64 protein-coding genes and 1 tRNA gene (2 of these 65 running past the window's edge) are annotated in these 57671 nt (G+C 39.6%); 37 read left to right on the top strand and 28 right to left on the bottom strand.

The window, feature by feature from the left end; genetic code table 11:
• The 5 genes in view from cyaB to fen are tightly spaced (at most 33 nt apart) and all read left to right on the top strand, a layout consistent with a single transcriptional unit that may run on beyond the window.
• On the top strand, positions 1-53 hold the 3' end of the coding sequence (gene cyaB / locus DPC56_RS04545; RefSeq protein WP_112093882.1) for a class IV adenylate cyclase. It extends 466 nt beyond the left edge of the window; the window shows 53 of its 519 coding nt (coding positions 467-519); the start codon falls outside the window, past its left edge; the stop codon is at positions 51-53.
• 33 nt (positions 54-86) lie between these two features.
• A complete protein-coding gene (locus tag DPC56_RS04540) occupies positions 87-1262 on the top strand; it encodes a homocitrate synthase family protein (protein ID WP_112093881.1) in 1176 nt (391 codons plus the stop codon).
• A 9-nt stretch (positions 1263-1271) separates the two neighbouring features.
• Entirely contained in the window at positions 1272-2531 is a 1260-nt protein-coding gene (gene hacA, locus DPC56_RS04535) for a homoaconitase large subunit (protein WP_112093880.1), read from the top strand.
• A gap of 17 nt (positions 2532-2548) precedes the next feature.
• Positions 2549-3079: a chorismate--pyruvate lyase family protein gene (locus DPC56_RS04530; protein WP_112093879.1), complete on the top strand. Its 531-nt coding sequence runs from the start codon at positions 2549-2551 to the stop codon at positions 3077-3079.
• A 20-nt stretch (positions 3080-3099) separates the two neighbouring features.
• Positions 3100-4086, top strand: coding sequence for a flap endonuclease-1 (gene fen / locus DPC56_RS04525; RefSeq protein ID WP_112093878.1), 987 nt, complete (start codon positions 3100-3102; stop codon positions 4084-4086).
• On the opposite strand, the gene DPC56_RS04520 is transcribed toward fen, so the two are convergent.
• The 7 genes from DPC56_RS04520 to DPC56_RS04495 form a co-directional block, all read right to left on the bottom strand.
• Positions 4055-6001 (bottom strand): IGHMBP2 family helicase, encoded by a 1947-nt coding sequence (locus tag DPC56_RS04520; RefSeq protein ID WP_112093877.1) that lies wholly within the window; start codon positions 5999-6001, stop codon positions 4055-4057. The genes fen and DPC56_RS04520 overlap by 32 nt on opposite strands.
• 60 nt (positions 6002-6061) lie before the next feature.
• On the bottom strand, positions 6062-6340 hold the full coding sequence (locus tag DPC56_RS08460) for a DUF2119 family protein (RefSeq protein WP_281267919.1): 279 nt from the start codon (positions 6338-6340) through the stop codon (positions 6062-6064).
• Positions 6276-6674: a DUF2119 family protein gene (locus DPC56_RS04515; RefSeq protein WP_281267918.1), complete on the bottom strand. Its 399-nt coding sequence runs from the start codon at positions 6672-6674 to the stop codon at positions 6276-6278. Before DPC56_RS04515 ends, DPC56_RS08460 begins: the two co-directional genes overlap by 65 nt.
• Complete coding sequence (ahcY, locus tag DPC56_RS04510) at positions 6671-7924, bottom strand: adenosylhomocysteinase (RefSeq protein ID WP_112093876.1); 1254 nt, start codon at positions 7922-7924, stop codon at positions 6671-6673. Before ahcY ends, DPC56_RS04515 begins: the two co-directional genes overlap by 4 nt.
• Positions 7925-7983: 59 nt before the next feature.
• Positions 7984-10176: a CDC48 family AAA ATPase gene (locus tag DPC56_RS04505; RefSeq protein WP_112093875.1), complete on the bottom strand. Its 2193-nt coding sequence runs from the start codon at positions 10174-10176 to the stop codon at positions 7984-7986.
• 156 nt (positions 10177-10332) lie between these two features.
• Positions 10333-11637, bottom strand: a complete 1305-nt coding sequence (locus DPC56_RS04500) for a prephenate dehydrogenase (RefSeq protein WP_112093874.1) — start codon at positions 11635-11637, stop codon at positions 10333-10335.
• A 1-nt stretch (position 11638) separates the two neighbouring features.
• Entirely contained in the window at positions 11639-12010 is a 372-nt protein-coding gene (locus DPC56_RS04495) for a DUF5518 domain-containing protein (protein WP_112093873.1), read from the bottom strand.
• 99 nt (positions 12011-12109) lie between these two features.
• Between DPC56_RS04495 and DPC56_RS04490 the strand changes: the two genes are divergently transcribed.
• From DPC56_RS04490 to DPC56_RS04480, 3 genes are read left to right on the top strand one after another with little or no spacing between them, the layout of a single operon-like run.
• Positions 12110-13165 carry an mRNA surveillance protein pelota gene (locus tag DPC56_RS04490; RefSeq protein ID WP_112093872.1) on the top strand — a complete coding sequence of 352 codons (1056 nt, stop codon included), beginning with the start codon at positions 12110-12112 and terminating at the stop codon, positions 13163-13165.
• A gap of 22 nt (positions 13166-13187) precedes the next feature.
• Positions 13188-14372, top strand: a complete 1185-nt coding sequence (locus tag DPC56_RS04485; RefSeq protein ID WP_112093871.1) for a radical SAM protein — start codon at positions 13188-13190, stop codon at positions 14370-14372.
• Positions 14338-15249 carry a cell wall biosynthesis protein gene (locus DPC56_RS04480; RefSeq protein ID WP_245923875.1) on the top strand — a complete coding sequence of 304 codons (912 nt, stop codon included), beginning with the start codon at positions 14338-14340 and terminating at the stop codon, positions 15247-15249. The genes DPC56_RS04485 and DPC56_RS04480 overlap by 35 nt, the downstream gene beginning before the upstream one ends.
• A gap of 8 nt (positions 15250-15257) precedes the next feature.
• On the opposite strand, the gene DPC56_RS04475 is transcribed toward DPC56_RS04480, so the two are convergent.
• Positions 15258-16928, bottom strand: a complete 1671-nt coding sequence (locus tag DPC56_RS04475; RefSeq protein ID WP_112093869.1) for an ABC1 kinase family protein — start codon at positions 16926-16928, stop codon at positions 15258-15260.
• Between the two features lie 216 nt (positions 16929-17144).
• Between DPC56_RS04475 and DPC56_RS04470 the strand changes: the two genes are divergently transcribed.
• Complete coding sequence (locus DPC56_RS04470; protein WP_112093868.1) at positions 17145-18194, top strand: glycosyltransferase; 1050 nt, start codon at positions 17145-17147, stop codon at positions 18192-18194.
• On the opposite strand, the gene DPC56_RS04465 is transcribed toward DPC56_RS04470, so the two are convergent.
• The gene (locus DPC56_RS04465) at positions 18191-19483 is read right to left on the bottom strand and encodes an FAD-dependent oxidoreductase (RefSeq protein WP_112093867.1); all 1293 of its coding nucleotides are present in this window, start codon (positions 19481-19483) and stop codon (positions 18191-18193) included. The genes DPC56_RS04470 and DPC56_RS04465 overlap by 4 nt on opposite strands.
• 107 nt (positions 19484-19590) lie before the next feature.
• On the opposite strand from DPC56_RS04465, the gene DPC56_RS04460 reads away from it, so the two are divergent.
• Positions 19591-19833: a HypC/HybG/HupF family hydrogenase formation chaperone gene (locus DPC56_RS04460; protein WP_112093866.1), complete on the top strand. Its 243-nt coding sequence runs from the start codon at positions 19591-19593 to the stop codon at positions 19831-19833.
• Here the strand turns inward: DPC56_RS04460 and DPC56_RS04455 are convergent.
• Positions 19830-20333 (bottom strand): amino acid-binding protein, encoded by a 504-nt coding sequence (locus DPC56_RS04455; protein ID WP_112093865.1) that lies wholly within the window; start codon positions 20331-20333, stop codon positions 19830-19832. The genes DPC56_RS04460 and DPC56_RS04455 overlap by 4 nt on opposite strands.
• 103 nt (positions 20334-20436) lie before the next feature.
• Between DPC56_RS04455 and trpE the strand changes: the two genes are divergently transcribed.
• From trpE to trpD, 7 genes are read left to right on the top strand one after another with little or no spacing between them, the layout of a single operon-like run.
• The gene (gene trpE / locus DPC56_RS04450; RefSeq protein ID WP_112093864.1) at positions 20437-21792 is read left to right on the top strand and encodes an anthranilate synthase component I; all 1356 of its coding nucleotides are present in this window, start codon (positions 20437-20439) and stop codon (positions 21790-21792) included.
• The gene (locus DPC56_RS04445) at positions 21789-22376 is read left to right on the top strand and encodes an anthranilate synthase component II (protein WP_112093863.1); all 588 of its coding nucleotides are present in this window, start codon (positions 21789-21791) and stop codon (positions 22374-22376) included. The genes trpE and DPC56_RS04445 overlap by 4 nt, the downstream gene beginning before the upstream one ends.
• A gap of 9 nt (positions 22377-22385) precedes the next feature.
• Complete coding sequence (trpC, locus tag DPC56_RS04440) at positions 22386-23183, top strand: indole-3-glycerol phosphate synthase TrpC (RefSeq protein ID WP_245923874.1); 798 nt, start codon at positions 22386-22388, stop codon at positions 23181-23183.
• A complete protein-coding gene (locus DPC56_RS04435; RefSeq protein ID WP_112093862.1) occupies positions 23176-23838 on the top strand; it encodes a phosphoribosylanthranilate isomerase in 663 nt (220 codons plus the stop codon). Before trpC ends, DPC56_RS04435 begins: the two co-directional genes overlap by 8 nt.
• Complete coding sequence (trpB, locus tag DPC56_RS04430; protein ID WP_112093861.1) at positions 23835-25013, top strand: tryptophan synthase subunit beta; 1179 nt, start codon at positions 23835-23837, stop codon at positions 25011-25013. Before DPC56_RS04435 ends, trpB begins: the two co-directional genes overlap by 4 nt.
• Complete coding sequence (trpA, locus tag DPC56_RS04425) at positions 25010-25816, top strand: tryptophan synthase subunit alpha (protein ID WP_112093860.1); 807 nt, start codon at positions 25010-25012, stop codon at positions 25814-25816. The genes trpB and trpA overlap by 4 nt, the downstream gene beginning before the upstream one ends.
• Entirely contained in the window at positions 25817-26902 is a 1086-nt protein-coding gene (trpD, locus tag DPC56_RS04420) for an anthranilate phosphoribosyltransferase (protein WP_112093859.1), read from the top strand.
• Here the strand turns inward: trpD and DPC56_RS04415 are convergent.
• The 12 genes from DPC56_RS04415 to comA form a co-directional block, all read right to left on the bottom strand.
• Positions 26884-26957, bottom strand: a tRNA-Ile gene (locus tag DPC56_RS04415). The genes trpD and DPC56_RS04415 overlap by 19 nt on opposite strands.
• Before the next feature lie 47 nt (positions 26958-27004).
• Complete coding sequence (locus tag DPC56_RS04410; protein WP_112093858.1) at positions 27005-27565, bottom strand: adenylate kinase; 561 nt, start codon at positions 27563-27565, stop codon at positions 27005-27007.
• The gene (locus DPC56_RS04405; RefSeq protein WP_112093857.1) at positions 27566-27862 is read right to left on the bottom strand and encodes a metal-sulfur cluster assembly factor; all 297 of its coding nucleotides are present in this window, start codon (positions 27860-27862) and stop codon (positions 27566-27568) included. It lies immediately after the preceding gene.
• A gap of 81 nt (positions 27863-27943) precedes the next feature.
• Positions 27944-28855 (bottom strand): DUF5591 domain-containing protein, encoded by a 912-nt coding sequence (locus DPC56_RS04400; RefSeq protein WP_112093936.1) that lies wholly within the window; start codon positions 28853-28855, stop codon positions 27944-27946.
• Positions 28856-28859: 4 nt separating this feature from the next.
• Positions 28860-30317, bottom strand: coding sequence for a glutamate synthase-related protein (locus DPC56_RS04395; RefSeq protein ID WP_112093856.1), 1458 nt, complete (start codon positions 30315-30317; stop codon positions 28860-28862).
• Positions 30318-30336: 19 nt separating this feature from the next.
• Positions 30337-30813, bottom strand: coding sequence for a TIGR00295 family protein (locus tag DPC56_RS04390; protein WP_112093855.1), 477 nt, complete (start codon positions 30811-30813; stop codon positions 30337-30339).
• Positions 30814-30834: 21 nt separating this feature from the next.
• Positions 30835-31362, bottom strand: a complete 528-nt coding sequence (gene tfe, locus DPC56_RS04385; protein ID WP_112093854.1) for a transcription factor E — start codon at positions 31360-31362, stop codon at positions 30835-30837.
• A 313-nt stretch (positions 31363-31675) separates the two neighbouring features.
• Positions 31676-32509, bottom strand: a complete 834-nt coding sequence (locus DPC56_RS04380) for a coenzyme F420-0:L-glutamate ligase (RefSeq protein WP_112093853.1) — start codon at positions 32507-32509, stop codon at positions 31676-31678.
• 6 nt (positions 32510-32515) lie between these two features.
• Positions 32516-33196, bottom strand: coding sequence for a (Fe-S)-binding protein (locus tag DPC56_RS04375; RefSeq protein WP_394339522.1), 681 nt, complete (start codon positions 33194-33196; stop codon positions 32516-32518).
• 76 nt (positions 33197-33272) lie between these two features.
• On the bottom strand, positions 33273-33974 hold the full coding sequence (locus DPC56_RS04370; protein WP_112093852.1) for a GTP-binding protein: 702 nt from the start codon (positions 33972-33974) through the stop codon (positions 33273-33275).
• Between the two features lie 18 nt (positions 33975-33992).
• Positions 33993-34769 (bottom strand): ATP-binding cassette domain-containing protein, encoded by a 777-nt coding sequence (locus DPC56_RS04365; protein ID WP_112093851.1) that lies wholly within the window; start codon positions 34767-34769, stop codon positions 33993-33995.
• Positions 34769-35545 carry a phosphosulfolactate synthase gene (gene comA / locus DPC56_RS04360; protein ID WP_112093850.1) on the bottom strand — a complete coding sequence of 259 codons (777 nt, stop codon included), beginning with the start codon at positions 35543-35545 and terminating at the stop codon, positions 34769-34771. Before comA ends, DPC56_RS04365 begins: the two co-directional genes overlap by 1 nt.
• Before the next feature lie 96 nt (positions 35546-35641).
• On the opposite strand from comA, the gene DPC56_RS04355 reads away from it, so the two are divergent.
• The 12 genes from DPC56_RS04355 to fbp all read left to right on the top strand — a co-directional run bounded on the left by DPC56_RS04355 (position 35642) and on the right by fbp (position 47366).
• Positions 35642-36205 carry a pyruvate kinase alpha/beta domain-containing protein gene (locus tag DPC56_RS04355; RefSeq protein WP_112093849.1) on the top strand — a complete coding sequence of 188 codons (564 nt, stop codon included), beginning with the start codon at positions 35642-35644 and terminating at the stop codon, positions 36203-36205.
• Positions 36206-36518: 313 nt separating this feature from the next.
• Positions 36519-37649, top strand: a complete 1131-nt coding sequence (gene ftsZ, locus DPC56_RS04350; RefSeq protein ID WP_112093848.1) for a cell division protein FtsZ — start codon at positions 36519-36521, stop codon at positions 37647-37649.
• 117 nt (positions 37650-37766) lie between these two features.
• Positions 37767-37946, top strand: a complete 180-nt coding sequence (locus DPC56_RS04345; protein WP_112093847.1) for a protein translocase SEC61 complex subunit gamma — start codon at positions 37767-37769, stop codon at positions 37944-37946.
• A gap of 23 nt (positions 37947-37969) precedes the next feature.
• Complete coding sequence (locus tag DPC56_RS04340) at positions 37970-38434, top strand: transcription elongation factor Spt5 (protein WP_112093846.1); 465 nt, start codon at positions 37970-37972, stop codon at positions 38432-38434.
• Positions 38435-38926 carry a 50S ribosomal protein L11 gene (locus DPC56_RS04335; RefSeq protein WP_112093845.1) on the top strand — a complete coding sequence of 164 codons (492 nt, stop codon included), beginning with the start codon at positions 38435-38437 and terminating at the stop codon, positions 38924-38926.
• Between the two features lie 68 nt (positions 38927-38994).
• A complete protein-coding gene (locus DPC56_RS04330; RefSeq protein WP_112093844.1) occupies positions 38995-39633 on the top strand; it encodes a 50S ribosomal protein L1 in 639 nt (212 codons plus the stop codon).
• A gap of 1 nt (position 39634) precedes the next feature.
• A complete protein-coding gene (locus tag DPC56_RS04325) occupies positions 39635-40645 on the top strand; it encodes a 50S ribosomal protein L10 (protein WP_112093843.1) in 1011 nt (336 codons plus the stop codon).
• A gap of 42 nt (positions 40646-40687) precedes the next feature.
• Positions 40688-40999 (top strand): 50S ribosomal protein P1, encoded by a 312-nt coding sequence (rpl12p, locus tag DPC56_RS04320; RefSeq protein ID WP_112093842.1) that lies wholly within the window; start codon positions 40688-40690, stop codon positions 40997-40999.
• A gap of 90 nt (positions 41000-41089) precedes the next feature.
• Positions 41090-43792, top strand: coding sequence for an alanine--tRNA ligase (alaS, locus tag DPC56_RS04315; protein WP_112093841.1), 2703 nt, complete (start codon positions 41090-41092; stop codon positions 43790-43792).
• Positions 43793-43794: 2 nt separating this feature from the next.
• The gene (locus tag DPC56_RS04310) at positions 43795-45036 is read left to right on the top strand and encodes a methanogenesis marker 16 metalloprotein (protein WP_112093840.1); all 1242 of its coding nucleotides are present in this window, start codon (positions 43795-43797) and stop codon (positions 45034-45036) included.
• Between the two features lie 15 nt (positions 45037-45051).
• Entirely contained in the window at positions 45052-46197 is a 1146-nt protein-coding gene (gene thiI / locus DPC56_RS04305; protein ID WP_112093839.1) for a tRNA uracil 4-sulfurtransferase ThiI, read from the top strand.
• 71 nt (positions 46198-46268) lie between these two features.
• Entirely contained in the window at positions 46269-47366 is a 1098-nt protein-coding gene (gene fbp, locus DPC56_RS04300) for a fructose-1,6-bisphosphate aldolase/phosphatase (protein ID WP_112093838.1), read from the top strand.
• 13 nt (positions 47367-47379) lie between these two features.
• Here the strand turns inward: fbp and DPC56_RS04295 are convergent, their stop codons facing one another.
• Genes DPC56_RS04295 through pgsA form a run of 4 tightly spaced genes read right to left on the bottom strand, consistent with a single transcriptional unit; the run spans position 47380 to position 49501 of the window.
• A complete protein-coding gene (locus DPC56_RS04295; RefSeq protein WP_112093837.1) occupies positions 47380-48030 on the bottom strand; it encodes a DUF434 domain-containing protein in 651 nt (216 codons plus the stop codon).
• On the bottom strand, positions 48030-48686 hold the full coding sequence (locus tag DPC56_RS04290; RefSeq protein ID WP_112093836.1) for a TIGR00153 family protein: 657 nt from the start codon (positions 48684-48686) through the stop codon (positions 48030-48032). Before DPC56_RS04290 ends, DPC56_RS04295 begins: the two co-directional genes overlap by 1 nt.
• Positions 48686-48922, bottom strand: coding sequence for a DUF357 domain-containing protein (locus tag DPC56_RS04285; RefSeq protein WP_245923873.1), 237 nt, complete (start codon positions 48920-48922; stop codon positions 48686-48688). Before DPC56_RS04285 ends, DPC56_RS04290 begins: the two co-directional genes overlap by 1 nt.
• A 12-nt stretch (positions 48923-48934) precedes the next feature.
• Positions 48935-49501 carry an archaetidylinositol phosphate synthase gene (gene pgsA / locus DPC56_RS04280; protein ID WP_112093835.1) on the bottom strand — a complete coding sequence of 189 codons (567 nt, stop codon included), beginning with the start codon at positions 49499-49501 and terminating at the stop codon, positions 48935-48937.
• 70 nt (positions 49502-49571) lie between these two features.
• Between pgsA and DPC56_RS04275 the strand changes: the two genes are divergently transcribed.
• From DPC56_RS04275 to DPC56_RS04265, 3 genes are all read left to right on the top strand, one after another.
• The gene (locus tag DPC56_RS04275; RefSeq protein ID WP_112093834.1) at positions 49572-50189 is read left to right on the top strand and encodes an L-threonylcarbamoyladenylate synthase; all 618 of its coding nucleotides are present in this window, start codon (positions 49572-49574) and stop codon (positions 50187-50189) included.
• On the top strand, positions 50186-50893 hold the full coding sequence (gene radB / locus DPC56_RS04270) for a DNA repair and recombination protein RadB (RefSeq protein ID WP_112093833.1): 708 nt from the start codon (positions 50186-50188) through the stop codon (positions 50891-50893). Before DPC56_RS04275 ends, radB begins: the two co-directional genes overlap by 4 nt.
• Positions 50894-51054: 161 nt before the next feature.
• Positions 51055-52209 (top strand): pyridoxal phosphate-dependent aminotransferase, encoded by a 1155-nt coding sequence (locus DPC56_RS04265; protein WP_112093832.1) that lies wholly within the window; start codon positions 51055-51057, stop codon positions 52207-52209.
• 173 nt (positions 52210-52382) lie between these two features.
• Here the strand turns inward: DPC56_RS04265 and DPC56_RS04260 are convergent, their stop codons facing one another.
• Both DPC56_RS04260 and DPC56_RS04255 read right to left on the bottom strand, forming a co-directional pair.
• Entirely contained in the window at positions 52383-54161 is a 1779-nt protein-coding gene (locus tag DPC56_RS04260; protein ID WP_112093831.1) for a ribosome biogenesis/translation initiation ATPase RLI, read from the bottom strand.
• A 150-nt stretch (positions 54162-54311) separates the two neighbouring features.
• Positions 54312-54521, bottom strand: coding sequence for a histone family protein (locus DPC56_RS04255; protein ID WP_112093830.1), 210 nt, complete (start codon positions 54519-54521; stop codon positions 54312-54314).
• 234 nt (positions 54522-54755) lie between these two features.
• Here DPC56_RS04255 and pth2 point away from each other — a divergent pair, with 234 nt between their 5' ends.
• The 5 genes from pth2 to DPC56_RS04230 all read left to right on the top strand — a co-directional run.
• On the top strand, positions 54756-55094 hold the full coding sequence (gene pth2, locus DPC56_RS04250) for an aminoacyl-tRNA hydrolase (protein ID WP_112093829.1): 339 nt from the start codon (positions 54756-54758) through the stop codon (positions 55092-55094).
• A gap of 49 nt (positions 55095-55143) precedes the next feature.
• A complete protein-coding gene (locus tag DPC56_RS04245) occupies positions 55144-55788 on the top strand; it encodes an amino acid kinase family protein (RefSeq protein WP_112093828.1) in 645 nt (214 codons plus the stop codon).
• A gap of 2 nt (positions 55789-55790) precedes the next feature.
• Positions 55791-55952 carry a zinc finger domain-containing protein gene (locus DPC56_RS04240; RefSeq protein WP_112093827.1) on the top strand — a complete coding sequence of 54 codons (162 nt, stop codon included), beginning with the start codon at positions 55791-55793 and terminating at the stop codon, positions 55950-55952.
• Between the two features lie 244 nt (positions 55953-56196).
• On the top strand, positions 56197-56466 hold the full coding sequence (locus tag DPC56_RS04235; protein ID WP_112093826.1) for an elongation factor 1-beta: 270 nt from the start codon (positions 56197-56199) through the stop codon (positions 56464-56466).
• Between the two features lie 16 nt (positions 56467-56482).
• On the top strand, positions 56483-57671 hold the 5' portion of the coding sequence (locus DPC56_RS04230; protein ID WP_112093933.1) for a tripartite tricarboxylate transporter permease. 44 nt of this gene lie beyond the right edge of the window; 1189 of the gene's 1233 nt are visible here — the first part of the coding sequence; its start codon is at positions 56483-56485; the stop codon falls past the right edge of the window.

Raw genomic sequence — 57671 nt, 5'->3', positions numbered from 1 at the left:
GAATCAGAAAAGGATTCCAAAGAAAATCATACCTCGAATTACTACTTGAATGATCCCATCAAAAAAAAGATTAGGGTGGTAATCATTTGAAATACTTTGTAAGTCCCTTCAACAAAAAAGTAAAATTAAAATTCCCAGCGAAAATCACAATCTATGACACCACCTTAAGAGACGGAGAACAGACCCCAGGAGTCTGCCTAGGAACAAAAGAAAAACTAGCAATAGCAAGAAAACTCGACGAACTAGGAATACACCAGATAGAAGCAGGCTTCCCAGTCGTATCAGAAGAAGAAAGAAAATCAGTTAAAAAAATCGCAAATGAAGGCCTGAACGCTGAAATACTAGCATTATCTCGTACAAAAAAAGAAGACATAGAAACGGCCCTAGACTGCGACGTAGACGGGATAATCACCTTCATGGCCACATCAGATCTACACCTCAAACACAAATTAAAACTAACAAGAGAACAAGCACTAAACGTTTGCATGAACTCAATAGAATATGCAAAAGACCATGGAATATTCGTAGCATTCTCAGCAGAAGACGCCACAAGAACAGACCTTGAATTCTTGAAAAAAATCTATAAAAAAGCCGAAGACTACGGAGCCGACAGAGTCCACATAGCAGACACAGTAGGCGCCATCACACCCCAAGGCATGGAATTCCTCGTAAAAGAACTCAAAAACTTCCTCAAAACCGGAATAGCACTACACTGCCACAACGACTTCGGACTCGCAGTCGCGAATTCAATCGCAGGCCTACTAGCAGGGGCAGAGGCAATATCCACCACAGTTAATGGGATAGGTGAAAGAGCAGGGAACACAGCCCTAGAAGAATTAATAATGGCCCTCCTACTCTTATATAACATAGACCTAGGATTCAACATAAAAGTACTCTGTGAACTCTCAAAACTAGTGGAAAAATGCACACACATGAACGTCCCAGAAAATAAACCCATAGTAGGAAAAAACGTCTTCAGGCACGAATCAGGAATACACGTAGACGCAGTCCTAGAAGAACCATTAACCTATGAACCCTTCCTACCAGAGCTAATAGGGCACAAAAGAAAAATAGTCTTGGGCAAACACTCAGGATGCAGAGCAGTTAAAGCAAAACTCGAAGAATACGGGATAGAAGTAACACGAGACGAACTCTGCAAGATAGTCGAAGAAGTGAAAAAAGCCCGAGAGAAAGGAAGATTCATAAATGATGAACTATTTAAAGAAATCATAAGTTCAGTTAAAGGACCAGTAGACATGTAGTGATCCCCCATGAACATGACCGAAAAGATACTAGCCAAGGCCGCGAGAAAAAAAGAAGTACAACCCGGCGAAATCATTGAAGTTAACGTTGACCTTGCAATGACACATGATGGTACAAGCCCACCCACCATAAAAACCTTCAAGAAAATAGCTGAAAAAACAGGACAAAAAAGAGTATGGGACCCGAAAAAGATAGTAATAGTCTATGATCATAACATACCCCCAAATAACATTGGCGCGGCCGAATTCCAACAAATAACGCGAGAATTCGCGAAAGAACAGGGGATAGAAAACATTTTCAAGCACGGAGAAGGCATATGCCACCAAGTGCTGCCAGAAAAAGGGTTCACAAAGCCAGGAACCATCATAATAGGAGGAGATTCGCACACATGCACCTACGGGGCCTTTGGAGCATTTGCTACTGGAATGGGAGCCACAGACATGGCTATGATATTCGCCACTGGTAAAACATGGTTAAGGGTCCCGGAATCTGTGAAAATAGAAGTCAATGGCGAATTCCAAGAACATGTAACAGCCAAAGACCTCATATTACACATTATAGGAGAACTTGGAGTCGACGGCGCAACCTACAAATCCATTGAATTCACAGGAGAGACCATCAAAGGACTCGGAGTCCCAGATAGAATGACCATCTGCAACATGACAGTAGAAATGGGAGCCAAAAATGGGATAATAGAACCCAACAAGACAGTCATAGAATATCTCAAAAAAAGAACCTCTCAAAAAAATTTTGAAATCTACACTTCAGACCCAGATTATGATTACCATGAAGAATTCTATTTTAACATAGATAATCTCGAACCACAAGTAGCATGTCCAAACTCAGTCGACAATGTCAAAGATGTTAAAAAAGTCATTGGAACGCATATAGATCAGGCATTCTTGGGTTCTTGTACAAATGGAAGATTTAAAGACCTTAAAATGGCGGCTGAAATACTAAAAGATGAAAAAATACACGACGATGTGAGGATGGTAGTAGTCCCAGCGTCCTCAGAAATCTACCTCAAAGCCCTAAAGGAAGGTATTATAAAAATTTTCATAGATGCAGGGGCGATAGTATGCAACCCAGGCTGCGGCCCATGTCTTGGAGCCCACATGGGCGTCCTAGGCCCTGGAGAAGTTTGCATATCTACAAGTAACCGAAACTTCCAGGGACGTATGGGAGACCCCAAATCAAAAGTTTACCTTGCAAACCCTATAATAGTAGCCAAATCAGCCATCAAAGGTGAAATATCCATACCAGAATAGGAAAAAGGGGATATGGAATGGATATAGATGTTGTGGAGGAAATTAAAAGAATTGAGAGATTAATAGGCCCACTTTCGAACACTCAAAAGATACTATTAGCAACTGATGGTTCAATTACAAGAATACTCGACGTCATGTTCGGGGAAGTGACTATAAAAACTCTGGTACAAGAGTTTAGAGAAGCCAGCGAAGAAATCGCTGAAAAACTTGACATAGCCGCTGGGGAAAAAATAAACTACAGGATAGTTCTCATCGGTAACAAGGAGCCTCTCATACATGCAATATCATACATCCCCCTCGCAAGATTAAACAATGATTTTAAAGAGGATCTGATAAGGGCAGACATACCAATCGGGAAAATACTGCGCAAACATAACATCGAATCAAGAAGAGAAGTGGAAAAAATAGACATTGAAGAACCCACAAAGGACCTTAAAAGGATATTCCACACAGATTCATTAATGTTAACACGCACATACAATATCATACACAAAGACAAAATCCTAATAAGGATAAAAGAAACATTCCCCCTCACATACTTCAAATAGGGATTTTGAGGTTATAAATTATGGGTGTTAAACTCAAAGATATAATATATTCCTCTAAAATAAAAGTCGAGGATTTAAAGGGGCGCATTATAGCAATCGACGCTCCAAACACCATATACCAGTTCCTCTCCAGTATCAGGCAAAAGGATGGAACACCCCTAATGGACAGAAAAGGGAGAATAACATCACATCTTAGCGGCATACTCTATAGAACCTCAGCCATCATAGAAAAGGGCATAAAAGTAGTTTATGTATTCGATGGTAAGAGCCCACATTTAAAAATGGAAACAATCACAAAAAGAAAAACTATAAGATTCGAAGCCGAAAAAAAATGGAAAGAAGCCCTCAGAGAAGGAGAAATCGAAGAAGCCAGAAAATATGCTGTAAGATCCGCCAGAATATCCCCCGATATAATATCCACTTCGAAAAAGCTTTTAGATTTGATGGGCATTCCATTCGTTGAAGCACCGGCAGAAGGCGAAGCCCAAGCATCTTATATCGTCCAAAAGGGTGATGCATGGGCCGTCGCGTCACAAGACTACGACTGCCTACTATTCGGAGCCCCAAGAATCGTTAGAAACCTCGCCGTAACAGGAAGAGCACACGAACTAGAACTTCTAGAATTAGAGGGCATCCTGAAAAGATTGGAAATCACGCGAGAACAGTTAGTTGACATAGCACTACTTATAGGGACAGACTTCAACAAAGGAATAAAAGGTATAGGGCCAAAAAGCGCCCTTAAACTCATAAAAGAAAAGGACAACATCTATAATGTACTAGAAGATCTAGGCAAAGAATTAGATGAAGATCCTGAAATTTTAAGGGAGATTTTCCTCAATCCAGAGGTTACAGATGATTACAAACTTTCATGGAGGAACCCAGACAAGGAGGGTATAATAGAGTTCCTTTGTCACGAGCATGAATTTTCAGAAGAAAGGGTGCAAAGCGCCATAAAAAAAATGCAAGTTGAAAAATCTATCCAGAAAAGTTTGACAGACTGGTTCTAACAGACTCCCTCCCCAGCCTATAATAAAAACCCCTTTTGACAGAATACTTGATAAGCCTTCTATAAGATGGGTGTGTTCGAAGAGTCTCCGAATCGCCTATAATGACAAGCTTTCTCCTAGCTCTTGTAAGTGAGACATTAAGACGCCTTAAATCTCTGAGAAATCCTATCCTACCATCCTTATTGCTCCTAACCATGGATATAATTATAATTTCCTTCTCACGCCCTTGGTAGCCATCAACAGTGTTTACCTCAACCTTAGCATGGGATGATATAAGATCCACCTGATCATCATAAGGTGTTATAATACCAATATTAGAAGGTTCAACACCCTTCTTAATAAAAAGATTGGAAACTATAATGGCAAGATCAGCCTCTAATTGATTCTGTAGTGAAGGCGACCCTCTAATCCTCCTCTCAAACTTGCCTTCAATATCAGCAGTGTCTATGAAGAGCAGGGGCTTTTCAGGGTTTAAAAGTTCCCTTCCAAGCTCCCATTCACAGGCTGTATCATCCACAAGATCCTCTACAGTGAAATCTTCTAGGCCAGGGGCTGCTTTTATTCTACCATCATAAAATTCCATGTTGGGGAATTCCATTAACTGAGGATTCATGCGATACTGGACATCCAACATGTATGCCTTGTATGGGTACAATCTTATCAATTCTTCGAATAATGTCTTCTCTAACTCAATGGCATCCTGGTTCAAAATAGTTGGGGGCAACTGTTTATGATCACCCGCTAGGACGAACCTTCCACCACGTGAAAGAGGGATGAGAATACTTGGTATTGTTGCCTGAGAAGCCTCATCCACAACTATAAGATCGAATCTGATACCGTCAAGATATTCTAGTGCTGCTGATGAATTAGTTGAAAGTATAACAGGTGACTTATCCAGTATATCAGCCACTATCCTACCTTCTATATCTTCTATCATCTCGTATAATTTATCTATCTTCTTGTTGATTTTAATCCATTTTGCCATGGATATCATGACATTAGGTGATATTCCCCTGCTTCCTCTCCTTTTCATGGCATTTGCCAGTATTTGACGGTCGCTTAAACCTCTCCTGAAAGATGGTGTGGGCTTATGATATTTTTCCCTTTCTCTTATCAAGTCTTGGATCTTTTCTTCCAGTTCAGAGATCCTCTCATAATCCTGATGATTTTCCACCTTATAGGCTAGACTTTTTTCTATGTTTTCTTTTGAGACCCGCTGTGGATGTCCAAGTCTCACACATTCCACTTTCCCATCTAATCCTTCTAGGATATTATCCACGGCCAGGTTACTCTCAGCTGTTACGAGTAATTTTCTACCCTTTTTAACCTCCTGGAGTATGAGTTCGATGAGTGTTCTTGTTTTACCCGTGCCAAAGGGGCCGTGGATCAGGAAAAAATCCTTGGAGGCTAATGCCCTAGATATCGCCTCCTTTTGGGAATTGTTAAGATGCTCATCTTCTAATTCGAATTCCACTCTTCTAACTTTGGCTGTGGGTTTCCTCTTCTCTAAGAGGAATTCTAAAATATTATAAGTGTTCTTGTTAAGTTTTTTCAGGTTATCTTCCATCCGTTGGAATGTGATGTCATTTGCATATAAGTCGATTCTAACATTTTTTAAAGCCCACCTTGGCACCTTTTCCATGGCCACAATTATGAACCTGTTGCCTTTCTGGGCTACAGTAGCTGTAAGGTCGCTTCTGAGAGGGTTGCCCTTGCTTATAAGTACAAGGTCTCCAACGCTTATCTCAGTTTCGATGGGGGTTTTCCTACCATACTTGACAAGGGTGAATCCAAGTTCCCTGCCAAGGATCTTCCCATCAAGGTTGTTAATGGCCCTACCTATCTTTTCACGTTTTAGAGCTGATAAACGCTTTATCTCCGAGATCATGGCTTCTATCTCGGCTTTCCTTTCCATTTCGACAAGTTCTAGTAATCTTTTAACGTATTCTTTGATTTTGATTTTGCGAACCTCCGGTTAGAATGGTGGATAATCACCGAAAAATTCTATGGCATATCTTCTTGCAATTTCAACTTGTTCGGGGTATTTCTTCGCGAGCTTTTCCTCCAATTCTGGACGGTCTTTTATTGATGCTATGACCTTTAAAATACTAGTATAGGTTCTGAGAGCTTTGTTGTCTATTTTATACTGGATGCATGGCATTTCAAGGGTGATGCAAACATCAGCCCGTTTAAAAAAGGTAGTCCTTATATGGGGGGATACTGAGCCTATTAGAACACCATTTTTCCAATTCAATGAGGGGTGGTACCCCTATTTTCCTTTTACGATCAGGGTCTATGAGTCCTTTATAGTTTTTGTAACAATGCGCTTCAACGTAAATGGACGGTCTATAATATTTTATTAATGAAATTATCTCCTTTCCTTGTCTTGTATTATAATATGATCTTTTCAAAGTGCTGAGGTAGGATGTTGGATCACAATTGTAGATTATAAGTTCACCATCTTTCACATCCTCAAAACTCAATGCTTTAAAGGCTTTTATTGTTGTAAGACCTTCATTTCCGTGTAAGCCCCCCACAAACAATCTCCTAGGCTCATCCCCTTTTTCTATCAGCCTGAAGAAACTCATGTTCCTTCCTGCCAATTACTTAAATATTCCACTTGTCGCGGTGTTAATTCATCTATCTCTATGTTCATAGATTCCAATTTCAACCTTGCAACCTTTAAATCGATCTCATCAGGGGATTTATAAACTCCCGGTTCATAGTCCATGCTTAGAAGATGTTGTGCAGAAAGTGCTTGGAGTGAAAAACTCATATCCATTATCTCTGCAGGGTGGCCTTGTCCCCTGCTCGAAGCCAAGTTAACTAGCCTACCCTCAGCGAGAAGATATAGTCTTCTACCATCACTTAATATGAATTCCTCAATATCCTCCTTGATAATCCTATTATCGACTGAAAGGCTTAAAAGATCATCACGGTTTATCTCCACGTTAAAATGCCCGGCATTAGCCATTATACAACCATCCTTCATCTTTTTAAAATCCTCTAGGGAGACAACATCAATATTCCCAGTAGCTGTTATAAGTATATCCGCATATTTAACAGCCTCATTAACCTTCATAACCCTGAAACCGTCCATTCTAGCTTCTAGGGCCCTTATAGGATCTACTTCGGTTATGATAACATTAGCTCCAAGGCCTTCAGCTCTCATGGCGATCCCGCGGCCACACCATCCATAACCACAAATAACAACGGTTTTGCCCGCTATTAACATGTTAGTTGTGCCCATTATAGAATCAAGTGTTGACTGGCCAGTACCATACCTGTTATCGAAAAGATACTTTGTATAAGCGTCATTAACTGCCACTACGGGGAATCGTAGCGCCCCATCCTCTGCCATGGCTCTGAGACGGTGTATACCTGTGGTTGTCTCTTCACAAGCGCCTTTTATTTTATCTAATAGTTCAGGTCTTTCTCTGTGGGTGAGGAATATCATGTCTGCTCCATCATCTATTAGGATATCTGGTTCATGGTCGAGGACGCGATGTATATTCTCATAATATTCTTGGGTTGTTTCGCCACGCCAACCATAAATGTTAAGGCCAAGGGATGCTCCCGCTGCTGCAGCATCATCTTGTGTGGAAAGCGGGTTGCAGCCTGTCATAGCGACTTCAGCCCCTCCTGCCATTAATGTTAGTCCAAGGTTGATGGTTTTTGGCTCCAAGTGTAGACATGAGGCTATTGTAATCCCCTTGAATGGTTTTTTTTCTTCGAATTCTCTTTTTATGTGTTCTAAGACTGGCATGTGCCTTTGAACCCATTCTATTTTCTCTTTCCCTTTTGGGGCTAATGAAATATCTTTCACGTTATATGGCATGATAATCCCCTTCTTTTCTATAAAAAAATTTAAAAAAAGGTTTGTGTGGGGGGGTTCCTTTAGAGGTATTGTACTTGCTCTTCTACCATGGTTGATTTTGGTTTTATTTTCCTCATTGCCTCTTTGAAGTTTTTCATTGGGACTTCTTTTGCGTTCATGTCTTCTCTGAGTGTTAACATGGCTGCTTCTCTGCAGATTGCTTCGATGTCCGCGCCAACATATCCCTCTGTCATCTCGGCCAATTTTTCTAGGTCGACATCATCTGCTAGTGGCATTTTCCTGGTGTGGACTTTGAATATTGCGAGTCTAGCTTCCTTGTCAGGATCTTCGACTTTCACATGCCTGTCGAATCTTCCTGGCCTTAATAGAGCAGGGTCTAGGATGTCTGGCCTGTTTGTTGCTGCTATTACGACCACGTCTTGTAGTTCTTCTAGGCCGTCTATTTCTGTTAATAGCTGGTTTACAACCCTCTGGGTTACTCCTGAATCGGCTTCTGATCCTGTTCTTCGGGATGCTATTGAGTCTATCTCGTCGAAGAATACTATTGTTGGTGCTGTCTGCCTTGCTTTCCTGAATACTTCTCTAACTCCCTTTTCTGATTCGCCAACCCATTTTGAGAGCAGTTCTGGTCCTTTGACTGCTATGAAGTTGGCTTCGCTTTCGTTTGCAACTGCCTTTGCAAGTAGCGTCTTACCAGTACCTGGTGATCCATATAATAGTATGCCTTTTGGTGGTTTTATGCCGAATTCTTTGAATTTTTCAGGATATTTAAGGGGCCATTCAACTGCTTCTCTGAGCTCCTGTTTTGCTTTTTCAAGTCCCCCTATGTCATCGTATGTTATGTTGGGTACTTGTACTAGTACTTCTCTGAGTGCTGATGGTTGTATGTCCTTTAGAGCGTTTTTGAAGTCTTCCTTGGTTACTATCATCTTTTTGAGGACTTCTTTTGGTATTTCTTCGTCGACTTTTATTTCGGGTATTACTCTTCTGAGCACTCTCATTGCAGCTTCTTTACAGAGTGATTCTAGGTCTGCGCCTACGAAACCGTGTGTTATCTCTGCCAGTTCGTCTAGGTCGACATCATCTGCTAGTGGCATCCCCCTTGTGTGTATTTCTAATATTTCTTTTCTTTCCTCTTTGTCTGGTACTCCTAGTTCTATTTCCCTGTCGAATCTTCCTGGTCTTCTGAGTGCTGGGTCTAGTGCGTCTGGCCTGTTTGTGGCTCCGATGACCATGACTTGGCCTCTTGTTTTAAGACCATCTAATAGTGTTAGGAGTTGTGCGACTATCCTCCTTTCTACTTCTCCTGTCACTTCTTCTCTTTTTGGTGCTATTGCGTCGATTTCGTCGATGAATATGATTGATGGTGCGTTTTCTTCTGCTTCTTCGAATATTTCTCTGAGTCTTTCTTCTGATCCTCCGACGTATTTGCTCATGATTTCTGGGCCGTTTATTGCTATGAAGTGTGCGTCGCTTTCGTTTGCAACTGCCTTTGCAAGTAGCGTCTTACCAGTACCTGGTGGCCCGTACATTAGTATGCCTTTTGGTGGTGTTATGCCTAGTCTTTCGAATAGTTCTGGCCTTTTTAGTGGGATTTCTATCATTTCCCTTACTTTTTTGACTTCTTCTTTGAGGCCTCCGATGTCCTCATAGGTTACGTCTACGAGGTTTGTGACTCCTTCGAGTTTGCTTACGTCTACTGGTTGTGGTTGTATTTCGACGTTTGTCATTTCTGTGACTTTAACGACTCCTGAGGGTTTTGTTGATACTACTGCTAGTTTTAGTTCTCCTAGGGGTGATATGTCCATGAAGTCTCGGAGTAGTTCGTCGAATAGGCTGCCTGTGGATATTTGTTGTCTTATCCCTGATACTATTATGTCTCCTTTTACGAGTACTCTGTTTAGGAATGCTGATCTTATATCGCCTCTTATTATGATTTGTTGTTCTACTGGTGCTAGTACGACTTTTTCTGCTTCTTTTACGTCTGCTTTTCTTATTGTTACTTCTTCTCCTATTGATGCTCGTGCGTTTTTACGTAAGTATCCGTCTATTCTTATGATGCCTAGGCCTATGTCTGATTGTGATGATGCAGCTGTGGCTGCTGTGAGCTTTTTTCCTTCTATTTCGATGATGTCACCGTCTTTGATGCCTAGTTCTTCCATTGCTTGGGGGTCGAGGCGGGCTATGCCTCTACCAACATCTGATTGTGATAATGCTTCGGCTACTTTGAGTTTTATTTCTTTTTTATCCATTTTAGTTCACCTTATTATCTTATTTTTTTGTTATTTTAATAATATTAGTTATGAGTTATCCTAACATTTTAGTAAACTTTTGTAACTATAATACAAATGCACTTTATATTATATAAAGTTTTCGGTAATTTTAAATATGAAAAAATAAAGATGGTATTATCTTATAATCGCGCCAAAACCTTCCAGTAAACCCTTAACCTTTTCATAAACCCCCCGATCAATAACTTCAAACCTAAAGGTTACACTCACCATCCCCAAAGGGATTTGATCACCTTTATAAATATCAATCACACTAGCCTTCACAACACCATCCAAACCCTCAATAACACTTCTTATGATCTCAGGATCACAACCTTCAGGAAACATAGCCGAAATATCATAACTACGCCTAGGAAGATTCTTCACCTTCCAATCCCAAAGCTCATCCTTATCCAAAACTCGAATATTTGACACCTTCAGCTTCACACGTCTCTTACCAACCCTCAAAACGGCAAAATCCGGGTCAACGGACTCTAAAACACCAACATGAACATTACCAGAATAAATATGCTTAAGACCAACCTCCCTACCAACAGAATCCTTCAAAACATCCAACTCCTTATTCAAAGCAAAAATAGCCTTATCAGACCTTCCAAGAGAAGCCTCAACATCATCCAGACACTTAGCGGCGAAACTCATCCACCTAACAAAATCATCCTTTTCTCCACGCCTTAAAAGATCCTCCAAACGCTCAACAGCCCCTATAAACCCCCTACGCACTCTTTCACCATACCTATTATAAACTTGTATAGAATAAGCCAAATAAGGATTCTGCGAAACTATCCTAGCAATAGTATCAAGCATAAGATTATAAATAGGACTCGCAAACCGCCTAGACTCCCCCACATCAACACCCAAATCCCTAATAGTCAACGCAATACTGATATAAGCAAAATGAGTAAGCACCTGAACAACACTCATCATCCTATCATGCTTCTCAGGCGAAGTAACCAAAACCCTAGCACCACGATCCTTCAAAAAACTAACAACCCTCTCAACCCACCTAGACTTCCTCAAAGGAGTTAAAACCACAACCTGACCAGCAAGTGAACGTATCCTAGGACCAAACATAGGATGGGTGGGGAGAACATCAACACCCTCAGGGACAAGTTCTTCCATCAAACGGGCAGGCTCCTCCTTCACAGAAGTCACATCAACAAGTAAAGAACCCCTCCGCATATTAGGGGCAACCTCCCTGATAACATCAAGAGTATTCTCAATAGGCACAGATATGATAACAACATCAGAATCCCTCGCAGCCCTAACATTATCAGGACAATACTCCACACCAAGCTCCCTACTAGCATTCTCCCCAGCAACCCTATCCCTACCAGTTATAGTAACCCTAAAACCTTCACCTTTAAGAAAACCAGCTATCCACCTTCCAAGGCCTCGTGTACCACCAATAACCGTAATATTCATATTACCCTACCTGCTCAGTTTTACCCAACTGGGATGCCTTAACAGCCAAAAAACCACCTAAACCACCAAGTAAAACCGCCAAGAAACATGTTAAAAGAAAACCAGCAACAAAACTGAAAATGTCAACTCCAAGCATACTACTTATCCAATATGGCATCTCAGGCCCCATTATCATATTATAAATAAACAACATGACAGCAAGGATTAAAGTTGCTATTGCACCCACACTAGAACTCCTATCCTCCTCCCTAGTCAGATAAGTGGCTATAAAACCTACAAAGACGAATATAAAAACTCCCCCAAAAAATATGAACAGGACAATCCCAAATATTATACTGATCAAAGTTGCTGTTCCAGCTTCATAATCACCCATTCCAACATCTCCTCCCTAACATATTATATCACTCTAACCATAACCTAGTTAGTGTAAGTTCCCTTATATTATTAGATCTTTCTATGGTGTGAATCAAAAATGAGGATAATCCAAGAGGACAAAAAGAAGGGAGTCATAGAATTAATCCCTGAAACCCTTGACGATCTATGGCACCTATCCCACATAATAGAAGAAGGCGACCTTGTATCTTCAAAAACCACTCGCAGAATACAAGATACTAGTGGTGAGAGGATAAGAAGAGACAGGGGCGTGAAAAAAACATTCTATCTAGGAATCCGTGTGGAATCTGTGAAATTTCATAGATACACTGGCAAATTAAGGGCAACAGGAACCATAGAAAAGGGCCCTGAAGATCTAGTACCACTAGGCTCACACCACACAATAGAAATCAAACTAAACACCCCCCTGCGCATAAAAAAAGAAACATGGTCCAAGTGGGCCTTAAGAAGATTAAAGGATGCCATAGAATCATCAAAAAGATTATATGCTATAATATTAGCATTAGAAGACTACACAGCCGATATAGGGCTTATAAGACAATATGGGATAGAATATTATGGCCCTATTATCGGAGGCATCCCAGGCAAAAGAATACAAACAAAAGACAGACGAAAAAAAATCATCCAATTCTATGAAAAAATAATAGAAGCCATAAAAAACCTAAAAGGAATAGAACTAATCGTCATTGCAGGACCAGGATTCACAAAAACAGACTTCCACTCCTACCTAAAAGAAAAACATCCAAAATTAGCTAAAATCTCAATAATAGAAAGCACAGGAACCGGAGGCCGCGTAGGGATACAAGAAGTCCTAAAAAAGGGTACAATCGAACGCGCAGCCACAGAAAACAGAATAGCAAAAGAAATCAGAAACGTCAACGAAGTACTAGAAAAAATAGCAAAATCCTCAGATTTGATAGCCTATGGAGAAAAAGAAGTTACAGAAGCAGCCAACATGGGCGCAATAAAAAAATTATTAATAATAGACAAACTTGTAAGCGAAAAAGAAACATTACTAGACCTAGTCGAGAACATGGGCGGTGAAATAATACTAATAAGCAGCGAACACGAAGGAGGCAAACAACTAGAAGCACTTGGAGGAATAGCAGCCACCCTAAGATTCAAAATACACTAAAAAACCCATTGAGGGACAAAAGATGGGGATAACAATCAACAACTGTAGAAGATGCAACATTTGCAACCTAGTACTCTGCCCTGCAGGAAACGTTAAAAAAGCGGCCGAAAAGGGCGAATGTTTTGAATGCGGAGCATGCACATTAGCATGCCCATATGAAGTCATAAAACTAGAGAAAACAAAAAAAGAAAAAGTAGAGGTTACAGTAGACGGTAAAAAAGTGAAAGTAGCTGGGCTCGTGAAAGACGCTCTAAAAGCCGCTGGAATAGACGTGGGGAGATCACCCGAAAACAATAAATTTATGCCATGTGAATGTGGAGGTTGCTGGGCCTGCGCAGTCAAAATCAATGATAAAATAGCACTATCATGCATAACACCACTATCAGATGGTATGGAAATAGAAACTGATATAGAAGCGCCTTTAAGGGTTATGAGTGGGTTCGGGGCCCATATGGTGGGTGGTGTTGGAACGCCATATTATCTGAAAAATAGCATAAGACCAATAGAAGTTGTTGGATTCACACACGGTTGTAACCTGAGATGTCCACAATGCCAAAACCACAGGATAGCATTCACAGCAAAAGCACAGCTACTAGAACCAAAGGAAACAGCCAACATCCTACTAGGACTCGAATCAATATACGGGACCGGTACAATAACATTCTCAGGTGGAGAATGCACATTAAACAAAAAATGGCTACTTGAAACAATAAAAAACATAAAAAGAGAAAAAGGGCTTAACATACACGTTGATACCAATGGAACAATCCTTAAAAAAGCATACATAGACCAGTTAGTAAAAAGAGGAATGACACAGATAGGCATAGACCTCAAAGCCCTCAAAACAAAAACATTCCAACACATAACAGGCCTAAAGGACAAAAAAATCGCCAAAGAATACCTAAAAAATTCATGGAACGCCACAGAATACATCAACAACAACTACCAAGAAAAAGTATACCTAGGAATCGGCATACCATACAACAAAGACTTAATAACCATAAAAGAACTCAAAAAGATGGCGGAGAAAATCCGCAAAATCAACCCAGAAATCCAAGTCTGCGTACTAGATTACAGGCCGGAATTCAAAAGACAAAACATCAAAAGACCATCCTATAATGAAATGATCCAAATAAAAAAAATATTAAACAAGGAAGGCCTCAGAACAGTCATTGTCCAAACTACACACGGCCACATCGGACCATGATGGTGGAAGTACCATGTTAAACAAGATCATCATCGCAACAATCCTAACACTAATACTAACACCAACAATAAAATCTCTCATAGAAAAATATGCAAGATCCACCAACCTCTATACTAAAATCAGAGGCGGTACGCCACGTGGAACCGGCTTGGCACCATTCATTATCCTCATATTATTTTTACCCACACCTTACAACCTTCTGGTAGGTATAATGGGTATTTTAGCGTTTATCGACGATATCATAGGAAGAAAAGAGATAAAAAAATTAAAGGTCGAATGGGGACAATTAGCAAGAGGCCTCGGGATAATACTCGTTTCCATCATAGGATATCCATTTATGGGCCCCTCCAGCATCCTTGTGGCCTTAATGATACAACCTTTGAACATTGCAGACATGCAACCAGGAACTGCTTGCACCACTATAATAATAACCTCAATTTTAGTTATCGTCTTATCCTTGTTCAAAAACCAACCCATATACCTTCCACTCCTAATATTAGTCACTTGTCTCGCATATTCACCCTTGGATTACAAAGGAAAGACTATGATGGGTGAAATAGGTAATCACAGTTATGCCATAGCCCTTGGCATAAGCTTCCACCTCATCGGAGGATTCAAAACAGTTCTAATACTATTCCTGGTTACAACATTTATAATAGCCCTAATAAGAAGAAAAAACTTGAAAAGGTATATCCAAGAAAATCTCGGAATCGAAAACCCAACCCTAGGGGACTGTTTCATGGATGTTATAAGTGGGGGTGGACTCGGAGACTTGCTAAGACAATTAATATTAAATGATAGAAAATTCAAGATCGAAAATAGAATTTTAAAAGCCCTTGGATTTAGGAGATTATTTTACAATCCTCATAGTCTGTGAACCCATGGTTAATGGTATTTTCCACCTTTTAGGATGGAAAATAGTAATCCTAGGCCTATCAGAAAACTAAGGATGAATCCAAGCGATCCAATATAGGGTATTCCAGGTGCTATGCGAAGTTCTGCTGTTATAACCATGGATGATCCGATGATCAACGCCGAAGCTAATAATGCGAGTGATATTCTATTACTTGAACGTTCAATTCTATCTGCTAGTTCATCAAGGTTCTTGTGTTCTAATTCTATTCTTATTGTTCCTTCTCCTATCACTTGGAGACCCTTTATGAAGGTTTGGGGGATTTTACCTATCAGATGTTCTAATTGGATAATCTTTTTCATGTCCACCTTGAAAATGTTTAATGGGTTTAAACGGGCTATGATCAGTTTCTGGACCATCTCTTGGGCTATCTCTAGTGCATTAAATTGGGGATCCAATCTTTCACCTATACTTTCGATCATGCTTATTGCCCTTACAAGGAGTACGAAGTTTCGAGGGATTTCCATCTTGTGTCGTATTAGCATTCTTGGCATTGTAAATTCTTTCATGATATTTCCAATCCTTTGAAGATCCGCCCCATAATATCTTTCGAACAAATCCATTATATCATATTTAAGAGCTTCTTTATCAGTTTCTGAGCTTATTATCCCCATAAGTTCAATTTCTTCTATTATACCATTCACATCATAATCTATAATCGAAATTAACAATTCTATGAGCTTATCCCTGAAATCTTTGTCGATGTATCCAACCATCCCAAAATCTATGAAATATAATATTCCACCTTCTTGAACAATAATGTTAGCCGGGTGGGGATCAGCATGGAAAAATCCATGAATAAAAATCTGTTTAAAATAACATTCAAATCCCCGCTTAGCTATAACCTTCCCATTAAATTTAATTGGTGATTTCAAAATATCTGATAATTTCACGCCCTCAACATATTCCATTGTAAGAACCCGGGAAGTGGAATACTCCCTATATACCCTAGGCGCATTGATCATATCATCATCTGCAAAAAGGGAACGAAACCTTTCTATGTTATTAGCCTCATTATAATAATCAAGCTCTTTAAATATACTCCTCTCGAATTCCTCCACGATACCTGGAAGATTATAATATCTAAGCCTTGGAACATTCCTATCCACAAGCTTCGCAAGGTACTTCATTATAATAATGTCCTTACGTATCTTCTCCTCTATACTTGGCCTTTGGACTTTAACAGCAACTCTTCTACCATCCTTCAACCTAGCTTCATGAACTTGGCCAACTGAAGCAGATGCGATTGGATCCTCCCCAAAATCCCTAAAAATGTCACTTATAGACCTTTTAAGTTCTCCTTCTATAGTCTCCTTAACTTCCCTATAATCTAATGGTCTTGCTTCATCCTGTAACTTTGATAATTCCTCTGCAATCTCTTCACCCACCATATCCGGGCGAGTGCTTAACATTTGCCCCAATTTTATAAAAGTAGGCCCAAGTTCTTCAAAGGCCAATCTAAGCCTCTCGGGTGCCGAAGCATCGACTTCCATCTCAGGATCCCTAAAATATAATCTAAGTGGCTTGAATAATCTCTCTTTAAATTTGGTTTTTCCGAGAAATTCACCAAACTGATACTTCCAGAATACTTGGATTATTTCCCTAAGTCTCCTTATATCAGGCTTTTCTGGATAAAATTTCATAAACACCAACAAGAAAATTATATAATATATAATATGTAAAGTTTTAGGATAACTTGGAAGGTACAATAATAGAGGCCCAATAACCTATCCATTGGATTTTACAAACGAATTATACAAGCTAAAATTCAATCAAGGGACTTTAAGATTCTATGAAATGTTCTCAAAAAAATTGTCCAATATGGTGGGGGGACCCCCACTTTTGAGGTGAGGAAAAAAATGAAAGCATTGTTCATGATCACAGGCCGTGGTATGGGTGGGGACGCTGTAATGGGACTTAATATAGCGCAGATTCTTTCTAGTAGAGGCTTTGAATGCGAGTTTGCCTTAGATCGCACAGCCCCTGGTATACTGTTCAAAAAAAGAAATATAAAATGGCACAAGATGCTGATACCACAGGCCGGAGGCCATGCCGCCACAAAATCCAGTCTATTTAAAGCTGCTTTAAAAGCCCTAAAGGCTACATGGGAAGGTTATAAGTTGATAAGAGAGGTTAAACCGGATATAGTGGTTGGTGTTATAGGTGGTGGGGCTGTAATCGGTTGCTTATCGGCTAAATTAGCCAGAGTACCTGCTGTGGGCATATCAAACACTCCAACCGATGCTAGAATATGTAGAATCCTCAATCCAACTATAATGTTACCAGAATCTGGCTTTTTCAAAATCAAAAACATGAAGAATGTTTACAGTTCATACTCTCCAATAGACCCAAAGATTACGATGGGCAACCATGATAATGCGCTTAAAAGGATGCCACCATCCTTCAACGAGGATTTTCCGACAATATTATTTTCCTCTGGTTCGTCACTTTTTGAGCTAATGGCAAAAGCTGCTAAAAAAATAAGTGAAACTGACATAAAAGCTAATATTATTGTAATAGGCCACCCGCTCAAAGAGCGTTATGAAAAATACCTTCAAAGTCCCAGGATCATAAACCTAGGATATATAGATTGGGTTCCGGACCTTTACAGTCTTGTTGACCTTGCAGTGTTATCTGATGATGGAGTCATGATACATGAAGCCATAGCATGCAAACTTCCAATAATCGCATTAAAGGGTGTGAAATATGGTAGATATCATAACATGGCCTCTGTGTTCCCTGGTGCTGTGGTTGAAAGCGATTTTAATAATCTCGAAGACACTTTGAAAAGAGCGCTTGAAATGAAGGATGAAATGAAGGAAAAAGCATCCTCTTATAGTGAAAAGGTTATAAAAGCTGGTGAAAGAATCGCTAATATAATATTGAAGGTTGCAATGGGGGAAATTTAATATTTTGCAAAGAAACGCATTAACTTGTAAATGACATCAGTTGAAGGGTGGGTTTCTATAAATTTTTCGAAATCATAGGTTTTAACTCCTAGCCTTAATAGGAGTGATAGATAAGATACCATATGACGACTTGAGGGGGCTATTGAATAAACTTTTTCTATGGTTCCTGTTTCAAGGTCTACTTGGACTTTACCAAGGCCTGTATTGTCATCTAGGACTTTCCAGAATGAACCAGGACCTGCAGCTCCTGGCATTTTCCCCTCAACGGATTTTTCTCCTTTTGTTTCTTCCATTTCGATGTAACTTACATCATAGCCTAGTGATATTGCATGTGGGATGTAGGTATAATCTATCCTTTTTTCTATCCCTGCAGCATTTAATCCTGCTATTGCACCTTCCATGCGCGCTACTGGTGTTGTTCCAATCCCGCCGATAACATCACCTGCGGCATAAATGTCTTTGCAACTTGTCTGCATCCTATCATCGACTATGATATTCCCTTTTTCACCTTTTTTGACAATGTCTATTATCTCTGAATTGGGGATCATGCCTGTAGCTAGGAATGGGAGCCCCTTAAAGTACCCTTTGTCTGTTTTAACGGCTTCTCTTTTTATATTTTTTATGGTAGTGTTTGTGTGGATTTCAACATCCCTTAATAGTATTCTAGTTATGTAATCTCTTATTTCGCTGTCTATTTTTGCTAAGAATTCTCTTCTGCATATGATATGAACCTTAGATCCTAGTATTGAGAATATGTTAGCTACTTCAGCTGATATAATCCCGCTGCCGATTATAATTAGATTTTCTGGGATCTCTTCTATGTTTAGGATGTCCTGGTAGTTTATGGCGTTTTCACTCCCTTTGATTGGGGGTGTGTATGGTCTTGCGCCTGTTGCTATTATCAGCTTATCATAGTTGAATTTTTCACCTTCTACTTCTACGTGTGTATTGTCTGGGACTTTTGCTTCCCCATATATTACTTCTATCCCCGCCTCTTTGGTTTCCTTTTCTGTTATCTTCCTTATCCTTCTGATTGTCTTTTTGATCCCATCTGCTATTTTCCTGTATTCTAGGTTATAATCGACTTCTAGAATCTGGTGCCTATTGAAAGTTTTAGCATCAGATAAAAAGTTTGTTATGTCTCTTAATCCGCATATGACCATGCAACCTTGGTTTAGGCATGTGCCGCCTAGGTGATTCTTTTCTATGATTGTAACATCTTCTTCTAATGATGCTAATTCTATGGCGGCCGCTCTTCCAGCCGGCCCTCCTCCTATAATGATGTTCATAGGATGTGCCCCCAATTGGATTATCCCATTTTAATAATCTTTATAAGTAAGCTGTTTCAAGTATCATATTATAGTGTTATCTGTATATATATGGAGAGGGATTAGCAATGTGTATAGCAGCGCCTGCTCAGATAATAGAGATTGACGAGGAAGAGAATAGTGCAGTGGTTGATTTTGGTGGTGTGAGGCAGAAGGTTAAGCTTGATCTTGTGGAGGATGTTACTGAGGGTAGATATGTCCTTGTACATTCAGGGTATGCTATTGAGGTGTTGTCTGATCAGGCTGCGAGGGAGTCTTTGGAAGCGTGGGATGAACTTTTAAAGGTTCTTGAAGAGGAGAACCTAGATTAGTATATTGAAACTCTTTTTACTCCTTCTATTTTTAGGAATTTTTTGAGGAGATCGCCTGGGATAGGTTTTTCTGTTATAATTGTCAGTTTTGGGTTTTCTTCAAGTTCTGGGTCGCTTGCATGTGCTTGTCTTATACTTATACCTTTTGAGGCTATTAGGGTTGCGGCTTTTGCTAATATGCCTGGGTTGTTGGCGTTTGCTTCTATTTCAACCACTCCAAGTTCAAGATTTTTCGCTGTTTCTTTGAGGAGGGCTCCTGCTGGTATTATGCTTTCGAAGATTTTTTTTAGGTCTTTGTCTTGTAGTATGACTTGTGTGGTTGCTCTTATTGTTCTTCTGTCGACGTTGGCGGCTCTTGCAAGGGCCATGTCACTTATTTCCACGTCTCCACAGTATATTTTCCCGTTAGGGCCTACTCGGAGTCCGAGTTCTACGATTTTTTTCGCCACGTTTATTCTTGCTGGGTACTTTTGGAATTTGTGTTTTATTTTTTCCCACATTAAAATCACCAATGTACATTATTATACAAGTAAGATTTAAATAGTACTTTAAAGTATAAGTATTTTGTGTACAGACCACAAGGAGCGATAACCATGCAAGGAAGTGAATACTTTTGGAAAAACCCCTAAAACATTCAAACTCGACTTAAAAGATCCATTCGAACTATTCAAGCAATTATACCATGATAATGATTCTGTTTTTCTCCTAGAATCAATGGAAAGCGACACAGGACTCGCAAGATACTCATTCATAGGCTTCAACCCCATCTTAATAATCAGGGCAAAATCAAACATCCTCGAAATAGAAACAAAAGACGACACAGAAAAAATACACACTAAAAACCCATTCGACATCATAAAAAATTTCCTAAAAGAAAAAAACAAATCCAAAGGCTTCGCAGGCGGACTCGTAGGATACATCTCATACGAATCCGCAAGATTCTTCGACAAAATCCCCATAAAAAACCCCGATTTCCCAGATTTCGAATTCGGCCTATTTCTTGATGGGATAAAATTCAACCACCTCACAGGCAAATGCACCTACATAACACTCTCAGAAAACCGACTAGACCACATAAAAGAAGCCTCAAAGGATAACCCCCAAGACCAAAATAAACTCTCATTCAAATACAAAGGAAGAATCTTCTCCAAGGACCAATACGAAGAAATGGTCCTAGAAACAAAAGAAAGGATAAACAAGGGAGAAATATTCCAAGCAGTAATATCAAACGCCCATAAATACAAAATAAAAGGCAACAAACTCCACTTCTACGAAGCCTTGAGAAAAGTTAACCCCTCACCATACATGTACCACCTCAAATTAGGTGAAAGGGAGATCATAGGCTCCAGCCCAGAAATGCTTGTAAGAGTTGAAAACAGGAACGTGGAAACATTCCCCATCGCAGGAACGCGCCCAAGAGGATCAAACGAAAAAGAAGACAAAAAAATCGCAGCCGAACTTTTATCAGACGAAAAAGAATTAGCAGAACACCTAATGCTAGTAGACCTTGCAAGAAACGACCTAGGAAAAATCAGCAAATACGGATCAGTCAAAGTCAAAGAGTACATGAGTATAAAAAAATTCTCACACGTACAACACATCATCTCCCATGTAAAAGGAAAACTCAGAAAAGACAAAACAGCAATCGACGCTCTATCATCAGTATTCCCCGCGGGGACGGTTACAGGAGCCCCTAAAATACGCGCAATGGAGATAATAGATGAAATAGAAGCCACACCCAGAGGTGCATATGCAGGAGCCCTAGGCTACTTCTCATTAAACGGAAATGCTGATTTTGCAATCACAATACGATCCCTCATAACCCAAGGAACCGAAGGAAAAATACAAGCAGGCGCAGGCATAGTATACGATTCAATACCAGAAAAAGAATTTCTAGAATGTGAAAACAAGGCAAAAGCACTTATATATTCACTCAAAATGGCAGGTGAAAAAAGATGATACTCCTAATCGACAACTATGACTCCTTCACATACAACCTCCACCAACTCATCGGAGAAATCATGAAAGAAAAAAACATGAAACAAACCCTCAAAGTGCTGAGAAACGACGACAAAAAACTCCTAAACCTCAATAAATCAAAAATCAAAAGCATAATAATATCACCAGGCCCGGGCAACCCCCTAAACAAAAAAGACTTCGGATTCTGCCATGAAATAATCAAAAAGTTCAAAAACAAACCGATATTAGGCGTCTGCCTTGGACACCAAGGAATATACGCAGCCTTCGGCGGCAAACTATGCTACACAAAACCCACACACGGAAAAATAACAACAATATTCCACAATGGCACCCACATCTTCGAGAATATTCCAAATCCCATCAAAGCCACCCGCTACCACTCAATCGCATGCGACCCACTCCAAAGGCCACAAGAAATCGAAATAATAGCATGGTCCGCAGATGGCATAATCATGGCAATAAAACACAGAAAATATCCAATCTATGGCTTACAATTCCACCCAGAATCCATAGGAACAGCCTATGGAAAAGCAATACTCAAAAACTTCCTCCTAAATGGGTGAATCCAAAAAATGATACTCAAAAAAATAATCACAGAAAAAAGGAAAGAAATCTCCAAAATCAAAACTAAAGAAACAATCAATGAGCTGAAAGACAGAATAAGTACAAGCGATCCCCCAAAAGATTTCAAAGAAGCACTTAATGGAAAATTTTCAATCATATGCGAATATAAGAGGGCCTCACCATCCACAGGACCCATATCATCAAAAAGATTAGAAGAAAGTATAAAATCATTCGAAAATGGGGGTGCAACCGCCATATCAATTTTAACTGAAAAAAAATTCTTCAATGGAGACATCAAATACCTCAAAACGGCTAAATCAATAACGAACCTCCCAATTTTGATGAAAGATTTCATAATAGACGAATACCAGATATTCCAAGCAAGAGCCTATGGAGCAAGCTCAATACTTCTAATAGCTAGCATATGCCCCAACCTGGAAACATTTATAAACATATCCAAGAGCCTTAACATGGAACCCCTCATAGAATGCGAAAATTCCCTGGAAATCTACAAGGCCCTCGAAAACGGAGCCGAAATAATAGGGATAAACAACCGAAACCTAAGCAATTTCACAATCGATTTCAACAAGACTAGAGCATTTGCACCTCTCATACCCAACGAAAAAATCTTAGTATCAGAAAGTGGCGTGAAAAGGTCAGAAGATGTTAAAATGCTCCGCGAATACGGCGCAGATGCAATTTTAATAGGAACAGAGGTTATGAAATCAAAAAATCCATCAGATTTTATAAAAGACCTTTTAATAGCAGGAACCCTCACTCCCAAAGGAGGATCACCCATTGAATGAAATCAAAATTTGTGGTATAACAAACAGAAAAGACCTCAAATTAATCAATAATAAAGTAGATTACATAGGATTTATAAACGTTAAAAGATCACCCCGCTACCTCCCATTATCCAAGATCATAGAACTGGTAACTGACAAAGAAAAAGCCGTGCTTGTACTAGAACCAAAAAATCCAGAAGAAGTCATAGAAAAAGTTGAAAAAACAAGCATATCCAATGTTCAACTCCACTCCTTCAAACCATCACAAATAAAAAAACTAAAGGTTCAACTCCCAGAAAACATACTACTTATAAAAGCTGTGGGAATCCCAGAAAAATTATCCCCCAAGAAAAAAAAGGAAATAAAGTCCTTCGCCAAAGTCTCAGATGCCATATTATTTGATTATGAACTCCAAGGAAAGACAGGAGGAACAGGAATCCAAATACCACTAGATATAGCATGCCAAGCAGCAAATATCGCTACACGTGCAAAAAGGGATATAAAACTTTTTCTCGCGGGTGGAATGAACCTCCAAACTTTAAAAAAGAATTACAAGCTTATAAACTCCCATTTTGATGTTGTGGATTTTAATTCATCCCTTGAAAAATCACCCGGGATAAAGGATCCCAATAAAATCAAGGAACTGCTAAACTACGTTAACAAGGTGATCAAATGATAAAAAATGGCAAATTCGGCAAATATGGTGGAATATTCGTACCAGAACTTTTAATACCCGCATTAGAAGAGCTAGAATCAGCATTCTTCAAATACAAAGATCATGGCAGATTCAACAAAGAACTTGATTATTACCTGCGAGAATTTGCAGGAAGACCAACCCCATTATATTTCGCGTCAAACCTTTCCAAAAAACTAGGATGCAAAATATACTTGAAAAGAGAAGATCTACTCCACACAGGAGCCCACAAAATAAACAACACACTAGGACAAGGACTATTAGCAAAATACATGGGCAAAAAGAGGCTAATAGCTGAAACAGGCGCTGGACAACATGGTATAGCAACCGCAGCAGTTGGTGCAATGCTAAAAATGCCAGTAGATGTTTACATGGGAGCTGAAGACATAGAACGCCAAAAACTCAACGTATTCCGAATGGAAATCTCAGGAGCAAAAGTCATACCAGTAAACACAGGATCAAAAACATTAAAAGACGCCATCAACCAAGCAATGAGAGACTGGATAAGCAACATAGAAGACACACACTACTTAATAGGCTCCACAGTAGGCCCACACCCTTATCCCACAATAGTAAAACACTTCCAGAGCATAATCGGAAAGGAAACCAAACAACAAATACTAGAAAAAGAAGGAGAACTCCCAGATGCCATCATGGCCTGCGTAGGTGGTGGTAGCAATTCCATAGGGATATTCTCAGCATTCATAGAAGATAATGTAGAACTTATAGGAGTCGAAGGAGGTGGAAAGGGCCTAAAATCAGACGAACATGGAGCCACACTTTGCAAAGGAACCACAGGAATACTACACGGTTCACTATCCAAAGTACTGCAAAATAAAGATGGCCAAATAAAAGAAGCACACTCAGTATCAGCCGGACTAGACTATCCCGGGGTCGGACCAGAACACTCATACCTCAAAGAAATCGGAAGAGTAAAATATGTTGCTATAACAGACCCCGAGGCTCTAAGAGGCTTCCAATTACTTTCAAAATATGAAGGCATCATGCCAGCCCTTGAAAGTGCCCACGCAATAGCCTACATGGAAAAATATGCTAAGAAACCTGAAAACAAAGGCAAAACAATCATAGTAAACCTTTCAGGTCGTGGGGACAAGGACATGTTCCTAGCAGCCAAACTACTAGGAGTGAAAACATGAAAACGTACCATGAAATGTTCACAGACCTTAAAGAGAAAAAAGAAGCTGCTCTCATGCCATTCATCGTAATAGGAGATCCTGATTACAAAACCTCATTAAAAATAGCAAAAACCCTAATTAACAATGGTGCAGATGCGCTTGAAATAGGATTCCCTTTCTCTGATCCAATAGCAGACGGTGCAACAATACAAGAAGCGGACACAAGAGCCCTGAAAAATGGAATAACGGTAGACAAATGCTTCAAATTTCTAAAAAAGTTGAGAAGATCCACAACAATACCCATAGGATTACTCGTCTATTATAATCTCATCTACCAACATGGCGTGGAAAAATTCTACGAAGATGCCATGAAAGCCGGTGTTAACAGTATACTAATCGCAGATCTACCCCCAGAAGAGGCAGAAGAAGCCCTTAAAGCCTCAAAAGAATATGGTATTGATCAAATATTCATCATAGCCCCAACTACCTCAAACGAGAGACTGAAGATGATCTCAAAACACGCATCAGGATTCCACTACCTCGTATCAGTCATGGGAGTCACAGGCGCGAGAAGAAAAGTTAAAAAAAGCACCCTCACCTTCATAGAGAGAGTCAAAAAAAATGGGAAACTCCCAATAATGGTCGGATTCGGAATCTCCAAACCATCACATATAAAAGAAATAATCAAAGCAGGAGCTGACGGAGCCATCGTAGGAAGCGCAATAATAGATATCATAGCAAAAAACTTGGATAATCAGGAAAAAATCCTCAAAGAAATCGCGAAATTCACCAAAAAGATGAAAAAAGCCACGAGGAGGTCATAAATGATAAAATCAAAAGAAAGGGTCGAATTTAATGATATAATCCAGAAAATAACAACTGGCACCAATCTAGAAGAAAAAGAAGCATATACTTGCATGATGGACATGATCCATGGCAGAATGAACGAAATACAAATAGCCGCAATACTAACCTCTTTAGCTACAAAGGGGGAAACAGTCCCAGAGATAACAGGATTCGCAAAGGCCATGAGAGACTCTTGCAAAACTATCAAAACACCCCCAGGAGTAGATGTTGTTGACAGCTGTGGTACTGGAGGTGACAGGCTTAAAACATTCAATATAAGTACTGCGGCCGCGATAATAGCAGCATCAGCAGGAGTTCCAATAGCAAAACATGGTAACAGGGCAGTTACAGGCTCATGCGGGGGTGCTGACATCCTTGAAGCTGCAGGGGTGAAAATAGACCTCCCAATCCAAAAAGTAGAACTTTCATTGGAAAAAATAGGGATCACATTCATGTTCGCGCCAAAATTCCACACAGCCACCCGTAATGTAATGCCCATAAGAAAAACACTTGGTATAAGGACAATATTCAACATCTTAGGCCCATTAACATCCCCTGCAAGGGCTAGAATACAATTATTAGGCGTTTTCGACCCATCCTATGTGAAACCACTAGCAGAGGTTCTTTATAGATTAGGGGTTAAAAGGGCGATGGTAGTGCACGGCTTCGATGAAAAAAGCGAACCAGCCATTGATGAAATATCCATTATGGGCGAAACACACACAGCCTTCCTAGATAATGGTAAAATTCAGATAAAAAAATTATACCCAGAAGACTTCGGATTAGAAAACGGAGACTCTGAATCGATAAAAGCAGGTTCCACAACCCGCGAAAACCTCAAAATATTCCTTTCAGTTTTAAAGGGTAGAAGAGATTCAAAGGCGGATAAAACGCGATTTAATATTACTCTTGCGAATGCCGCTGCCCTCGTTTATCTTGCAGGGAAAGCCAAAAACTTTGAAGATGCTGTGGAAATAAGCAAGGAATATGTCAAATCAGGAGCGGCCTTAAAAAAATTGAAAGAGTTTGTGAAATTTACAAGGGATGGGCCCGCTGGGATTTGAACCCAGGACCTCACGGTTATCAGCCGTGCGCTCTAACCACCTGAGCCACGGGCCCCCACTGTTAATTTGACTTTTTTGCATTCTAGTCTTATAAATCTTTTACTATGAAATGCGTTGATGGAGTATTAATAGCTTTTTCATCTCATTTATTGTTTCTTTAAAATCTATGTTTTGGATTATGTATAGTGTGCATCCTATCATGGCAGAGGATATCATCATTGATATCCTTAGCATTTCTATGTGTTCACTTAAAGTTTTTATTGTATCTTTTATCCTCTTTTTCGCGTCAAGTTTTCTTCTCAATAGTATAAGTTCTGGGGGGGATTCTATAAGTATTATGAGGGACGGTTTTATGATTTTAACGGGTAGTGATAATATGTATCCTATGGGTGATTGGTCAAGGCCATGTAAGTCTATTAGGGCTTTTTTTTGCTTTTTTATTTGAAGTGCAGCTTCTTTCCATATTTGGTATTGTATCTGTATTGGGAGTGAGAATAGTTCATCTTCTGTCTCTGCGAGGTTCTTTTTCCTTGCAATCTTTAACATGAGATCTCCATAGTTTATGTGGGGATAGTCTACCTTCTCTGATAATTTTTTACATAGGCTGGTTTTACCCACTCCTGGTACTCCAACCACGCTTATGAGGTCTTTTCTCCTTGGCATTTATAACTTGTTTACCATTTCTGTGATTGCATCTGCCATTAGATGTCCTGCTATGATAATCTCGGCCCTGTCGATCCCCTCAACTTCTTCTACTATGTTTTTTGCATCCATGGCCATTCTAGCTGCGCTCATGCAACCTGGGTTGGTTGGTCTTATGGTTATCTTTGCTATTGTCTGGTCTCTCTGTTCTATTTCAATGTTCTCAACAAGTCCCATGTCCATTATACTTATACCCATGTGTGGGTCTGTAACCTTTGCTAAAGCTTTCTTTATTTTCTCCACGAGATCATCTGCCATTATATTACCTCTAATTATGATTTGATGATAAAAGTTTGATTTTTTCTAATCTTTATCCTAGTTTAGCATTTAAATAGTTTATTATTTGGTTCTGTGACGTACTTTAACGGCCACCCCATATTCTGCTTTTATCATCTCTTCTCCGTTTAGGATGGCTTTACCGACTCCGACGAGTTCATCCTTCCGTGTTATTATAACTTCATCCCCTGGGATTATACTAGGATCCGCGTCCACCACTCCTGGCGCGAATAGGGTGTTTGACTCTAATTTGAAATCTATTTCAACCCAGTTAATCTTTAAATCTGCTAGTAGGCGCCCTCCATGAAGCGTGGGCACATATAATCCCCTGTCCATCATTAAAGTGTGAAGATGGTTATTATCTTTGTCTAGGATCATTTTGTTATATCTTCCTTTTATTTTAAAATCTTCGGGTATTAGATTGGCTCCTTTTTCGCCAAATTGATATTTTGCGATGGATTTTAACCCGTTTAAAAGTTTTATACGTTGAGGTATTTTTTTATAACCTCTTATACTTTTTTTAAGGTTTTCCATGGATTTTTTGGATGTTGGTTTATCGTTAAGGCAAGTGAACTTACATTCATCAAGATACTCCTCGCAGACTTCCCTGTAACCACCTGTTACATGAGCTATAACATCCTTATCCCTGACATAATCCCTTAAAACTTCTCCTGTAACCTTTTTTTCTTCCCATGACCATTTACCTGTTGTTGAAACATCATAGGATGAAATAGGATACGTATTTTCCATCTCCCTTGGACAGATAGCAAATGGTGATGTTAATATCACTTCCTGGATTCTACGAGTAACTTTCCTGAATATCTGATGAGACCTAGAAGTTGAATAGGGTTTTTTCATACTACAAGGTAATATTACCACTGCCTTCCCAGTAGGTTTGAGGAGTTTCATCCTCTCCCGCCAACGGACGGCCTCGGGACGATAGAGAGATTCTTCAATGGAACATTGCACCCTTATCACTCTATGAACCCCCAGGTATTGAACCATCCAACCATTTTATACCGGCAAGCTCTGCAAGTCCCTTCTTAAAGGAAAATATATCAGAATCATCTAACAATCTAATATCGTCTTTACCAGTTACCCTTGCGAAATCTGCAATCTCACCAGTAGCAACCTTTATAAAGTTTTCCAGCCTCTTGGTTGCCTTTTCAAGGTCAAACTGTTTCATTAAATGGGGATCATGTGTCGTGATGCCGGTAGGGCACATTCCAGTATGACATAGACGGTGTTGTTCACAGTTGAGGGCTATGAGGGCTGCGGTACCGATATAGATGGCGTCAGCACCCAATGCTAAACATTTTGCCATGTCAGCTGAAGTTCTAATACCGCCACCAGCTATAAGGGAAACTTCTCCCCTTTTTTCTTCTTCTTTGATTATCTGAGCCGCTCTTGGAAGCGCGCTGATGAGAGGAAATCCCACATTATCCCTTATATGCGTGAAAGCTGTGCTAGTACCCCCACCAAATCCGTCAATACTTATGAAATCAACACCACAATCAATTAGTAACCTAATATCCTTTTCTATGTCTCCACATCCTATTTTAGCCCCAATCGGGGCGCTGGGGTTAATTTCACGGAGCCATTCAATCTTCTCTCCTAGTTCTTTGACATTTTTTATATCAGGATGACGAGCTGGTGAATACGCTCCTTCACCCTTTTTTATCCCCCTTATCCGCGCAACGTCCGAACTTATCTTTTCAGGGGGTAGGTAACTTCCTTTACCAGGATAGGCTCCCTGGCCAAATCTTATTTCTATGGCAGCGGCCTTTTTTATAATATCTTCGTTTAATCCGAACCTTCCGGTTGAATATTGTAGAATGAGCTGGGATGATGCAACTTTTAATTCATATTGTAGTACTCCCCCTTCACCTGAATTATAGGCTATCCCTAGTTTTTTAGCTGCAAGTGCAATGGCTTTTTTGGCCTTTTCTGATATTGCACCATAGCTCATCCCACTTATTATAATGGGTGAATTGACTTTAAGCGGTTTTTTGGCCTTTGGACCAATTGTAACTTTTGTGTTGACCTTTGCATCCCCATTTAATGGCATTCTGTGGATTTGTGCTGGTATGAAATTTATGTCATCGAATGTGTATGGTGGTTTTTTTGGCGAGCCCATTGAACCTATAACGTTTTTTCCCTTTGACATTATTTTTATCTGGATAATTTTTTCATAGTCTCCTGGGTCTTCACCTTTTTTTCTCCGACGCATGAAAATGCGCTCATCACCTATAAGATCTTTATTACAGAAATAAAGGCCTTCTAATTTTTTCTCATAGTATACTGGGCATGAGGAGCAGAGGCATCCCCTCTCATGCACCTCAAATCGGCTGTTACCCTCTAGGCAATATAATGATTCTCCATGGAAGGGGTAACTTGGGCATTTTGGGCAAAGACAATCCTTATTTGACAATTTCACCCCCCCGATCGGAGAGAATTTAAAGTTCGAGTTCTCTGTGCAATTTTTTAAGCCTTTCTATTGCGGGATGATTTTTTCCTAACTTTTTTTCCCATTTTTTCAATACAAATGATATGTCTACTTCCTTTTCCCCATTTATAAGGTTATCAGCATGTGCAACTATCTTTTCTTCTAGGGTGACTGGAATATAATCCTTCGGGGGTAAGCCTAATAATATTGCCTCATCCTTTGGTATGCCAGCCCCTATATGCCTTTCAACTATCTTTATTATACTCTTAGGGTATCCTCTTTCTTTGAGGATTTTAGCCCCTATTATCCCATGTTGGATGTTGTTAGTCTTGCATCTTCCTATGTCGTGTAAAAGGGCGGCTTCTTTGATTAATTTTCTGTCAACTTTAAAATTCTTGGATATTTCAAGCGCCTTTTCAGCCACTTTTTTAGAATGGTTTATAACCCACTGGGGACAGCCAACTTCTTTAAGTAGGCGGATGCTCAAAAAGTCACCTAAAAATTCCTTTTAAGAATAAGATCTGAAGTTGAAGGGTACTTCTGAACCATTATTTTCATATAGTCTCAGTTCTTCTTTGATTTCTTGTATTATCTCTGAATTATCCATGTATTCAAGTTTCTCATGGCATTCTGGGCATCTGAAATTGTTTTCAGCAGCTTCATCAAAGGTGTACCTGTAATGGCCGTTTTTGCATGCGAAGAACATGTTATTTTCTTCGAATGCTAAGAGTTCTTTCAGGTTTTCTACAATCTCACGGTTTCTTTTCTTCATTATCTTCTCGAGCTTCTCTGATTCGAATTTCCACGTGTAAGTGTACCATTGAGTTTCGGGGTCCTTACTCCTTTTGTAACTTGCTATCCCAGCATCATAAAGTTTATACAATATTCGGCGGACTGTGTTCAATTTTAGGCTGGTTTTCTCGGCTATCTCCTCATCAGTTATACTACCCCTCATCAGACACTCAACTACTGGCACACCCTCCTCTTCGTTGACTATTTCATGGATCAACTCTTGTATTAATGTATTGTTAATCAATTAAACTCCCCCTGGCACTTGGAAATAACCTAGTAAAAAATTTACGCTGCTATTTTTCTTGCAATCTGGCAGTACCACTTTTAGATTTGCATGTAATTCTATGAAATTAATATTATATAAATTTATATATAAAAGGGAAATGGAAGTTTTTAAATATTGGTATTATTTACTGTAATAAGCTTATAAACTGGGGGGATGGGCCTATCATCCCACTATCATAATATCATCCCCCCTTAATGAATTTTTATGTCTATTCCAAGAGTTTTTCTAGCGTCTTCACACATCATTAGGGGGTGGTTCCCTCGATAAGGGATTAAATTTCTCTGATTATAAGTGCAGGCACATGTTCAATTGATTCAAGACTTCTAATAGTTATCTTATCCTTTTCTTCCTTAAAGATTTTCTCCATATCATAGACCGTTTCAATATGTTCCTCACGGTTTTTATGATAATCTTCTGCAACCTTAGCTATCTCAAATATAATATCTATGTTAATCCTCCTTGAAACTGCAATTGGTGTTGGTAATATTGTATCTGAGAATCTTCCAAGGAGATAACCCCAAAATCCAGTATCAGATTTTATACCATCAACGGCACATGGCAAGGGAGTGAAATAATATCCCATCAACTTGTAGGTGGCATCAGTATCAACTATAATAACTGTAACATCCTTACCATAACCATCCTTTATGCTCCTGGCAATATCCTCTGAAACACTCTTAGGATTCTCTGGTAAGAGAGCTACTAAAGTCCCTGGAAGATTACTCAAATCAATACCAGCCTCAGAACCAGGCTTCAAAGCATGCTTAATACCATAATATCTGAGCACAACCTCTTTGTGGGCCCTAGCCTCCTTTGGAAGTCTTCTCAAATTTCTTATTGTCCTCTTTTTCACCCCAAACAATGGCCCCAGGAGGTAACCCCAAATATATTTAGACCACACATCCGCAAGTAAAAAAGCTAAAAAAGATGGTTCATACTCTGATTCATCAACTATACGCCCCTGTGATATGGCGACTGGCGTCTCAGAAATTACAAGATAATCCCCATCATCGACTATCGGACCAGCCTTATCTATAAGTTCATCCAAACCCTCATTAGGCTTTATATACCCCGTTTTCACTGGAATGACCCTATATTTATCCATGGAGGATCATCTTCCCAATTTTATAGGGGGAGCCCACACCTTCAAATCAATCCCCTCTATAAGGGCCCTTTCACCCTCCAATTGTACTATGACCCCAGAATGTACCTTCTGCATCATACAATGATGGGGTATGAAACGGACAGTTTCGCCTACAGAAGGTAATCTCCCCTCTATTATACCCTCAAATCCACTAACAAGACATATACCAATCTCTTTGAATTCAAAATCCTTATCAAGCCTATGACATGGACCCACTATATGAACAGTGATAAGCCCATGATTTTCATCTATTATCTTCGCAAAATGGGTTATGGGACAACCAAGGGGTCTGTAACGGATTACTTCCCCTATGTTAAGTTCTTCATTTGTGAAGGGGTAAAGTATTTCACGACAAGAACTTTCACTTGGGAGTGGCTTCAATATGAAATCGGCCTCATAATCATCTAGTAGACCAGTTATCACTTTCTCCTCAGGTATTATTTTCTCCTCTTTGAGTAACCTTTGAAGTTCTTCAAGGTTTTTTGTGAAAATCTCCTGGTATAAGAATCTGCAGTCTTCGAGTTTAGCATGTCCCCTTATTAGGGCGCCTGCAAATTCGTCACATCTTGCATAACCACATATACCACAATTGAAACCTGGGAGGGATGAAATAATCTCTTCTTTAACCGATCTTTTTTCCATCATCATAAAAACCTCTCAACAAAAAGATACAAACTCTCTCTCTTTTTTTGAAAGCTTGGAATGTGAATTCCGTCGTTCGATTTTATTCTCCTTGATATGTTTGGAATCCATCTATTCTTCGAAGTATCCCCCTATGATGTTTCTTGTTAACCCTTGTTTCACCCACACATAATGTGCATACTGCAAGTGGGGCAGAGTGTCTGAGTTTTTCGCTTTCAAGGGAAACTTCTGGGCTTTTAACCATCTCCTCTGCCAATTCTAAGCATCCTTGGCCGCTTAACCCATTAGCTTCTATTATCTTGGCATTAGGGTTTACTTCGAGTATTCTTTCCCTGAATATTTCACGTTCCGCCTGTGATATCATATCCCCTTTGGTCACCACCACAATATCCGCTGTTGAAAGGAACGGACCAACCTTTAATGGTGTGTTAGGCCCGCTTGTGGCATCTATAACACATACACCTAGACAATTTTTTGTATATGGTGCACATCTATGACATAAGCCAGCAGTTTCTACTATAAGAAAGTCTGAATTGTTCTCTTGCGCCCATTTTATCATGTCTTCTATGTTGTATATCGCATAATGGTCTGGGCACATGTCCATTGATAGGCCTACAAGGGTTGGTACGCCTATTTTTTTGAATTTTCTATCATCGTCAGTGTAAAGGCAATCAATTTTAACAACTGATGCTGTGAAATCATCTCTCATAAGACTTTTTAAAACGTGAACTAGGACTGCTGTCTTCCCAGAACCAGGAGTCCCTGCTACTATAACCATTCTCATCCTTATTTCAACCCTCCACTAGCTAGTTAAACCCTTAAGTTGTATATTCTCTATGATTTCACCATGTCTTACCTTGTCCCGCAAGTTGAGGAGTAGATCGTCTATCTTGCTAAGTTCTTTTGAGAGTTCCTTTTCATGGGGTGTGGTTGTAACTATTTTTTGCATGCCACCATTTTTCATGACAATCCTTTTATCCGTCATCAAGGCGAGGATAGGGTCATGGGTGACTACCATAACAATCTTACCATGCCCTGAAAGAACCTCTAACGCCTCATGTTTCCTTATACCAGCATTTTCTATCTCGTCGATTAGCACTATCGGAGAATCACTTATTATAGCCACATCAGCTACCATAAGGGCCCTTGATTGTCCCCCACTTAATATTGTCAGATCATGGCTCTTTTTTATGGGTTCGCCTGTTAATGTGTTAGCCAATTCTATAACCTTGTTTACGCATGATTTGTGAGCGCCTCTACATTTAGCATGGAGTGTCAAGAATTCGCCTACTGTCATGTCAGCCAAGAAGTTCATGTTCTGTGATAATTGGGCCACCATCTTCTTACGTGGGTTGGTACGGTCTTCGTATGTTGGCTCTTTATCATTTACGAGTATTTTTCTCCTGGAAAAGGTATCCCTTTGGGCTAATTGTTCAATATCAGCTATTAGTGAACTTTTACCGCTACCTGTGGGGCCTACTACACCGAATATTTCACCCCTGTTTATATCAACTCTTCTGACGGGTTCTTTTTTCCCAAATTTGTCATAGCCGCCTAATATTGTCACCTTTTTTATCATTAGAGCTTCACCTTTCCTAAAGTATCCCCTCTAAGCCCTCTTCGCATGCTTTCAAGGGAAATAACATCTTCTGGTGGTATGTTACCAAGGTTGGCATTGGGTCCTATTTTTAGGATGAAATAAACTTGTTGATTTTTTTGTGGAGCTTCCCATATCAACTTTTCCGCTGGTAAATGCTCTATAAGGTATTCAACTTCATCTTCTTTAACATTACCTTTCTCATCATATACTCCAATGTTCTGGCCACTTTCTCTAGCTTCTATCAAAACCTTTTCAGCACCTGCTCTAAGATCATGTTTCACATGTTCTACCCTTTCCTTGAGACTTATTATTTTATCATTCCTTGGATCTTTTTTACCAACTTCTGAGATCACTTTAAATCCATGATCTATTGTATTCTCTATTACCCTGGTTTTCTCCTGCCTTGGCAAGTCTATTGAGCCATCTGATATTTCAAGGTATTTGAAGCCGAGCTTTTCAGCTTCATGAAAATATTCCTCTAATTTACCTTGGATATATGCTATCTCAAAAAGTGTGCCCCCAGGGTGTGCTTCAACCCCATAATCCCTATAAATCCTGATTTTTTCTTTTATAATATCTCTATCACATAAGCTTATAATACCCCATCCAAATTTTACAAAATCTAAATGTTCACCAGCTATCTCTAAGAAATCCTCTACCATACGGGGGCCTAAACCCTTATCTAACATCATGGTAATACCAGTATTATATTGTTCTCTTATCCTGGCTGGTGCTAAAAAATTAAAGGCATGCATTATACTTCACCTTATCGTCATGGGTTGAAGGGGATGGTCATATGCTAGGTGGATTAAATAATATAACTTGTCTAATATAAAATTATGGTGATTTCTATGATAAAGGGTATATGCTATTTTGAGACCCCGGGCCCAGAAAATACTGATAAATTATTAAAACTTGTTAAAGAGAGGTCAGAGGAACTTGACATAAAGAATATAATTGTTGCATCCGTTTCTGGTAGGACAGCCCTCAAATTATCGGATATATTAAGTGATGCGGATATCGTGTGTATCACCCACCATGCAGGTTTCAAAGAAAAGGGAAAATTAGAAATGGACCCTAAGATAAAGGATGAATTGACAAACAAGGGTGTAAAGGTGTACGCAGGATCCCATGCATTAAGTGGTGTTGGCAGGGGGATCTCCAACAGATTTGGTGGTGTCACACCAGTTGAGATAATGGCTGAAACCCTCCGCATGGTCTCTCAAGGATTCAAGGTTTGCGTCGAGATCACTATAATGGCTGCTGATGCAGGTCTCATACCCATGGATAGAGAGATCATAGCAATTGGTGGCACTGCACAGGGGGTTGACACGGCCCTAGTCGTTTCACCAGCACATATGAACAATGTTTTCGACCTTAGAATACATGAAATAATCGCAATACCCCGCCCCTAAACCATTCTTTAACTTCTAAAGTTGGATACTATAAACCTTTGCTCATGGAAATTCATAAGATGGAGTATGAGTAGCAATCCTTGAATCAGATGGAAAAAATAGAATAACGTTAAAGTTATATATACCTACATTAAAAATAAACAGTTATAATTAAAATTGATGAGAAAGGCTTCACCACCAAGTAGGGCAAATAATATAACATTCACCCACAAGTTGAGTTGAAATCATATAATCCCTCTCATCCCGTCTTAGGTAAATGGGCATCCCATAATCAAGACTGGATCTCCAAAAAAACCTTATGTGGGGGTAACAATTGAAATTTATTAACGAAGCAATAAAAGAGGGCAATGTAAAAAATAGAAAGCCAGCTCCTACAAAAATAGACGAAGACCTTAAAGAGCTAATAAAAGAAAGCAGGGCGAAAATATACGTCGTAGGTACTGGCGGGGCGGGGAATAATACCATAACCCGCTTAAACGAGATAGGAATAGAAGGAGCGAAGACCATAGCCATCAACACTGATGCACAAGATCTCTATTATACCATCTCTTCCCGTAAACTCCTAATAGGGAAAAGTATATGCAATGGTCTCGGAGCTGGTGGCATCCCAGAAATTGGGGAAGAATGTGCAGAGGAAAGCGAAGACGAGATAAGAAGAGAACTTGAAGGAGCAGACATGGTATTTGTGACCTGCGGCCTCGGCGGGGGTACAGGCACTGGTTCGGCGCCAATAATATGTAAGTTATCAAGGAAGATAGGAGCCCTGACAATTGCAGTAGTAACATTACCATTCAGTGCAGAGGGGCTTAAAAGGAGGGAAAACGCGGAGATGGGCTTGGAAAAGCTCCAGAACGCTGCTGACACCGTTATTGTTATCCCCAATGATAAACTCCTAGAAGTTGCACCCAACCTACCTATAAACAAAGCATTTATGGTTGCTGACGAAATCCTAGGCCGAGCAGTTAAAGGTATAACAGAACTAATCACGAAACCAGCCCTTGTCAGCCTAGACCTCTCAGATGTTAAAAGTATAATGAAAGGTTCGGGGATGGCGATAATAGGAATGGGCGAATCAGAATCAGGAGACAGGGCATTAGAATCGGTCCATGAAGCCCTTAACAGTCCACTGCTCGATATCGACATATCCAATGGTAAAGGCGCCCTTATAAACATAGCAGGAAGCTCAGACCTCACATTACAGGAAGCCGAGAACATAGTCCAGGTAGTCGCAGAAGAATTAGACCCAGACGCAAACATAATCTGGGGAGCCCAAATACAAGATGAACTCCAAAACATGGTAAGAACAACCATAATAGTCGCAGGAGTAAAATCCCCATACATTTACGGTTCCCCAACCGAAAAGGAGATCATAAGCGAAAGGAAAAAAGAGAAGAAGTCCATTGATGATTCGGCACTAGAAGAATTTATAGATGGCGTATTCTAAACCACTATTTTAAACTGGTAGCGAAGAATTTATAAGTCCCCCCAAAAAAATAATATACTATAATATCATAGAATTTTCAATCCTCTTTTTTAACCCATCTACGGAGTAGGGATAATCATGGGTTATAAAAAATCTATTCTAGAGTTTATAGAAAAATCAAGGAGAGTCCTAAAGGTTTCAAAGAAACCAGACAGAGAAGAATACTTTACCGTAGCCAAGGTCACAGGAATAGGCATAATCATAATCGGAGTAATAGGCCTCATAATCACGCTCCTGACACAAATCCTAGGTAAATAAAACATATCAGGTTGTGTATCCCAATGGAAGATAAAAATGCCATCTATGCCCTAAAAACTTCAGTGGGCCAAGAAAAAAGCGTGGCAAGGATGCTAGCAAGAAAAGTCAAAGCAAGCGGGATGGAAATAAACGCCATCCTAGCACCAGAATCCCTGAAAGGATACATACTAGTGGAAGTATCGGGCAAACTAGATATCAGGAACCCTGCATTAAGGGTGCCCCACCTAAGGGGTATAGTAGATGGTGAAAAACCCATAGACTTTGATGAAATAAGAAAGTTCCTCAAACCAGAACCTATAATATCATCCATCAAAAAGGGTAGTATAGTTGAACTTATATCAGGACCCTTTAAAGGAGAAAGGGCAAAGGTTATACGTATAAATGAATCAAGGGAAGAAGTAGTCCTAGAATTGATAGAAGCAGCCGTGCCAATACCTGTAACAGTTAAAGCTGACCAAATACGTATAATACAAAAGGAGGCTGATTAATTGGCTAAGGAGACAATTGAGATCCTCATAGATGGTGGCAAAGCCACCCCAGGACCGCCATTAGGCCCTGCCCTCGGACCATACGGAGTCAACATGATGCAAATTGTCGATGAAATCAACAAAAAGACAACAGACTTCAAGGGGATGAAAGTCCCCGTGAAAATCACCATAGACACTGAAACCAAAGAATTTGAAATCCAAGTAGGAACACCACCCACAACAGCTCTGATAATGGCAGAACTAGGCATTGAGAAAGGATCAGAAGATCCTGGCATGGACAAAGTCGCGGACCTAACCATGGAACAAGTCCTAAAAGTAGCCAAGATGAAATTCGATTCACTACTTGCAAAAGACTACAAAGGAGCTGTTAAAGAAATATTGGGGACTTGTGTGAGCATGGGTATAACAGTAGAGGGCAAAGACCCCAGAGAAGTCCAAAAAGAAATCGACAAGGGAGCTTATGATAAGATATTAGAAGAATCCACACCATAAATATAATATAGTATAAAAGGCAAAATTTCAATTTTACAATAACTTTATTTTCTTGGGAGGATAATAAAATGAAACAAGAGATACTAGAAGCGGTGAAGAAGGCTAAGGAACAATCCAAGCCGCGGAACTTCACACAGTCAATCGACATAGTCATAAACATCAAAGACCTAGACGTGAATAAACCAGAGAACAGATTCGAAGAGGAAGTCTCACTACCACACGGCCGCGGCAAAGAAGTTAAAATAGCAGTCATCGCAGATGGAGAATTAGCCCTACAAGCAAAAAAAGCCGGCGCAGACCTTGTGATAACAAGAGATGACCTAGAAGAGCTTGGAAAAAACCGTAAAAAGGCGAAGAGAGTGGCCAACGAGTACGAATTCTTCATAGCACAAGCAGACCTCATGCCACTCGTAGGCCGATTCCTAGGACCAGTACTAGGACCCAGAAAGAAAATGCCCAAACCAATACCAGCAACAGCAAACCCAGCACCACTCATAAAAAAGCTCAGAGACACAGTTAAAGTAAGGGTAAAGGATCAGCCACTAATTCACACGACTGTTGGGACAGAAAAAATGGACGACGAAAAAATAACAGAGAACATTGAATCCATACTTGATGTACTCGACCGTAACCTCGAAAAGGGCAGGAAACAAGTAAAATCCATGTACATTAAGACAACCATGGGGCCGGCAGTAAAGGTGATCTAAAATGGCTCATGTAGCTGAATGGAAAAAGGAAGAAGTTAAAGACCTTGCAAAACTGATAAAAGGTCATGAGGTTATAGGTGTAGTTGACCTTTCAGATATCCCAGCAAAACAGTTACAAAAAATGAGAGAGAACCTCCGTGAAAAAGCAAAAATTAGAATGTCGAGAAAAACCTTAATTTCACTAGCACTGGACAGAGCAAACAAAGAAAAGAAAAACATAAAAGAGTTGAACACTCTCATGGAAGGCCAGCCAGCCCTAATAGTCAGCGACATGAACCCCTTCAAATTATTCAAAATACTTGAAAAGAGTAAAACCCCATCCCCTGCAAAACCAGGGGCCATAGCACCCCAAGACGTTATAATACCCAAAGGGGATACTGGATTCGCCCCAGGGCCAATACTTGGGGAATTACAACAACTAGGAATACCCGCGAGGATAGAGAAGGGTAAAATAGTTATAACAGAAGATTACACCATATTAAAAGCCGGGGATGAAATATCCCCAAAGGTTGCTGAAATCCTAAACCGTTTGGATATACAACCATTGGAAGTTGGTATAGACCTTAAAGCCGCATATGAAAACGAAACAATTTATACATCCGATATTTTAACAATTGATGAAAACAAGACAATAGCTGATATCAAAAGGGCATTCTCACAAGCCTTCAACTTATCAATTAACGCACTAATCTACACCAGAGAAACAATACCATACATCATACAAAACGCAGCTTCAAAAGCTTTCAACCTAGCCTACAATGCCGCAATACTCACACCAGAAACAGCTGAACCACTAATGGCCAGAGCATACGCACAGATGCTCTCATTAGCAGCGAAAATAGCCCAAAATAACAAGGAAGCCCTTGATGAAGAGTTACTAGAAAAGATAACAACAAAAACCAAACCTACAGAAAAAGAAGAGAAAGAAGAGAAAGAGGAAGAGGAAGAGGAAGAAGAGGAAGAGGAGGAGGAAGAGGAGGCAGCCGCTGGTCTAGGCGCCCTCTTCGGCTAAAATTTACCATAAAAACATATAAAATAATTCTGAGGTGATCATATGGAATATATATATGCAGCAATGCTATTACACGCTACAGGCAAAGAAATAAACGAAGAGAACGTGAAAAAAGTGCTAGAAGCAGCAGGAGCAGAAGTCGATGACGCCAGGGTAAAAGCCCTGATAGCAGCACTAGAAGAAGTCGACATCGAAGAAGCAATGGAAACAGCAGCTGTAACCCCATCAGCAGGAGCACCAGCAACTGAAGCTGCAGAAGAAGAGAAAGAAGAAGAGGAAAAAGAGGAAGAGGAAGAAGAGGAAGAGGAGGAGGAAGAGGAGGCAGCCGCTGGTCTAGGCGCCCTCTTCGGCTAAAGGATTCTTCTTCCCCCCTCAAAACCTTTTTTTAATATCATAACTTCACACACTACTTTTTTTAAGATAAAAAGAACACTAAAGATCACCATGTCCCACCAACTAAAAAAGCTCGGATACGAAAAAAACAAATGCAAATTATGTGGTAAATACTTCTGGTCTATTGATGAACGTGAAACATGCGGAGACGCCCCATGCGACCCATATACTTTCATTGGTGATCCTCCGACAAAGAAAAAATATGACCTATATGGGATCCAGAACACATTCATCCAATTCTTCAAAGAAAGAGGACATGAACCCATCAAAAGATACCCAGTACTTGCAAAACGTTGGAGAGACGACGTATTCCTAGTAGGAGCATCCATTTACAACTTCCAACCATGGGTAACGTCAGGGTTGGTTAAACCACCAGCAAACCCACTAGTAGTCGCCCAACCTTCAATAAGATTAAACGACATAGACAATGTAGGAAGAACAGGAAGACACTTAACCTGCTTCACCATGGGAGGCCACCACGCCTTCAACTCCCCAGGAAACCAAATCTACTGGGAAGATGAAACAATAAAATACTGTCACGATTTCTTAGAGCACATTGGCATAAACCCCAAAGAGGCAACATTCATAGAATCATGGTGGGAAGGTGGAGGAAACGCAGGACCTTGCTATGAAGTCTGTGTAAGGGGTGTTGAACTCGCAACTCTCGTATTCATACAATACGAGATCCTACCAGATTCCAGAAAAAAAGAAATCCCATTAAAGATCGTTGACACAGGCTATGGACTCGAAAGATTCGCATGGATATCACAAGGAACCCCAACAGCATATGACGCATCTTTCGGCCCAGTAATCCAGAGATTAAAGGAACTAGCATCAATAGAAGTCGACGAGAACATATTAAAAGAAAACGCCCAAGTTGCGGGTATGATGGACATACAAACATACGCAGACCTTAAAACCCTCAGAAAAAGGGTGGCGGATAAACTAGGCATCCCAGTGAAAGAACTCGAAGCATCAGCAAAGCCAATGGAATCCATTTACGCAATAGCGGATCATACAAGGTGTTTAGCATTCATGCTAGCAGATGGTGTGATCCCATCAAACGTGAAAGAAGGATACCTAGCACGTCTAATAATAAGACGCACCATCAGACTACTGGACGAATTAAAATTGAAAGAATCATTAAAAGACATAATGGAGATCCAAATAGACTTCCTAGAACCCCAATACCCCGAAATAAGAAAACACCACCAACACATAATAGACATAATAGAATTAGAAGAGAAAAGATACAAAAAGACCATCCAAAAGGGTGAAAGGATAGTTAAAAAGACAATAAACCACTTCAAAAAAGAAGGAAAAAAGGAAATACCAGTCAAAACCCTCATAAGACTCTACGACTCCCATGGTATACCCCCAGAGATAGTGAAAGAAATATCAAACAACCAAAGTTTCAAATTAAAAATCCCAGACAATTTTTACACACTCGTAGCCCAAAAACATGAAAAAGAAGAAGAAGCAGAAACAACCCCTGTAGAATTGGATTATCCCAAGACAAAACTATTATTCTATGAAAAGCCAACCGAAACAAAATTCAAAGCCAAAATAATAGGACTACATGAAAACGGGATAATACTAGACCAGACACTATTCTATCCAGAAGGCGGCGGCCAACCATCAGACCAAGGAATACTAAAAATAGGAAAAAACAAATTAAAAGTTGAATATGCAGAGAAAATCGGGGACATAGTACTCCATAGAACAAACATAGATAAACTCCCAAGGGAACTTATAGACAAAACCGCCGAGGGAACCATCGACTGGGAAAGAAGAATGGCACTAACCAGGAACCATACAGCAACACACCTTATAGTGGCTGCAGCACGTCAAGTCCTCGGAGACCACATTTGGCAGACAGGAGCCCAGAAAGGCATCAAACAATCAAGGATAGACCTATCACACTACAAGCGGATCACAATAGATGAAATCGAAAAAATAGAAGAACTAGCCAACAAGTACGTGATGAAGAACATCCCAGTTGAAACCAAATGGATTGAAAGAAACCTAGCCGAAAAAAAATACGGTTTCATATTATACCAAGGTGGAGTAGTACCCGGTGACAAGATAAGAATAGTAAAGATAGGCGAAATTGACGTGCAAGCATGTGGAGGCACACATGTACCCCAGACAGGAGACATAGGGCCCATAAAAATCAACCGCACAGAAAGAATACAAGACGGCGTTGAAAGGATCGAATTTTCAGTAGGAGAAGCTGCAATAAAACAAATACAAAATATTAACCGCCTACTAATCGAAACTTCAAAGGTATTCAAAGTACCAGTAGAACAACTTCCCAGAGTCTCTGAAAGATTCTTCAAAGAATGGAAATCATTCAAAAATGAAATAAAACGTTTAAAAGAGGAAATAGCACTCCTAAAAATAGAAAAACTCAAAGAGAAAACCCAGAAAATCGACAACCTATTATTCATAGGTGAAATCGTCGATGCAAAAATGGATGAAATGCAAGAAATGGCACTAAAACTCACAGAAGACAAAAAAATAGACATAACCATACTCCTAAACAATGATGGGAAAATCGTGGGAGCATCATCCCAAAAGGCCATCAAAAAAGGCATCAAAGTAAACGAACTCATAAAAGAACTCGCAAAAATCCTCGGCGGAGGAGGAGGGGGAAGACCAAACCTCGCCCAAGGAGCCGGGCCCAAAACCCACAAAATAAATGAAGTCCTAGAAGAAGCCCAAAGATTAATAGAAGCAGCCCTAGAGGGTTGAGCTTGGGAAAAACAATCAATACTATAAAAGAAAAGGTAGAAAGAGGAGAAGCCCAAATATTCACAGTCCAACAAATAAAAAAGATGCTCCGCAACGAAGAAAAAATAACTATCGATGACGTGGACATCATAACCACAGCCACTTGCGGGATAATGTCAGGCACCTCCGCCATCATGCATTTTAAAGTCTCAGAACCTGGAAAATTCAAAAAAGCAAAAAAAGTTTACCTAAATGGGGTACCAGCATTCCCAGGACCATGCCCAAACGAAAACCTAGGACTCGTCGACATCATATTATATGGAACATCAACAAGCACAGAAAACCCTGATTATGGAGGAGGATTCTTACTCAACGACATCTTGAAAAGAAAAGAAATAGAAGTCATCATAGAGTCAACAGATTCCAAAACCATAAAAACAAGCCTAACCCTAGACAAGATCAAAACCGCTAGGATAATCGGCACAAGAATGGCATACAAAAATTATATGGCCTTCATAAACCCTGGAGATGAGCCGATAGCATCCATATTCAATTCAATACCAATGGAAGGACCCTTTAAAGGCCTCTCATTTTCAGGATGCGGTGAACTCAACCCCCTCCAAAACGATCCCAAAATGGAAACAATAAAACCAGGCACCCCCATATTATTAAATGGCGCCATTGGTATGATCATAGGGGAAGGTACAAGGAGCACGCCAGAAAAACCAAATCTTATGATGGTCGGCGACCTCCATGAGATGAACCCATATTATATTGGAGGTTTCAGGACAGCAGCGGGCCCAGAAATATTCAACACAATCGCGATCCCCATACCCATTCTAAACAAGGAAATATTCACAAATACCCTTGTAACGAATGACATTATACCATTACCAATAGCTGATATAAGAGACAGGAGCATAATAGACAAGACCAACTATAAGACAGTTTGGATGGGGGATGAAAGACCATCATATCATCCTCAAAGGTGTGCTGATTGTAAAAAATGCCTCGTAGCTGAAAGATGCCCCACTCTAGCCTTCGAGGATACCCTAGACCTTGAAAAATGCTTTGGATGCGGAATGTGCGCAAATTCCTGTCCAAATAATGTATTCGAGATGAGAACAGGGAAAGTCACACTCCACCTTAATGGTAAAAGCATAAAAGTCCCTGTAGTATGCAGACAATCAGATCTAAAACGGGCGAAAAAATTGGCAGAAGAATTAAAATGCAAAATAGAATCGGGCGAATTCCCCATCGGATAAACTTGGGTGTAACAGATGGACTATGACCTCATACTCGGACGTTACGGCGAAATAGCCCTTAAAAGTCCACAGGTTAGGAGAAAATTTGAATCACAACTCATCCATAACATAAAAAGCGCATTTAAAACAAAAGCCCACATAAGAGGGGGTAGAATATTCATTTATCCAGCAGATTTCGAAGAAGCCTTAAACAAGCTAGCCAAGATTTTCGGGATAATATCATTCTCACCAGCAGTCGCAATGAAAACAGACAAAAAAGTGATTTCAACCAAACTCAAGGAATACGTGGAAAAATTAAACTCAGAAGGACTATTTGATGATAAAAAATCCTTCGCAATAAGATGTAAGAGAACCGGAAAACATGATTTCACAAGCCAAGAACTTGCAGCATACGCAGGTTCAATAGTCGCTAATAAGATAGGGGCCAGAGTAAACCTCACAGAACCTGACATAGAAATATTCTTAGACGTCCGAGGTGGGAAAACATATCTCTTCCACAAAATCCTACCAGGCCCCGGGGGTCTTCCAATCGGCACAAGTGGAAAAGTAATATCCCTGCTATCAGGTGGTATAGATTCTGCTGTTGCAACCTATCTCATAATGAAGAGAGGATGTAAAATAGTGGCCTTGCACTTTGACACATACCCTTATACAAGCGAAAAAACTAGCATAAAAGTCGAAAAGTTAGTAGATAAATTAAAAGAATACTCTTCAGGCGTGAAATTTGAACTATTAACAGTGGAGTATGGTGAATACCTAGATTATTGCATTTCAAAAGCCCCAAGAAACCTTACTTGTATATTGTGTAAATTTGGAATGTACCAAATTGCAGAGAAAATAGCCGAAAATATAGGCGCCCTAGCTATCGTGGATGGTAATAGCATCGGACAAGTTGCATCCCAAACCCTATCAAATATCCTCGCAACTAGATACGGTGTAAAAATCCCTATTCTAAGCCCCCTAATAGGTTTTGACAAAGTAGAAATAGAAAACCTTGCAAAAAAAATAGGAACCTATGAAATCTCCATACTACCAAATGGGGAATGCACCGCAGCCCCAAAACGTCCAGCGACAAAAATGGAACCAAAAAGACTATCAAGGATAAGAAAGAGCTTAGACTTGGATTCAAAATTAAAAAAAATCATGAAGATAAAATACTAACTTTAAATTAAATAAACCCCTATATTTTACTAGTGTTCATAATTGTATATTTACCTGGAGGTGCATCCATAATGAAAACAACAATTAGTGTGATTAAAGCTGACGTTGGGAGCCTAGCAGGTCACGTGCGTGCTCACGAGGCCTTAAAAGAAAAATGCGATGAAATACTCTCAGAGGCAAAGGATACAGGGGTCCTAGAAGACTATTATATAACCAATTGTGGAGATGACATCGACCTTATAATGACACACCACAGAGGCGAAGAAGACGAAGAAGTGCACGAAACAGCATGGAATGCCTTTAAAGAAGCAACAAAACTTGCAAGGGAAATGAAACTATATGGTGCAGGCCAAGACCTGCTCTCAGACACATTCTCTGGTAACATAAAGGGGCTCGGCCCCGGTTGTGCTGAGATGGAGTTCAAAGAAAGGCCAAGCGACCCGGTTATCATATTCTGTTGCGATAAGACAGAACCAGGAGCCTTCAACCTTCCACTCTTTAGAATATTTGCAGACCCATTCAACACTGCAGGACTCGTAATAGACCCCAGTCTACACAACGGCTATAAATTCGAAATCTTCGACGTCATAGAACACAAGAAAGTAATAATGTCATGTCCAGAAGAAATGTATGACCTATTAGCCCTCTTGGGTGCTATCAGCCGCTATGTGATCAAAAAAATATACAGAAAAGACGATGGGGAAATAGCCGCTTCTGTAAGCACGGAAAGATTAAATATCATGGCAGGAAAATACATTGGAAAAGACGACCCAGTAGCTATAGTAAGATCACAATCAGGCTTCCCAGCAGCTGGAGAAGTGTTAGAACCGTTTTCAGTCCCGCACCTTGTAGGTGGGTGGATGAGAGGCTCACACAACGGCCCACTAATGCCAGTACCCCAGAAGAACGCCACACCAGTCCGGTTCGACGGTCCGCCTAGGGTTATTGGCCTAGGCTTCCAGGTTGCCAACTGCAAATTAATCGGACCAATAGACCTATTTGATGACCCTGCATTCGACCGTTCAAGGGTGCTGGCATCTGAAATAGCAGAGTACATGCGAAGACACGGCCCATTCGAACCACACAGACTCCCAAGCGATGAAATGGAATACACAACATTACCAGAGATCCTTGAAAAATTAAAAGGAAGGTTTGAAGACATAGAATAAATAATATTCCCTTTTATTGTTTTTTAACCTCTAGTGAGTCGCCGATTAGATATTCCCATATAAAAAATGGGATGTCAAACACTCTATTAGCCTTATCTATAATGGCACTGTCACTTGTAGCAACTACAGAGTCTTCAGCTTCACTTTTAATATTATAATCGACATTTGATGATAATTCCACTTCACCATGGATCTCATAATCTTTTAATAGTCTTCTTACAATGGATGCTAATTCCCCGCTAAAACTGACATTCTTGTCAAAATAAAATTTTACAAAACCCACCCTTAGAACCTTTAATGCTTTAAAGACGAGTCTTAGGGCCTTGAAAGTTTCATCATTCAACTTGTATTTTCCGAAAACTCCCCTTGAATCTCTCAAGAACCCGTCTTGGGCTATGAAAAAATCCCCTTGGAGTATGCTCTCCACAGTTATGAGAACATTATAGCCATCTAAAATGATCTTGGATCCTCTCAAGGATTCTGGGCTTACTAGTTTCTCTTTTCTCCTTCTTATGGTGGATTTTGAAAACACATACCTTGCAAGGTAATTTCTATCCTTTCTTTTCAGTTTGTAATGGTTCGCGACAAAATCAAGCGCAACCCTCTTCTTATATCCTCTGTCTAGAAGATAGCGAAGGTCCTCCTGGGCTTCTCTGAGGGTCATCAACCCCTCCTCTTAGCAGCTATAATAAGCACACGATCTGATGCATCCTCAGCCTTATCTGCTATATTCCCAAGGTGTATTACAACTTCCTTCATTTCTAGGAGTTTAACCACTCCAATCTCCTCATGCCTATAGGACTTGTAAAGTTTAGTTAATATACTTCTTTCAATTTTATCCGCCTTTTCTTCAAGTTTTTCTATCTCATGGGCTTTCCGGATAGCCTCTGTAAGATCTTTCTCCAAAGAGTCTATACAATCCTTTAGTGCTTCTACAATTTGTCCTATGATATCCATGAATGCTTCAAAATCTTTTTTAAAAGTTGGTGGGAATTCAAGTTTACTCAATGATATTGTGAATGCTGTTGATTCGATCGTGTCAGCTACCTTATCAACGTTTTCGGTTAACATTATCCTATCTTCCCTATCAAATGGTAAAAATGCCCCCTCATAGAATCCCATTTCCATCTTCCGGCGTATTTCATCTGCCTCGTGTTCTAACTCTGATACCTTCTTCGTTAGAATATCCACTTTCTCATAGTTTCCTTCATAAAAGTGGGGCATCATCTTCTCAAATTCCTTGTAACACTCATAAACTTTTTTCACATGCTCTTTAGCATATAATTCAACTTTACTTTCTTTCAGGAAAAACTTTCTCATTATTTAACCCCTATCCCGTGTAGAATACGTAAAGAGTCTATTAGACCATGGGCATAATTTATGCAACCGAAGGATGTTATATAATCACCCTTCTCTAGATAATATATGGAATCTTCTTTATAATTTTCAGCCCTCTGGATAATATCCTTCTCTTCCCTATTAAAATCTAGATGTGACATTTCCTTTATATTTTTCTCTAGAAGTTCAATATCCTTTCTGATCCTTTCACTTGCCAAGGCTAATCACCCTCAAGGCATCATCTTCCAAGAATAATAAATCCTTTGGATCACAGTAAAATATCCAAGGACCATAACTAGGATAACAGCAATTTCCATGATGAAATCCCCAAAAAACGAGCCCAAAAACGCCCCCAACATTAATATTAGTAGTCTCTCAGCCCTCTCAGCAATCCCTATACTACATGGTATGCCTTCACCTTCTGCACGAGCCCTAACATAACTAACACTTAAAGAAGCATGAAGTGCCAACATCCCAATTAACCAGTTTATAAAACCGCCATAGACTATGCCTATCAGGATAAAAGCGTCGGAGAACCTGTCTAAAGTCGAATCCAAAAAACCTCCGAATTTTGTCGCCTTAAAATTTTCCCTTGCAACAGCCCCATCAATAACATCCATAAAACCACTCAAGGCCATTAACACTCCCCCAAAGAATAATTCTCTCATTGCAAAAGTGTAAGCAGCCGCTAAGGCTATTATAAAACCTGCTAATGTAACATAGTTTGGGTTTATCCTAATCCTTGAGGCAATGGGGCCTGTCATCCTCTCAATATATGGTCTGAGATTATTTAACATAGGATATTCTTATAAAATTCAATTAATATATAATCATGGGGGTATAAATTGAACCTAAAAAGGATTCGAAATGAAGATAATAAAAACAGATAAAAATTTAAAGGATCATCTAACAGTGGCGAGAGCTATCCTAAAGGGTGGTGGCATCGTATTATACCCAACAGACACCTTATATGGTCTCGGTGTTAATGCATTTGACGAAGAAGCTGTAAAAAGGCTCTACAGATTAAAGAAGAGACCCTTTAATAAACCAATATCTATATGCCTACATGACATAGAATGGATTAGAAGAATTGCTCACCTTAACCCTCAAATTGAAAGACTAATCAAAAAACTTCTACCAGGACCATTCACAATCATACTCAAAAAGAAGAACACAATCCCCCAGATTTTAACGGGAAACACTGATAAAATTGGTATAAGGATCCCAGATAATACTATCTCGAGAGAACTTTCAAAAGACTTCCCAATAACAAGTACAAGTGCAAATATATCCGGGATGAAAACCCATAATAACATCAAGGACATAATTCAACAAATAGGTGAAGTTGACATAGCCATTGATGCAGGACCACTTAAAGGGGGAGCATCAACTGTAATAGATCTTACACTGGATCCTCCGAAAATTTTAAGAAAAGGAGCAGGTATTGAAAAAGCTAAAAAAATTATAGCAGGTTTAAGAGCATGAAACTCCTTTCAAACTTTAAAAAACCGGCCAAGATACCTACAGGCTGTTCATTGGACAGAATACTCGGTGGAGGTGTGGAAAAAAGAAACTTAACACAATTCTATGGACCCCCAGGATCTGGGAAGACGAACATAGCCATCAAACTAGCCGTTGAAACAGCGAAAAACCATGGGAAAGTAATATTCATAGACACGGAAGGTGGAATATCAATCGAAAGGATAAAACAAGTGGCTGGTAAAGACTTCAACAAGATAGCTAAGAAGATAATATTATTCGAACCTGGAACATTCCATGAACAAGGGGAAACAATAAGAAAAATATGGTCACTCTTGCAAAGACACCCAAAAGAATTCGACCTCATAATCCTAGACTCAGCTGTAGCATTATACAGACTAAAAGATGGGAGCTCCCCAAGGATACACAGCGAACTGGGCAACCAAATGGCCCTACTTTTAAGGATGGCGAAAAAGTATGATCTCGCCGTTGTAATCACAAACCAAATATATTCACTCTTCGATGCAGGGGGTAGAAACGCCATCGAACCTGTAGGAGGTACCATACTCAAATATTGGAGTAAAATAATCATCGAACTACAAAAGGGAGACGTGGTCGGTGAACGCCGAGCAATTTTAAAAAGACATAAAAACAAACAAGAAGGACTCGAAACAACATTTAGGATAGTTGAAAACGGCCTTGAAGGATGAACTCATATAAACTCAATATTAGACTCACATTATAAAAACTTTTATTAACCTTTAACTAATAAATAATCTAAAAAAATCATGACAGATTTGCTGCTGGTAAAAATAAATAACACACCAACCCAAAAAAATGATCTCATATCAATAAAATTGTAGTGATATGCATGATTTCCCCTAAAAAGTATCATAAAACCGTTAAAATCCCACCCAATGGTTTTAAAAGTATTAATGAATTTTTTAATCATGTTTTCAAGGACAAAGAAATGATATGGATGGGTCAAAATACAAACCATCTTAATGATCATAATGAAATAAAGGAAGCGATGATAGAATTCATAAAAAGTAACGAATATTGTAAATATCCCCCACCAGAAGGCTTCCCAGAACTCCAAGAACTAATACTAAAAGACCTAGGATTAAAAAATGGCTTCGAATCTCTCATAACCGCCGGAGGGACAGAATCCCTCTACCTAACCATGCACAGCTACATAGAATTAGGCGATAGTATCATAACATCAGACCCAGGATACCTAATAATCGAAAACTTCGCCAGGAGATTCGGGGCAAAGGTAACAAGTGTACACATATATAACAAAGAATGTTCATATAAACTCACCCCAAAACTCGCAAGAGATAACATAGACAATAAAACAAAGATAATCTCACTCATAGATCCGCTCAACCCCCTAGGATCATCATATACAAAAGACGAAATAAAAGAATTCGCAGAAATAGCCGAAGAAAAAGACTTATACCTTCTACATGATGTAACATACAGAGACTTCGCGAAAAAACACTACCTAGCAGCCAAATACGCCCCAGAGAGGACGCTGACAATCTACAGTTTCTCAAAAATCTGTGGAATGGCAGGTCTCAGGATCGGGGGTATTATAACAGTACCAGAAATGATGGAACCCCTCAAGGCCGTTATCATAAACGACCTCGGGACAAACGCACTATCACAAATCGGCGCTATAAAAGCCCTAAAAACAAAGAAAAAATGGATCAAAAGAGTGCGTGAACGCACATACAAAAACCAGAAGATCATAAAAAAGGCTGTTGACGAAGTTGAGGGTACATTCATACCAGTATACCCATCAAACGCCAACATGATGGCCATAGACATATACGATACAGGAGTATCCCCAGATGATCTGACAGAATATCTACTTAAAAGAAAAATCTTCGTAAGGCAAGGATCATACACCAGCCGCTTCTACGGTAACAGATACATCCGTCTAAGCTTCTCAATCCCCAAAGAACAAGTCAAAATATTCGCAGAAAACTTCATAGATCTAATGGGATTCCTAAGAAGCTAAAAAAATTAAAATTTTTTTTGGAAGCTCTTTTTACTTTATCCCACCAATTTTTGGCTTATTTGCTGAAATCTTCCATCGACTTGTATAAGCTACCATTTTGGGCCTGCCTTCACATGATGAAAGCCTAGATTCCACGATTAATTCCTTTTGAAAACCCTTTAACGAGGAGTATTTCATTCACTTTTGAGGTAGTAATATTCTCCAATTTCTTTCTGCTTACGGTCAAGGAAACTATTGAGTTTGTTTACCCTGGGTCTTCTTGTTTCTTTATCTCTTCTAAATGTTATCCCTACCTGGGAAAGGAAACTGTTCATCGCTTTTCGAAGTTCTGTCGGACTTGTAGCATACCCCTCTATACTAGGTGTACCATGGAATACCATGGCCCTATCTGATATATAGTCGAGGAAGATTATATCATGGTCTATTATAATCGCAGAAGAATCCTTATTCTCTATTATCTTCCTCATGGCCTTAGCCGCCATTAGCCTCTGTTCAACGTCTAAGAAGGCTGTGGGTTCATCAAAAACGTAAAGATCCGCATCCATAGATAGTGTTGTGGCGATAGCTAACCTTTGTAATTCTCCCCCACTGAGCTCTTCAACCCTTTTATCCTCTAATTCTTCAAGGGAAAAAGGCCTTGCGATTTCACTTTTAAATATTTTGGTACCGTATCCTTGTGCTTTCAAATGTAGAAATTCTCTAACAGTCCCTTTAAAATCTGATTTTAGGTATTGTGGTTTATAGGCCACTTTAAGTTTCTTTTTAACTTTACCTTTATCCGGTTTCTCAACCCCTGCGAGGATTTTTGCAAAGGTTGTTTTACCTATACCATTGGGTCCAAAGGCTGTTACAATCTCTTTCAAGTATATTTTGCCTTCTTCAACATTTAATTGGAAACCATTATAACTTTTGGTTAAATTTGAGTATTCAGTGAGCGTTTCACCTTCTTCTTCTGGTGTGGGTGGCTTTATTTTAAATTGGATTTCACTTTTTCTGAATCTAACATTTTCTTCTCTTAGGAATCCTTTTATGTAGGCGTTTATACCAACCCTCACACCTCTCCTTTTCGATACAACACCATAAGCTCCAGGTTTACCATAGAGTACATGAACATAATCTGATAGCGCGTCAAGAGCCGCGAGATCGTGTTCTATTACCATGACTGCTTTACCATCCTCTTGGAGGGATCTTATCACTTTAACCACGTTTAGCCTTTGTTTAACATCTAACCAAGATGTTGGCTCGTCAAAATAATAAAAGTCAGCGTCTCTAAGGGCTGCTGCAGCTATAGCTATGCTCTGGAGTTCTCCTCCGCTCAATTTTTTAATATCCCTTTTTAGTATAGGTTCAAGTTCAAGGGTTTCAATGACAAAATCTAGTTTACCACGTTCATCAGCCCTTGTTAGTAGCTCATCTACTCTACCTTCCACATATTCTGGGATAAGGTCTATTAGCTGGGGCTTATGAACCGTCTTTAATTTGCCTGTGGAAAGTTTTTTAAAATATTCTTGTAATTGGGATCCTCTGAAGAAATTTATTATCTCATCCCATCCCGGAGGATTTTCATAATCTCCAAGGTTAGGTTTTAATTCACCTGAAAGTATACGGCTTATAGTTGATTTACCGATCCCATTCGGTCCTATAAGTCCAACTACATCTCCTTGACTGATAACCGGTAAACCGAAAAGTTCGAACATGTTCTCCCCATAACGATGGACAGGATCTTCAAGGGCCTCTGGCAAGTTTATTATACTTATAGCATTAAAAGGGCACCTATTGGTACAAATACCACAACCAGAGCATAATTCTTCTGATATAATAGGCTTTTTAGTTTTTTCATTGATTATTATTGTGTCTTCACCCATTCTAACACCTGGGCAATATTCGATACAGAGATAATTACACTTTTTTGGCTGGCACCGGTCATGATCCAAAATGGCGATTCTAGTCACGCGCATCACCTTAAAAAAATAATATCTGCATTATAATAGGGGGTTTATTCATAGACCCACAAATTATGTAGAGTTACCCCCCCCAATTTCTTCTAAATTTCATCTTATAAAAAGTTAAAATAAAAAGAGGGGAAAATAAAATTAGGAAAATTAGTACAATTTCTTAAATGCCAGATCTATGTCCTCTGCTTTAACGGTTTTTCGACCGGCGTGTTTTGCGAGTTTAACAGCTGCTGCTGCGACTTCTTCCCCTATTTCTTCTAGGGCTTTTGCTAGTGCTTCTCTTGCATCATCACTTATTCTTTGTGCACCGGCATTTTTTATGATTCTTCCAACTGGTGCTATTGGTAATTCACCCATAATATCACCTCAATTTTATCTTCAAATCCATACTATTTAAATTTATCGTTTTTTCTGCCATCTTTGTGACTAATATCCCATTTGTAAATATAAGGATGGCACTAAATACACTAATAGAATTTTGAAAAACTTTTTACACCATCAAGATAATCCCATGAAGTTCTCACACAAAAAAATATCATATACTTCACATGATAGTTTATAATAAAAAAATAGGGAGAGTGAGAGTTCTATATGAAACAGGTCATTATAATCCGCTCAGACCTTAAAATGGGGAAAGGAAAACTCGCAGCTCAAGCCTGCCACGCATCCATAGAATCATACAAGAGAACAACCCCAGATAAAGTGAAAAAATGGGAAAAGGAAGGTTCAAAAAAGATAATCCTAAAAGTGGAAAACCTAGAAGAACTCATGGAAATATATGATAAACTGAAAAAAACAAAGATCCCCCACTATCTCGTACGCGACGCAGGACATACACAACTACCCCCAGGAACAATAACAGCCCTAGGCATAGGCCCAGAAGACGATGAAAAAATAGATAAGATAACAAAACACTTAAAATTACTCTAAAACACATGAATCTTATAACCCCCCCATAAGTACAATAGAGGGGAGAACATTGAAATGGGTCGTGAAAATAGGGGGCAGCCTATTCCCCCACCATGCAAAAAAATTATTAAAAAACCTTCTAGGCGAAGACGTCATCATCATAACCGGAGGCGGAGAATTTGCGAACAAAATAAGGAAATACGATCATGAACTCGGATTTTCAGACACTGCAAACCATGAAGCCGCCATACTATCAATGGATATAATGGGCATACTCTTAGCAGACCTTGTAAAAGGAGCCGAAACAACTCACACCATAAAAAGGGCCAAAAAAATAAAAAAAGATGGTAAAATACCAGTACTCCTACCATCAAGGATCCTACACTACCTTGATCCCCTCAAACATTCATGGAAAGTAACCTCAGACTCCATCGCCTTTTACATATCAAAACTCATAAATGCAAAACTATTAATAGCAACAGACGTAGATGGTATATATACAACAGATCCCACCAAAAGGGAAGCTAAACTTATAAATGAAATAACCGCTAAAAGGTTACTAACTTTTGGTGAAACTTCAGTGGATGAAGAACTACCAAAACTCCTACTAAAATACAAATCTGATTGTTACATAGCCAATGGAAAACACCCCCAGAGGATCCTTTCCATCATAAAATCCACTGAAACGACATATACAAGGATAAGAGGTGACTAAACTTGGCGAAGATAAGATGCACATCCTGTAGACAAGAAATACCCCTAGTCGAAAGTTATGTGAAATTTGAATGTCCATTCTGCGAAGAAATAATATACAGATGCGAAAAATGCCGAACCTTCGGCCACCCATACAAATGTAAATGCGGATTCGAAGGTCCATGAACCACCCAGCGGTTCATGAAGACTTTACTATAATTTCAAACCTTTAAGGGGGAGAATCCAAATTTTTCCAGCATCCTTAATGGGGGACCCCCACATATTTTTCAAAGATTTCTAGGACATGACAAAATAGTATACATTCGATGAATCTCACCCCCCACCATATGTGTGTGGGGCCTTGGAAACAATAAATTATAAATAATAATAACGGGCCTAATATTATTAAAACTTTAGGAGGGAAATATCAATGGGAGAAGTTGTTGCTACCATAAAATTAATGCCAGAAAGTCCTGATGTGGACATGTCAAAAATAAAAGCTAAAATCCAATCATCAATACCAAAAGACGCTGAATTATATAAGATAGAAGAGGAACCCGTTGCATTCGGTCTCATAGCCCTCAATGTGATGGTTGTCGTGGATGACGCGGCCGGAGGGACAGAGAACGTTGAAAAAAATTTATCAAAAATTGAAGGTATAAGTAACATAGAAGTAACTGATCTGCGACGTTTGATTTAACAGTAGGGTGGTTGAGATTTTTGATCTCATCCTCACCTGTATTCTAGGAATCCTATGCGGCACCATAACAGGTATCATACCAGGCATCCATGTCAACACTGTGGGCGCCTTCACCTTCGCCGCATCATCCATACTTTTCAAGTTCTTTTCCCCAGAATCTCTAGCTGTTTTTCTACTCTCAATGTCCATCACCCACGCGCTCCTAGAGTTCATACCATCCATGCTAGTGGGCGTCCCAGATGAAGCAACAGCATTATCCGTACTACCAGGCCATAGGATGATATTAGAAGGGCAGGGTAAAAGGGCTATAAGATTAATAGCCATCGGCGGACTCGGGGGTATACTATTCACAATATTATCCATACCATTATTCTTGGTTTTCCTCCCCCCAGCACATGAATTCTTAAAGCCATATATAGGATTATTACTCCTTATAATGTCAATCTACCTTATAATAAGTTTAAATAGAAACCTAGAGGCTATTGCATGGTCTTCGATAATATTCATCCTATCCGGGATCATGGGATGGATTATTTTAAATACTCCACTTTCACCCAACATTTCACTCTTATCCACTTTTAGCGGCCTCTTTGGCGTTAGCACATTACTTTACAGTCTAGGTGAAGGTTCAATCTTACCCAGACAGCTTACAGTGAACGAAATTAGAATTGATACTAGGCTCCTTAGGGGGATTTTCGGGGGCGGGATTGCAGGGGCTCTACTAGGGTTTCTCCCAGGCTTTGGACCGGCACAAGGCAGCATATTGGCCCAGGAGATCAGTGGCGGAGATGATGGTCATGTGGAGAATCTTTTAACATCCCTCAGCGCTTTGAACACATCAGATGCTCTTTTTTCCCTTATGACTATCTATCTTATAGGTAATGCTCGCAGTGGAATAGCAGTATACATCTCGAAGATAATGGAAAATTTCGGTTTAAATCACCTCATATTTTTCAGCTTCGTATCTATAATATCAGCAGCCGCATCATTCATCCTATGCATAAAAATAGGGGATTTTCTAATCGATCACATCCAATACATGGACTATAATAGGCTTTCAAGGCTACTAGTATACTTTATAAGCCTCCTCGTGATAATCTTTTCTATATTGGAAAATGCACCATTACATTTTATTTTACTAGCCTATATAACCTCCATAGCCCTCGGCCTCATACCCCACTATGTGGGTATTAGCAAATCCCATC

Source organism: Methanothermobacter tenebrarum (assembly GCF_003264935.1).
In the GTDB taxonomy this organism is placed as follows: Archaea; Methanobacteriota; Methanobacteria; order Methanobacteriales; family DSM-23052; genus Methanothermobacter_A; species Methanothermobacter_A tenebrarum_A.
This window is presented reverse-complemented; position numbering and strand designations above follow the sequence as displayed.

What these genes read in the sequence shown, in the direction of transcription:
- hacA (WP_112093880.1), top strand. Translation starts at nt 1,272, where the DNA reads ATGAACATGACCGAAAAGATACTAGCCAAGGCCGCGAGAAAAAAAGAA.
- DPC56_RS04530 (WP_112093879.1), top strand. Translation starts at nt 2,549, where the DNA reads ATGGATATAGATGTTGTGGAGGAAATTAAAAGAATTGAGAGATTAATA.
- fen (WP_112093878.1), top strand. Translation starts at nt 3,100, where the DNA reads ATGGGTGTTAAACTCAAAGATATAATATATTCCTCTAAAATAAAAGTC.
- DPC56_RS04520 (WP_112093877.1), bottom strand. Translation starts at nt 6,001, where the DNA reads ATGGAAAGGAAAGCCGAGATAGAAGCCATGATCTCGGAGATAAAGCGT.
- DPC56_RS04515 (WP_281267918.1), bottom strand. Translation starts at nt 6,674, where the DNA reads ATGAGTTTCTTCAGGCTGATAGAAAAAGGGGATGAGCCTAGGAGATTG.
- ahcY (WP_112093876.1), bottom strand. Translation starts at nt 7,924, where the DNA reads ATGCCATATAACGTGAAAGATATTTCATTAGCCCCAAAAGGGAAAGAG.
- DPC56_RS04505 (WP_112093875.1), bottom strand. Translation starts at nt 10,176, where the DNA reads ATGGATAAAAAAGAAATAAAACTCAAAGTAGCCGAAGCATTATCACAA.
- DPC56_RS04500 (WP_112093874.1), bottom strand. Translation starts at nt 11,637, where the DNA reads ATGAATATTACGGTTATTGGTGGTACACGAGGCCTTGGAAGGTGGATA.
- DPC56_RS04495 (WP_112093873.1), bottom strand. Translation starts at nt 12,010, where the DNA reads ATGGGTGATTATGAAGCTGGAACAGCAACTTTGATCAGTATAATATTT.
- DPC56_RS04490 (WP_112093872.1), top strand. Translation starts at nt 12,110, where the DNA reads ATGAGGATAATCCAAGAGGACAAAAAGAAGGGAGTCATAGAATTAATC.
- DPC56_RS04485 (WP_112093871.1), top strand. Translation starts at nt 13,188, where the DNA reads ATGGGGATAACAATCAACAACTGTAGAAGATGCAACATTTGCAACCTA.
- DPC56_RS04475 (WP_112093869.1), bottom strand. Translation starts at nt 16,928, where the DNA reads ATGAAATTTTATCCAGAAAAGCCTGATATAAGGAGACTTAGGGAAATA.
- DPC56_RS04470 (WP_112093868.1), top strand. Translation starts at nt 17,145, where the DNA reads ATGAAAGCATTGTTCATGATCACAGGCCGTGGTATGGGTGGGGACGCT.
- DPC56_RS04465 (WP_112093867.1), bottom strand. Translation starts at nt 19,483, where the DNA reads ATGAACATCATTATAGGAGGAGGGCCGGCTGGAAGAGCGGCCGCCATA.
- DPC56_RS04460 (WP_112093866.1), top strand. Translation starts at nt 19,591, where the DNA reads ATGTGTATAGCAGCGCCTGCTCAGATAATAGAGATTGACGAGGAAGAG.
- DPC56_RS04455 (WP_112093865.1), bottom strand. Translation starts at nt 20,333, where the DNA reads ATGTGGGAAAAAATAAAACACAAATTCCAAAAGTACCCAGCAAGAATA.
- DPC56_RS04445 (WP_112093863.1), top strand. Translation starts at nt 21,789, where the DNA reads ATGATACTCCTAATCGACAACTATGACTCCTTCACATACAACCTCCAC.
- trpC (WP_245923874.1), top strand. Translation starts at nt 22,386, where the DNA reads ATGATACTCAAAAAAATAATCACAGAAAAAAGGAAAGAAATCTCCAAA.
- trpB (WP_112093861.1), top strand. Translation starts at nt 23,835, where the DNA reads ATGATAAAAAATGGCAAATTCGGCAAATATGGTGGAATATTCGTACCA.
- trpA (WP_112093860.1), top strand. Translation starts at nt 25,010, where the DNA reads ATGAAAACGTACCATGAAATGTTCACAGACCTTAAAGAGAAAAAAGAA.
- trpD (WP_112093859.1), top strand. Translation starts at nt 25,817, where the DNA reads ATGATAAAATCAAAAGAAAGGGTCGAATTTAATGATATAATCCAGAAA.
- DPC56_RS04410 (WP_112093858.1), bottom strand. Translation starts at nt 27,565, where the DNA reads ATGCCAAGGAGAAAAGACCTCATAAGCGTGGTTGGAGTACCAGGAGTG.
- DPC56_RS04405 (WP_112093857.1), bottom strand. Translation starts at nt 27,862, where the DNA reads ATGGCAGATGATCTCGTGGAGAAAATAAAGAAAGCTTTAGCAAAGGTT.
- DPC56_RS04380 (WP_112093853.1), bottom strand. Translation starts at nt 32,509, where the DNA reads ATGGATAAATATAGGGTCATTCCAGTGAAAACGGGGTATATAAAGCCT.
- DPC56_RS04375 (WP_394339522.1), bottom strand. Translation starts at nt 33,196, where the DNA reads ATGATGATGGAAAAAAGATCGGTTAAAGAAGAGATTATTTCATCCCTC.
- DPC56_RS04370 (WP_112093852.1), bottom strand. Translation starts at nt 33,974, where the DNA reads ATGAGAATGGTTATAGTAGCAGGGACTCCTGGTTCTGGGAAGACAGCA.
- DPC56_RS04365 (WP_112093851.1), bottom strand. Translation starts at nt 34,769, where the DNA reads ATGATAAAAAAGGTGACAATATTAGGCGGCTATGACAAATTTGGGAAA.
- comA (WP_112093850.1), bottom strand. Translation starts at nt 35,545, where the DNA reads ATGCATGCCTTTAATTTTTTAGCACCAGCCAGGATAAGAGAACAATAT.
- DPC56_RS04355 (WP_112093849.1), top strand. Translation starts at nt 35,642, where the DNA reads ATGATAAAGGGTATATGCTATTTTGAGACCCCGGGCCCAGAAAATACT.
- DPC56_RS04345 (WP_112093847.1), top strand. Translation starts at nt 37,767, where the DNA reads ATGGGTTATAAAAAATCTATTCTAGAGTTTATAGAAAAATCAAGGAGA.
- DPC56_RS04340 (WP_112093846.1), top strand. Translation starts at nt 37,970, where the DNA reads ATGGAAGATAAAAATGCCATCTATGCCCTAAAAACTTCAGTGGGCCAA.
- DPC56_RS04330 (WP_112093844.1), top strand. Translation starts at nt 38,995, where the DNA reads ATGAAACAAGAGATACTAGAAGCGGTGAAGAAGGCTAAGGAACAATCC.
- DPC56_RS04325 (WP_112093843.1), top strand. Translation starts at nt 39,635, where the DNA reads ATGGCTCATGTAGCTGAATGGAAAAAGGAAGAAGTTAAAGACCTTGCA.
- rpl12p (WP_112093842.1), top strand. Translation starts at nt 40,688, where the DNA reads ATGGAATATATATATGCAGCAATGCTATTACACGCTACAGGCAAAGAA.
- alaS (WP_112093841.1), top strand. Translation starts at nt 41,090, where the DNA reads ATGTCCCACCAACTAAAAAAGCTCGGATACGAAAAAAACAAATGCAAA.
- thiI (WP_112093839.1), top strand. Translation starts at nt 45,052, where the DNA reads ATGGACTATGACCTCATACTCGGACGTTACGGCGAAATAGCCCTTAAA.
- fbp (WP_112093838.1), top strand. Translation starts at nt 46,269, where the DNA reads ATGAAAACAACAATTAGTGTGATTAAAGCTGACGTTGGGAGCCTAGCA.
- DPC56_RS04295 (WP_112093837.1), bottom strand. Translation starts at nt 48,030, where the DNA reads ATGACCCTCAGAGAAGCCCAGGAGGACCTTCGCTATCTTCTAGACAGA.
- DPC56_RS04290 (WP_112093836.1), bottom strand. Translation starts at nt 48,686, where the DNA reads ATGAGAAAGTTTTTCCTGAAAGAAAGTAAAGTTGAATTATATGCTAAA.
- pgsA (WP_112093835.1), bottom strand. Translation starts at nt 49,501, where the DNA reads ATGTTAAATAATCTCAGACCATATATTGAGAGGATGACAGGCCCCATT.
- DPC56_RS04275 (WP_112093834.1), top strand. Translation starts at nt 49,572, where the DNA reads ATGAAGATAATAAAAACAGATAAAAATTTAAAGGATCATCTAACAGTG.
- radB (WP_112093833.1), top strand. Translation starts at nt 50,186, where the DNA reads ATGAAACTCCTTTCAAACTTTAAAAAACCGGCCAAGATACCTACAGGC.
- DPC56_RS04265 (WP_112093832.1), top strand. Translation starts at nt 51,055, where the DNA reads ATGATTTCCCCTAAAAAGTATCATAAAACCGTTAAAATCCCACCCAAT.
- DPC56_RS04255 (WP_112093830.1), bottom strand. Translation starts at nt 54,521, where the DNA reads ATGGGTGAATTACCAATAGCACCAGTTGGAAGAATCATAAAAAATGCC.
- pth2 (WP_112093829.1), top strand. Translation starts at nt 54,756, where the DNA reads ATGAAACAGGTCATTATAATCCGCTCAGACCTTAAAATGGGGAAAGGA.
- DPC56_RS04235 (WP_112093826.1), top strand. Translation starts at nt 56,197, where the DNA reads ATGGGAGAAGTTGTTGCTACCATAAAATTAATGCCAGAAAGTCCTGAT.